This window comes from Aliifodinibius sp. S!AR15-10, assembly GCF_031569985.1.
Taxonomy (GTDB): domain Bacteria; phylum Bacteroidota; class Rhodothermia; order Balneolales; family Balneolaceae; genus JAMQKA01.
On the sequence record NZ_JAMQKA010000004.1, the window covers coordinates 115,343 to 173,013 of the forward strand.

The following is a 57,671-nucleotide window of genomic DNA, read 5'->3' on the forward strand; positions in this document are numbered from 1 at the left end:
ATTCTATCATCCCACTTCTACTGCGGGGAGACAGTTCATGCTTAGCGGTTTTTTGGACGATGAGATCGCCCTAGGTTACCAGACCAATTTCAAAGCTGGAACTCGTTTCACATACATTCCCAGTATTCGACAACTCTTTGCTGAACCGCGATTATCACTCCAGTATGATACGCCCGAAACCAGTTTGGGCTATTTTTCAGCTAAAATTTCGACCGGTATCTACAGGCAATTCATCAATCAATTTGATGTCACTAGTGTGGGACCGAGTGCCATCGTCCCATCCAATCGTTTCTGGGTACCTGCCGACTACAGTACGGATGTGCCAAAAGCGTATCATATAAATTCAGAACTCCTGCTTGAACCGACAGAGCATCTGGCCCTGCGCTGGGAGGGATATTATAAATGGCATCCAAAAATCCTGGCGCTCGATTACCATGCCCTGCTCCAGACTCCCGATTCTCCCACTGATCATTTCGAGGATCAAAACAATTTCATCGTCACAGGCAAAAGTTATACCTATGGTACCGGATTAAGCATTTCCCAATTTTTTGAATCCCTGCAGGCGGAAATGACCCTCTCCTACCAGTATATGCTGGCAAAGCAGCGAATTCCCAACCGTTTTGATGACAATTATGTAGAAACGCCCTGGAATCATCCTCATAAACTTTCCGCCGGGTTGAACTGGAATATTACAGGCGGGCTCACTACAACGGTGCGCTGGCAAAGCATATGGGGACGAGCCTGGGCGTTCAAAAGAGCCTATTATGACTACCTTACGATTCATCAAAACCAGTCAAAATTTGGTCCATATAACGTAACCTCTCCTTCTGACGACACACTTTCACCATTTCATCAGCTCGACCTGGGGCTAAGCTACGGCCATTCATTCGGGGAATCATCAATGCGAATTCAGGTCGATTTGATAAACCTGCTGAACCGAAAGAATGTACTCGAGAACCAGATTGTTCCACAACCCACAACTGGTACCGGCACTGAATATGGCATCCAGGAACGGAAATTGCCCGGTTTTACCCCTTCCGTTAGTATAGAACTCTTCTTTTGAGTCCGTATAGCTCTTGCAAATACACTCTTTAAATTTTTTTAGAAAAAACTAGTCATCCCTCCGATTCACCCGTGTATGTACCCTGTAATTTAACCTCAATAAAATCAACAAGGTACATATGAATTCTTTGAATAGAATACTGTCAAAATTGGGTGTATTTCCTCTGTTGCTATCAGTCGCGTTGGTCATGACTATGACCGGCTGCGGTAATGATGATGGCGATGATAACGGCATGGGACCCGGCACTGAAATGAACATTGTAGAGCAGGCGCAATCCAATGATAACCTGAGCACATTGGCCCAGGCCATTGTAGATGCCGAGCTGACTGCTACGTTGGAGGGAGACGGGCCATTTACCGTTTTTGCACCTACGAATACAGCTTTCAATGCCCTACCAGAGGGTACGCTCTCAAGCCTTTCAACAGAACAATTGGCGGACATACTTACTTTCCACGTCATAGAAGGTGAAATCCGGGCCGGGGATCTGGAAGCCAGTCAAACCGTAGAAACCGTGCTCGGCGAAGAACTGCTTGTTACCTCTGACGGAGGTATGGTTTCGGTAAACGGTAGTGCCGTCGTTTCTACTGCGGATGTGGATGCCAGCAACGGTGTCATTCATGTCATTGATGGCGTGTTGTTACCCAAAGGATTCCGTGAGCCCAACATTGTGGATACTGCTGAAGATCTCGGCAATTTCACAACCCTGGTTGGTGCACTGGATCAAACCGGTCTCAAATCTACCATCAAATACCAGGGACCGTTTACAGTGTTTGCCCCAACGGATGAAGCTTTTTCCAACCTGCCAGACGGACTGTTAAGCAGTCTTTCCGATGAAGATCTTGCTGAAATCCTGCAATATCATGTGATCGGCAGTGAAGTGATGGCCGGCGACCTTGCTGCAGAACAGGCCGTAGCTTCACTTACAGGTGAAGAATTGTATATCACAGCAGATGGCGATGTTACGGTCAACGGTAGTGCTGCAGTAACTACAGCTGATGTGGATGCCAGCAATGGAGTAATCCATGCCATTGACGAGGTATTGCTACCCGATCGATTCCAAAATGTTGTGGATAACGCCTCAAAGCGATATGAACTCTCCACGGTAGTTTCAGCAATCGTAGATGCCGAACTGGCTTCCACGCTCGCTGATTCCGAATCTGAATTTACAGTCTTTGCCCCCGGTAATGCCGCTTTCGAAGGCGTCGACTTGTCCGGTTTATCTCAGCAAGAACTTGCTGAGATCCTCACATTCCACGTAATTGAAGGATCTGTTCTCTCAGGCGACCTGCAAGCTAGTCAAACCGTAGAAACAGTACAGGGTGAAGAATTGCTTATCACCTCATCAGAAGGTACGGTTACAATCAACGGAAGTGCCGAAGTTACCACTGCCGATATTGAAGGCACGAATGGTGTGATTCATATTATTGACGGCCTCCTGCTGCCTTCTGATTACCGGGATCCTAATATCGTGGACCAGGCAGAAAATCTGGGTAACTTTACTTCGTTAGTGGGTGCCCTCGAACAGACCGGGCTTAAAACCACCATCCAGTACCAGGGACCCTTTACGGTATTTGCACCGACGGACGATGCCTTTTCCAACTTGCCTGATGGACTGTTGAGCAGCTTATCTGACGAACAGCTTGCCGAAATCCTGCAATATCACGTAGTGTCCGGTGAGATTATGTCTGGCGACCTTGAAGCCCAGCAGGCCGTACCTACACTTACCCAAGAAGATATCTTTGTAACGGCAAATGGTGGTGTAAATGTGAATGGTGCTGCCTCGGTCGTTGCTGCAGATGTTGACGCCACAAATGGTGTAATCCATGCCATCGATGAGGTACTGTTACCGAACAAGTTTATAACGGTAGTTGGTATCGTGACCAAACGTTACGATTTGAGCACACTTGCCGGTGCCGTTGTGGAAGCAGACCTTGCTGCCACACTTTCTGACACTGAATCCGAATTCACCATCTTTGCTCCCCTAAACAGTGCCTTTGAGGGAGTTGACCTGTCCGGGTTAAGTCAACAGGAGCTAGCGGATATCTTGACCTATCACGTTATTCCAAGCAAAGTGCTTTCCGGAGACCTGAGTGACGGTCAAACTGCTACCACAGTTAACGGCGCTGATATTTCAATATCGATTGCTGACGGTACCGTAAGCATCAATGGTGATGCGGCAGTCGTTCAAACTGTTGACCTTGAAGGAACCAATGGTGTTGTACATATCATCGACGGAGTCTTATCTCCTCCGTCTGAGTAGTGCAATACGATGACATCCAATAGTAAAGGCCTTCTTGTGAAAGGGAAGGCCTTTTTATTTTTACATTCATTCTAAATAGCCACAAAAATTGCAATAGTACTTTTCACTTAGGTTATTTTTTAATAGTAAATTGCAGTTGCAGTAACCAATCGAAAATTTTAGATTTACCCAATCATAAGGTTTTGAAAGCTTTAGGAGTTTAAATAACAAGTCTGCAAATAACCATTTTAGAGAAACGGCTGTTTAATCGGGATCAATAGTAAAACTCAGTTAAACTATTCGTAATCCGAAACTTATACCGTTCAGACTTGTTCATAGTACCCATTTGACAGTGAATCAAAAGACTAGCGAATAAGATGAAAAATATAACCAAAGTCGATAATAAAGATTTTCGAGGTTACTGGGTTCGTATTCAGCGCGACCATCGAAAATTTAGTAAACGATTTCGAAGAAGAGACTATGACAGTTGGGAAGAAGCCCGGGAAGCTGCCATAAAATATCGCGATGAGTGGCTTGCCGAATGGGAAAAACTGGCGCGAAATCCCGATCAAAAAATTCAGTATCAAAATAGCGTTACGGGTGAAATTGGGATTCACAAAACGACCAAAAACGGCGTTGTTTACCTGGGGGTAAGTTATATTAACGAAGATGGCGAGCAAAAAATTAAAGCCTTTCGTGCAGGCAAGCCTGAGGAAGACGGGTATGAGGAATCCTATGATGAGGCAATGGAGGAAGCGAAGGAATTCCGTGATGAAGTGAACATGAAGAGATTTGGTGTTCGCTGGGTTAACTACAAACGAAGAAAACAAGAAGAAAAGAAAAAAGAAGCGGAAAATTCCAGCGGGTAGGCCTTTAATTTAACAAACCGGGGCTTTATGCAGGCCAAACCCAGGAACTTCATCCAACCCGTCAAATATCTACTTGGTCACACTGACACGGAGGCCCCGACTTGATGGAATTAATCTCATAAATTTTAAAACTGGGATTTATAGTGCAGTAAATGTTTGGTCTGGAGCCAAACTAAGCACACTTTCAACCATCAAATCAATGAGTTTGTTGACATCTTTTATTGAGGCGGTTTCCACGGGAGAATGCATGTAGCGAAGAGGCAGTGAAATGAGAGCGCTGGCGATACCGGTTTTCTGGTAGAAAATGCTGTCGGTGTCGGTGCCGGTTCGAACGCTGTTTGCCTCATGTTGAATTTCAAACTCATGCTCTTTAGCCACCTGTTCCAGGAACTCCACAACTTTAGGGTGATTGGCACCCCCATGTTGAAGGACCGGTCCTTTGCCCAATTTCACTAGTCCATGCTCCTTATTATTGATTCCCGGGGAGTCGGTCGCATGTGTTACATCTGTGACCAAGGCCAAATCAGGCTGATGCCGGAAGCTCATCATGCGCGCTCCATAGCCCCCGACCTCTTCCTGTACTGAGTTGAGCGCCATCACGTTCACATTCAACTCATCGCGCCGATCATTCAACTTTCGGAGTGCCTGTGCAACCATATACCCACCAATGCGGTTGTCGAGGGCCCGGCCCGTAAGGATCTGGTCAGATAAAAACTCAAAGTCATCGGAATAGGTTACCGGGTCACCCACCTGCACCATCTTCAGGGCTTCTTCTCTGCTGGATGCCCCGATATCCACATAAATATCTTTCCAGGCGGGCTGTTTCCCTCCCCCGTTTTTCTTGTTTTGCAGGTGAATAGCAGTGTTTCCAACTACGCCTGATACGACCCCATCCCTGGCATGAATAAACACACGTTTTGCCCGGGCGATGGTTGAATCACTACCTCCCAGTTTATTCAGGTAGATAAAACCATCTTCTGTAATATGCTGCACGATCATGCCAATTTCATCACAATGCGCTTCGAGCATCACCGTCACAACATCGAAGCTCGTATTAAGCTTAGCTACTGCTGATCCGTACGTGTCGGTCTCCACCTCGTCGGCAAAATCATCTACATATTCCGTCCAAACCTGCTGCCCCGCCGACTCAAATCCGGTGGGACTGGGTGTTACCAGCAGTTTTTCCAAAAAATCGTATTCAGGCGTGTCGTACATAAATTTCTTCTAAATATTTATTGAAATAATTATGAGACAATAGTTCTCCATTAACTTCCCTGAATATAAGAATTCAGTGCAGACTGCCTAAAATTGATTTTCCATAATAACACCTTTGATTTCGCTCACTAAGATCACATCTTTCAATTCATTATTTCTAAATTTCAGTTTATCAGCATCATGATTCGCCCTGAATACGTACCTGACCTCTTCCCACACTGGAGCACCATTCCAATCCGATTCCGTGACCTGGACCCACTGAATCATGTTAATAATGCCATTTTTAGTACTTACTACGAGGAAGCGCGCATAGACTTCATTCGGCAGGTACCAGTATTGAAGCAGCAAATCAGGTCGGAATACAGTTTTGTCCTTGTTAATCTGCATATCGACTTTATAAAGCCTGCAGAATATCCGGGAGAACTGCTAGTCGGTTCCGGTATCAAATCGATTGGGAATACCAGCATTACCAGCTTCCAGGCGATCTTTCACTCTGGGAGCAAAGCCCTGGTTTCGGTCGCCGAAGCCTCCGGCGTGTGGTTTAATTTAGAAAAACAGCGTCCCTCCCGAATTCCCCATTTTGAGGGACAAGATAAATTTATTCTGGATGCAACGTTGTTTGAGTAGGAGAACTGATGCAATTGAGCCAATAGTTACACTATACCGTCTTTTCTGTCATTTCGAGCGGAATCCCGATGGTTTTTCCGGGATGGAGTCGAGAAATATCCGTATCCCGAGAGGGGGATTTCTCCATTACGAGCGGAAAACCGCAGCTCTCTAGTCGAAATGACAACAAAAAAAGCAGATAGCATTTTACTCCCTCTATGCAGACGGTAACCGAGCAAACACAACGTTTCACGGAGGAGACTCAAAGGATTACAAAGGTCTTTGTAGCATTTTTGTGTATCCTACGTGAAACCCTGTGATTAATTCATCAAGTGTGACTTTAGTGATAGATCACATTGTGATATATTCCAAAAGAAAAATTGGCATGAGATTTACTAAATAATGGATAAAAGCACCCAGTACAAAATTTTTAACGATCCCATCCACGGGTTTATCTCCATTCCCAAAGGCATCATCCTGCGACTCATTGACCATCCCTGGGTACAGCGACTCCGTCGGATAAAACAGATGGGGCTGGGCTACTTGGTCTTTCCTGCTGCCGAACATTCCCGCTTTTCGCATGCCATCGGTGCAATGGAACTGGCACAGCGTATACTGAACAACCTCCGGGAAAAAGATACGACCATCAGTCCCGCCGAATACGAAGGCACGCTCATTGCTGTTTTGCTGCATGATGTAGGGCACGGGCCACTCTCCCACACGCTGGAGCACAACCTGATCAAAGAGGATTTTCACCACGAGATGATGACGCTGGCTATTATGCGGGAGCTCAACAAGCAGATGGACGGGGCCCTTGAGACCGCCATCCAAATTTTTACCGATCAGTACGATAAAAAGCCGTTCCTCAACCAACTCATCTCCTCGCAACTTGATATTGACCGTCTCGACTACCTCAAGCGGGACAGTTTTTTTACCGGCGTTTATGAAGGATCAGTAGGTATCGAACGAATCCTAAAAACAATGCGCGTGCACAAGGGCAACATTGTGATTGAGAAGAAAGGGATCTACGCGATAGAAAACTATATCCTTGCCCGCCGACTCATGTACATGCAGGTCTACCTGCACAAAACCGTACTTGCCGCCGACAAGCTGCTGCGAAATATTTTCACGCGGGTTCACCAACTGATCGACCAGGACTTTGATCTTTATTACGCCTCCCCTGCCCTAAAATTTTTCCTGGAAAAGCAGCCGAACGCCAACAAAGGAATCTCCAAAACGATGATTAACCATTTCATTGACCTCGATGACAACGATGTGTTTATGAGTATCAAGTACTGGCAAAAGTCGGACGACGCGATTCTCTCAGATCTCTGCCGCCGGTTCCAGGCCCGCACGCTTTTCAGAACCACATTCCTTAAACGGAAACCGAGCAAAAAAATAGTCGAACAGCTCAAAACAAAAACGCAAAAAGCGCTGAAGAACAACAATTTGCCATATGATGAAAAAGCTGCCAGCTATTACTATTCGTTTGATGAAAGCTATAGCGAGGCGTACCGATATGAGAGCGAAGGAATCTGGATCCTGGAAGGAAAAGACAAGGCTGTTGAATTTTCAAAAGCGGCAGATACCAAAAATATTATCGCCCTGACCCAGCCCGTAGTTAAACCATACGTGGTCCACTTGAAAGATTTCGATGTGGAAGTTTGAGCTGGTACCGTTATTCATTAATTCGTAAAACAATTAGCCACAGATCTAAACGGATTAATTTAAGATTATCTGTGTAATCCGTGGCTACTACAGTAACAACTAAACAAAGCTGTCTAAAAAGACTGAATTTATTTTATGGCTATATACTAGTCATTCTTCACATTAGGATTCGGCGCCGGCGTCCGTGCACCCACCTCCTCTTTCCACTGTTTTAACTCTTGATGTAATTGCTCCGTTTTGCCGGGCATCCTTTCAACTAAATTCTCCTGTTCCCCGATATCTTCAGCAATGTTATACAGCTCCAGGCGACCATCTTCGTAAAACTCGATCAGCTTGTATTGCCCTTTGCGTATAGCACTGGAAGGCGACCCGCCCTGGTTTCCGTAATGCGGGTAGTGCCAATACAATGGACCCCGCTCCATCTGTTCGCCTTTGAGCAACGGCACCAGGCTCTTCCCATCCACATGTTGATCGGGCTTTAACGAGATTCCCGCAATCTCCAACATTGTGGGGTAGAAATCCATGCTGATGACCGGCTCACGGGTTGCGGAACCCGGGGTCGTTACGCCGGGCCAGGTGATAATCATCGGCTCACGGATCCCGCCCTCGTACATCCATCCTTTGCCTCCGCGCAGTGGCATGTTGGAGGTCGGGTGCCCTTCAGAAGTCGACAGCCCTCCATTGTCGGACATAAAAATTACAATCGTATTTTCTTCCAATCCCAGTGACCGAACAGTATTCATAACTTTTCCCACGGCACGATCCATCGATTCCACCATCCCGGCATATACTGAATCATTTTGGACCAAGCGTACTTTACGCGCGCCCTCCTCTCCCCAGCTGTTCTCAAGTGCCAGCCTCTTCTGTTTTTCCCCATATTTTTCGACCAGCAGATATGGAGCCTGTTGGGGGTTGTGCACCGAATAAAATGACAAGTAAGCAAAAAACGGTTCTTGTTCATGTTCCCGAATAAATCGGGAGGTTTCGTCGGCAAGCCGCATAGGCAGGTGTTCGCCCTCTGATTTGGCGTCCAAACGAGGGTTATCATATGGCTCAAAGTAGCCGCCTGGGGGAGAGCCCCTGTCATGCCCCCCAACATTGATATCGAATCCCTGGTTTTCAGGCCAATATTTCTCAGAGGGCCCCAGGTGCCATTTTCCGGCAAAAAAGGTAGAGTAGCCGTCAGCTTTTAATGCTTCAGCAATTGTAATCTCTTCGAGCGGTAGGTGCTCCACGTATGATGCCGGAACCAACGGTTTGTCACGCGTCCAGTGATCCTGGACCTCATCAGGTTGTGGGGCCCCGAACCAGTCAGTGGTATTCATACGACCCGGATTCTTGCCGGTCATAATACTGGCTCTTGTCGGTGAGCAAACCGGACTAGCGGCATATGCCTGTAGAAAGCTCATGCCACGAGCGGCCAATGCATCGATGTTTGGTGTTTCGTAAAACGTGCTGCCAAAGCTGCCGATATCCTTCCATCCCAAATCATCAACCAGGAAGAAAATAATATTTGGCTTATCCCCTGGATCGGTAGCTGTTATTGATTTAAGAGTAAATCCCAAAAGGAACAGGAAACAAACAAAGGCCTTTAAAATTGCCATATCCCATCTGTATCTACACATATCATCCCTTTTATTTGATCTCAATTATTCTGGGCTCCCAGCTTTTAACGGTATACAGATAATTCTAAACAGAGTGCCCGTAATTAAAAGTAGGGATCCTCAGGTCCCTATTAAGTATATGAAATAACTCCTATTGACCAATATAGTGCAGGCCTTTTCTTATTTCCCGGCCAAATTTCCTGAATTTGGAGCAATATTTTTGATGATCTTGGAGCCTGGAACACGGTCTTTAAAACTTTTCTCCCGAGTCAGTATGGTCATTTTTTCAGTGAAGAAAAAACGACCCAAAAAATTCACCAAAAAATCCCAGATATTCTCTCTGGCTGACCACTAAACAGAACTTTGCTTTTCCTCTTTAGTCGCTTATATGAGATCTGAATGCAGGGATTTTCTGGACTTGGATGCCGCACTAATACTTTTATATCCTATTTTTATAAAGCAGGATACGACTTTTTGAGGAAGGCCTCAGTTCATACCTCCTGCACTTACTGCAAAGTAAATTTTAACAGAAATTCTAATTTATGATCTCACTGCAGAGAAAGCCTTTTTCATCGCCTCTGCCGTTTTCATCGCCGCTTTTTGATCCGCCATTTGATTTAGTTCCTCGTTAAAAGGCTCAGCTTGTATCGGCCCCTCGAAACCAATTTCCACCAGTGCTTCCAGGAACTCCGTAATATTGACGACGCCGGTAGCCCCGGGTAGCTCGCGCTTGGTGTCGGGCAACTCCTCCCGCGGAACTCCTGCCAGTACATCGTTCAGATCGGCACTGATAACATCATCACTGCTCAGCGACAAGATATCTTCCTTAGTCTCTCCCGCTGAGTGCCAATGCGCCGTATCAAGGTGAAAGCCCACGTTTGGCTGACCAATGGCAGCGATTAATTCCTTAGTCTCGGCCATTGTATGAAGAAAAGGATACCGGTTGGCGGTCCAGACCGTTTTGGGTCCCACATATTCCAGTGCCAGGCTTATGCCGTGCTCCTTCAGGATTCCTGCAATCTCCCGCAACCGCGTAGCATGCTGACGGAAATTAAGCATATAATGCAACTCATTATTACTGGACATAATCCAGGTGGACATCCGGGTGACACCCGCCTCCTGTAGTCCGCGAGCGATATTGGGCAGTTGTGCTATGCCTCTTCGGAACGTATCTTCGTCATTCCTGAAATCGACCGGTAGACCACTGTGGCCCCAAACAATATTATTATTCTCCATAAGACCAAGGAGTTCATCCCGTTTTGCATCTGATATTTCTGCCAGGAAGTCAGCATAGGCATAAACGGCATCAAACCCGTAACGAGCCGCCATCTGTACCGCTTCCACCTGGTCAACCTCAATCCCGATAATTCCCGGGTTAAATTCCATGGTAAACTTGCGCTGTTCCTTCCGTGCCCCGGGTTTAAATCCCGTCCATCGACCAAGCGCCGCACCAATGCCGGATGAAGTTGAAAGTTCAAGAAATGTTTTCCGGTCCATATTTTTCATGATAGCTTTTTTAATCCCTTAAAAGTTCTGATCCAAACTTAATCAGATCTATATAGATTTCTTAAAATGATTTTTAAAAAATAATGAAAATTGGGACTTGCTACTTGCTGGGGAAGCCGCTTCTGTCATATTCTGATAATATCATTGCCACTGGTTGGACGCAGAGTAGTGGAAAGTGAGGAGTGTTGAGAACCTTGACCCGAGATCCTCAATATCCAGGAAGGCCATGCCTAGCCTACGCAGAGGTCGTGGGTATGCGTCGAAGGGCACATACCCTGTGTGGCGATAGTCAATCAATAAAAAAAGCCCTGAGGCGTGGGACACGCAGGGCTCGTTGGATAAAGTTGGTTCCTACTGCACCGTTAATATGGTTCGAAGATATCCCTGCGCAGGTCAGGTTTTTGAGATTTATGGCACTACCGGTTCAAGTTTGTAGCTTGGACCGATAAAACACCAATCCAGTTGGTAGCTCGTATGGCACAAGTTGCAAACTTGTGCCATATAAAAGGTGACCCACTCTTGTTCTCTCCCTACCAGCAGGGAGAGAGACGCGTTGATAACATTTTGATGTAGTTTATTGAATCAGCGCTTCCAATCTCATTCCGGAACCACGCCCAAAGCATTTAAAAAGACTACAATCTGATCAATAAGTTTCCCTCCCTGATTATTAGGGAGGGATTCAAGGGTGGGTCAACAAAGGGCTACAAATCAATCCAAACAAATCATACGCCTCATATTCTTGGCTCTTGGCCCTTTATCCCGTAAACACCACACTGCCACCTTGTCGCTGCCCTTAGAGCCTCACAGGGCCTATGTAGTAAAGTAGACCACTTCAGGGTAGTGAAGCAGGGTACTTCAGGGTAGTGAAATGGTCTACTTCAGGTAGGGGAACTAATGCGACAAAATATTGCTCGTTATTCCACCGCCAATTCGGAGGTAAAGAGGCCGTTCCGCAACGTATCACTGTTATAAGTTGTTGCCTCAATACAGTATGTGCCGGCGGCCATGCTTTCCAGAATACGCGGAATATGCTGGAATTTATCTGATGCCGCAATCAATAATTGCATAAAATACTATTTTGGGATTAAACCTCTTCACCCTCCACTCTGCTTTGTTCCTGTGGACTGACACTCATTCTATAGAATAAACTGGCCGACTGAATTAAAATCCAAATAGTGAAACAGAGTATAGTAGCCCCAAAGACAAACAGCAGCATATTGGGATCCGAGTCTCCCAGCCCCGACCAGTCGAACACCACCTGCCGGACCATCGCCCACAGGGTCATCGCCAGCAGGAACACCATCGGCACGACGGTGTAGATAATCGGGCGCCCCTTCTTTTTCAGCCAGATGGAAATCAGCAGGAAACTGATGCCGGCCAGCAGCTGGTTGGAGGTCCCAAACAGCGGCCACAGCAGGTACCCGCCCGAGCCGAGCCCCCGCGGGCCTTCCGGGCCCAGCACCAGCGCCGCACTCGAGATCACCGCCACCGAGGTCGCCACGTGGATATTGGTCAGGGGCCTCACGCGGTAGATCTCCCCCAGCTCCCCGATGATGTAGCGCATCAGCCGCACCGAGCTGTCCAGGGTGGTGGCGGCAAAGCTGACCACGATGACCGCAATGATGGTGCGGGCCGCCTCGGCCGGGATGCCGAGGCCGGTGGCCAGCTGCCCCGCCCCCTGGATGAACGCGTTCAGCCCGTTGGCCCCGGCGGCGGCAAACGAGGAGTAGGTGGCGGCAAAGGCCTGGCTGGAGGAAAAGAAGGTGGCCACCGCCAGCACGGTGATAATGGCCAGGGCCCCTTCCCCGACCGCCCCCAGGTAGCCGACAAACCGCGCGTCGGGCTCGGTGTCAATCTGCTTGGAGGTGGTCCCGGAGGAGACCAGCCCGTGGAAGCCCGACACGGCCCCGCAGGCGATGGTAATAAACAACAGCGGAAACCACGAGACGTCAGTGGCCGCGGGGTTGTGCATCGGGGCGGTCACTTCCGGTGCCATAAATAGCAGGCCCAGGTAGAGTACCCCCAGTCCGAGCAGCAGCTGCTGGGCATTGATAAAGTCGCGGGGCTGCAGCAGGGTCCAGACCGGCAGCACCGAGGCGATGTACACGTAGGTCATCAGCACGATGATCCAGACCAGGAAGGCCATCGAGGTGCCGCTCAGGCCAAACAGGGTGGTCGCCTCGGCCCCACCGGCGTAGCGCACCAGGTCGACCTGCAGGGCCGGCACGTAGCTGGCCCACACCGCCGTCCCGTACATCACCGCCAGCACGATCACCGTCGGCCAGAGCATGCTCCCGGACTGGCGGTAGGTATAGAAGCCGATCCAGACCGCCAGCGGGATCTGGATGAAGATCGACAGCACGCTGGCCGGGAACGAGATAAACAGGTTGGCGATCACCCAGGCGAACACGGCGTTGATCATCAGCACCAGGATCAGGATGATAAACAAAAACAGGATCCGCCCGCGCCGGCCGATCAGGGAGTCGGCCAGGGTGCCGATCGAGCGGCCCTTGTGGCGGATCGACAGCACGAGCGTGCCGAAGTCGTGGACGCCGGCGGCAAAGACCGTCCCCAGGGCCACCCACAGGATGGCCGGCAGCCAGCCCCAGTAGATGGCGATGGCCGGCCCGACGATCGGGGCTGCCCCCGCCACCGAGGTAAAGTGATGGCCCAGGACGATCCATTTGTTGGTGGGCACAAAATCCCGGCCGTCCTCCAGGGCATGGGCGGGCGTCTGGTAGTCGGGATCCAGCCGGTAGATCTTTTCGGCAATAAACTTCGAGTAAAACCGGTAGCCGAGGGCGAAGATCGCCAGGGCCGCCGTGGCCAGCCATATACTATTCATCTATAATTCTAATATTTCAAACACAAAATTAATCAACACTATTCTGAAGTCTCGCCCTCATACTGAAGTACCTGCCCATCCTCCAGAAGTTGCTCGCGCAACCGTTGATAGTCCAGCTCCTGTACGCTCGTCTCCGCATCAATAGAAAGGGCCGCCGCCGTGGCTGCACTTTGCCCCAAGATCATGAACACCGGCTCCATGCGGATTGAGCCAAAAGCGATATGGGAAGCCGACATCGCAACCGGCACCAGCAGGTTGGTGGCCTGACCTTTCTTCGGGACCAGTGATCCATAGGCAATTTGGTAGGGCTCCGGGGGAGAGACTCCAATATCCCCCTCGTTCTGAACATACCCCTCAGGAGTGATATAGCGCTGGACGTTATGCGAGTCCAGGGTATAAGATCCCATTCCCACTGGTTCAGGCACTTCGCTCCGGCCCATGACCTCATGCTCGGTCATTACAAAAGCTCCCTGCATTCTACGTGCTTCGCGGACATATATCTGGTGCGGCCAGTGTCCGTTATCCTGGAATTCATCTTTGGCCAGACCCCACCTGTTTATTTCATTTTGAATCTCCTCGGGCACCCGCGGGTCATTAGCAAGGAAATACATCAGCCCCTTCTGGTAGACCTCGTGCTCCTTGATAATCTCCCGACGCTTGGCATAGGAGGCCTCGGGGTATTCGTAGTTCATCCCGATGTTGTCGGTACTGAAGGGACCGTGGTTGTTGGTATCGGTCTTGCGGTTGGGAATCTCATCGAACTTGGTAAAAAAGTTGTTGCGCTCGTGCCACCCCGACTCAAAAAGCCGCAATAACCCAAGATACTGGCTGGCGTCGTAGCTCTCCGGCATCGGGAACGGTACCTGGTTGTCGGGATGATTACTCAGACACATGCGGAAGCAGTAGGCTTGGATCTTCTTGTCGCCGGAACCTTTTTCCCCCGGAGGATCCGTCGAGACGCGGGGGATAATACCGCTGGACGGTTCTCCCGGTGCATAATATGGATCAACATGCGGCCCGTCTGGCGGGAAATAGTGGCTGTGATGATAGACCCCGGTCTGCACGCCGTTCCAGTTTTCATCATAAACGCTGTTGGCCTCTCGACCCACATGATAGTCCACACCGGCTGCCGCCATCAGATCTCCCTCATATGTGGCGTCAATAAACATTGATCCATAAAAGGTTTTACCACTGAGAGTCGTAATCGAGGTGATACGGCTGTTCTCCATGACGACACCGTCCTTTCGGTCCAGCCATTCATCACGTAGCACAGTTACTTTGGACTCGGCCACCAGGTTGTCAAAAACCTTTTCAGCTACATGCGGCTCAAAGATCCACATGGTTCTGTTCTCACCGTCAATTGCCGGGGTTCCCTGTCCTTTGTTCCCATATTCAGATCGCTCCTGCCACTTCCAGGCCTCATCGGTCTGATAATGTTGGTACACCCGGTGATAAAACTCCCGGGAAAGTCCGCCTATCACGGCTTTATTGCCGGTATCTGTAAATCCCAATCCACCCGAGGAAAGGCCGCCCAGATGCTTGTCGGGCGATACCATTATCACCGATTTATCCATCCTAGCCGCCTGCACAGCCGCCGTCACCGCCCCGGAGGTGCCCCCGTAGACGATCACATCCGCCCTGTAGTGGGTACCATCCTGTTCGCGATCCCCACTGCCCTGGGCCATCAAAATTGGACTGATAGTGAGTAAAAAGAAAAAGACGAATATGCCCTTAAAATGTTTATTTATCATGGTTATAGAATTCTGATTTAAAATTGAGTGTGATTCTGAATGGGGAGTTCAATCTCCCTAAATCCCTCTACCGCCAGTGGTCGGTCACCGTACCGCCGGGAGTCGGTCACGGCTCCAAGAGGGACTTTGTGATATTTGGGAGTAACAAGAACATTGCCCATAGTTTCAAACTTTGAATTCCTCCTTGGAGAAGGAGGATTGACCTTCACTGCTTTTTTAGTCTGATAGTTGTCTCTAATTGATTGGTCAACATTTCATTATTGCTTGACTTGAAAATCAACCAACATGTAACAGAATACAACTGTGTATTTTAAAAATCACAGCCCACCGCAGTCTGCCTGACACAGTTCATCAGTGGGTCCGTCGGCTGGCGGCCATTCATTGAGGTCGATATCAAGTTTTTGGCCTTCGTTGAGCAGTCGCTCTCGGAGCTTTTGATACGGCACATCCTGTACGGCACTGTTCATGGCAAGGGCTATGTCCGCCGCATTGGCCGCCGATTGGGCCAGTACCATAAAGACCGGTTCCATACGGATAGAGCCAAACGATATATGAGAGGCCGATACCCCGTTGCAGCAAACAAGCAGATTTGAACACTCGCCGCTGCGAGGGATTAGTGAACGGTACGAAATGGCATACGGACCGCCCGGCGTATATTCGATATTGCCTTCATTCTGGGCATATTCCTCCTCGGTCACATATCGCTGCACGTTGTGGGAATCCATGTTGTAGGAGCCCAGTCCGACCGGATCGTCCACAACCTCCAATCGACGGCAATCGTGTTCGGTCATCACATATTCACCAAGCATACGCCTTGACTCCCGGATGTAAAGCTGGGGTGTCCAGTTTCCGTTATCCTCAAACTCATTCGCTGCCAGCCCCCACTTGCCAACCTCATTACGAATCTCTTCCGGAACTCGGGGGTGATTGCCCAATGCCCATACCAGACCTTGCTGGTAGTTCCGGTGTTCATCGATGATCGCCGAACGGGTAACGTAGTCTCCATCCGGGTAATCATAATTCATACCGATATTGTCCGTGGAAAAGGCAAACTTGTTGTTAATATCGGTTTTCCTGTCCGGCATGGGAGAGTTGATCCAGGGCAACCGGTGATCTCCTGATTCAAAGTTACGGAACAATAATTCATACCGTTGCTCATCATATCCTGCCGGCTTTTCAATAGGCACTTGGTTTTCAGGTACATCCGTCAATGTCAGTCGAAAACAGTAGGCCTGAACCCGATCATCCCCTTCACCGTCTTCGCCCGGATCCCCGTCGTGCACGCCGGGAAGTACGCCGCTGCCTGGTTCACCGGGGGTTACATAGGGATCCACCTGTTCTTTAAAGACATGGTTGTGGGCTCTTCTCTTTTGAACCCCGTTTAGTGTCTCATCGTATTTTGCATTGGCTTCTCTTCCAACCGTATAGGAAACACCGGCCATCGCCATCAAATCGGCCTCATAGGTAGCATCAATAAAAATCTGCCCCCGGTATACATTCCCTGATTCGGTTTCAATGGCCGTTATCCTATCGTTGTTCATATCCACGCCGCGCTCACCGAGAATAATCTGCTCATTCATAACGACCGGCACTCCGGCTTCATCCAGCATGTTCTGGTATACTTGCCGGGCAACGTGTGGTTCAAAGGCAAACATCCCTTCGCTACCTTCCTGCAAGCGATCCGTCCTTTTCATGAACTCATCCCACGTCTGGTATTGCCAGGCATCATCATTTTGGTAATATTCCCGGATCTTGCTGTAGAATTCCAGGGACATACCGCCTATCGTACCTTCAATCCCGATGTCGGTCTGACCCAATCCCCCGGTGGTCAGTCCTCCCAGGTGACCGGATGGTTCCAGTAGAATGACGGAGCGGCCTTTCCGGGCGGCGGCTACAGCAGCAACTACTCCTGCAGAAGTGGCACCGTAAACGACGATATCATATTCCTGGTTTTGAGGCTCTCCGCTACATCCCACCAAGTACTGTGGCAGAATTAATCCACTTGTGAGTACAAACGAATTCTTTAAAAACTCTCGGCGTTTAATCGACATAATGTTATACCTTTATTTAGCATTTAAAACCATGTTGTATTAATGATCTACATCAACTATCCCTGGTCACCATACACCCCTCTTCAATAACTGGTTCACTAGCATGACGTTCTCTGTGTACCGGTGGATTTTCATCGGGTGGTAGCGGCGGGTATTTGCCAGTATCCACATCCAGCTTTTGGCCATCCCTGATTAATTGGGCCCGTAACTTTTGGTAGTCCAGATTGTGCAACTCATTTTCTTCTTCAAGGGCCTGAACGGCAGCAGTGGCGGTTGACTGGCCCAACAGCATAAACACCGGCTCCATACGGATAGAGCCGAATGCGATGTGAGAAGAAGAGACGGCACAGCACGCCAGCAGGTTACCGCACTCCTTCTTTTGGGGAAGCAGCGACCGATAGGAGATCGCATAAGGGCCTCCCGGGGATACCTCAATATTCCCTTCATTTTGCACGCACCCGTCCTCGGTGATGTAGCGTTGTACGTTGTGTGAATCCATGGTGTACGAGCCAAGCCCCACCGGGTCCTCAACAATTCGCAAGCGCCGGCAGTCGTGTTCTGTCGTTACATACTCCCCGACCATTCGACGGGCTTCTCGTACATAGATCTGCGAAGGCCAGTTTCGGTTGTCAGTAAATTCATCCACCGCCAATCCCCACTTGCCTACTTCATCCCGTATATGTTCGGGTACCCGGGGATGATTGGCCAAAGTCCACATGAGCCCACGCTGGTAGTGCTCCTGTCCTTCCATAATGCGATGCCGGGTGGCATAATCACCATCCGGATACTTGTAATTGACCCCAATCTGGTTGGTAGAAAAGCCCCACCTGTTGTTCGTGTCCGTCTTCCGGTTGGGCATCGCTCCCGGGAGCCAGGGAATGCGGGTCTCCCCGGCTTCAAAGTTGCGAAAGAGCAATTCGTACTGGCGTTCATCGTATCCCTCCGGTTGTTCAAAGGGGACCTGGTTTTCGGGCACGTCGGTCAGGCACATCCGGAAGCAATAGGCCTGTACCCGGTGATCACCGGAAAATTCTTCGCCTGGATCCCCGTCGTGAACCCCAGGTAAAACTCCGCTGGATGGATCACCCGGGCGGACATATGGATCCACAAAACCGGGGAAGATGTGATTGTGCGTTCGGACCGTCTGGACACCATTCAGGGTTTCATCATAAGTTGCATTCGCTTCCCGCCCTACATGATAGGAAACCCCGGCCACGGCCAGCAGATCACCCTCGTAAGTCGCATCAATAAAAATCTGTCCCTTGTAGACATTTCCGGATTCTGTTTCTATGGCAACAATTTTGTCTCTCATCTTATCCACCCCTCGATCACCAAGAATAATGCGCTCCCCCATTACCACCGGGACTTTCGCCTCTTCCAGCATCTGCTTATATACATTCTTCGCAACATGTGGTTCAAAACCAAACATTCCTTCACTTTCGGGCTCCAGAAGGCCACTGCGATTCATATAATCACTGCGAGCTTCATAGACCCATGGTTTTTCACTCTTGTAGTACTCTCGAATTCGACTATAGAATTCAAGCGACATCCCCCCGATCGTGCCCTCTATCCCGATATCGGTACGTCCCAACCCTCCGGTGGTCAATCCACCCAGATGATTTGAGGGTTCAATCAAAATCACCGAACGCCCTTTTCGTGCAGCTGTAACAGCGGCAATAACCCCACCGGAGGTACCACCATACACGACGATGTCGTACTCCGAATCGTCTTGAAACCGGTTGGAACCAAGCAGTTCAGCTGGTAAAATCACTCCTCCCGCAAGAGCCAAACCGCTTTTAAAAAATTCCCGACGATTAATAGTCATATTCTATTCTAATCTTCAATGTTATGTAAAAATGCAGGTTAATCATATTGACGCCGCTTCCCTGCTCTTTTTTATCCGTTCCTCAAGAAGTACCCTCAGGGAGTCCAAAATTGGTTTCTGTTCAGGATTCATGGATAAATTATTGGTTTCATTGGGATCAGAGGCAATATGATAGAGCTCCTCAAATATCAATTCATCCGGCTTCTTCAGGTCATAGGTCTGAATTAATTTCCACTCTTTTGTACGAATCGCGTAGTGTGGTTGCGTTCCGTGTACCGGTACCGGTGCCTCGTAAAAAACATGATCCCTCCAAGGCCCTTCCTTTGTATTTCCGGTTCCCAATAAATGTTTAAAACTTTTGCCCTGAATATCAGACGGGATATGGATACCGGCCAGATCCAGTGCGGTTGGCATTATATCAATATTTAGCATCAGTTCATCTGATTCGCTGGACTGTACTTTCGGACCCGATACAATCAAGGGGACCCTGATTGATTCCTCGTACGCCAAAACCTTGCTGGTTAACCCGTGTTCTCCCATAAACCAGCCGTTGTCGCCCATTAAAATTATATACGTATTTTCCGATAAACCCAGTTGATCGACTGTTTCAAAAAGCTTTCCAAGTGCAGCATCCATATCCGTTACGGCCGCGTAATATCCCCTGATATGACTTTTTAGCGGGTAAGACCGCGAATATCCATACTCCAATGCCCGTTGATGGGGCCTGTTGCTTTTAATGTACTGTGGTTTGCCGCTGAAGTCGGGCGGCCATGTTACAGGCAGCGGCATGCTTTCCGTTGGGTATCGGGTAAGTGTTCTCCCTTTGGCAGGCCAGCTGAAATCTTCATCCATGTGGGGTGCCCATGTATTTAACCACATGAAGAAGGGATCATTGGAACCGGAAATTTCTCGCAGATAATCCGTTGCTCCCTCCACCGTCACATCCTCAACAAATCCTTTTGTCTTGACTTTTTGGCCGTTTAAGGTATATTCAACATCCCAATAAGGGACCAACCCGTGGAAATAATATTCATAATCAAACCCCATTGATTCAGGGGAATTGGAAATGTGCCATTTCCCAAATACGGAGGTTTTGTAACCTGCCTCTTGAAAATAGTGGGCAACAGATTTCAATCCCCGCTTCACCGTGTTCTGCCTTTGGCTCATAACCCCATTCCTGCTGCCGTATCTACCCGTTAAAAAAGCGGCTCGGCTTGGAGTGCATATAGAAAGCGTTACAAAAGAATTGGGGAAGTAGTATCCAGAGTTAGCCAGGGAATCAATATTAGGTGTATCGATAAGGGCGTTACCCGACTTGCCCAGGGCGTCCCACCTGTGATCATCGGTATAAATGACAATAAAATTGGGGCTCTGTTCAGCTATGTTTTGATGTAAAGATGCCGGTTTTAGAGAAAGTGCAAAACACAACCAAATGAGGAGAAACTTTAGCAGTAATGTCCCACGGTCAGGTAACCCTTCTTTTATTATTGAGCTATATATAGTTCTTTTTATCATTCCCTTAACCAATCCCTAAAATGAAATATTAATACTCTGAATTGTCTGAATTGGAGGAACCATCGTTCAGGTTTTGTTTATTAAGTTTGTTGAGGGTTTGCTCAAGCATCTGCAGTTCAGTCCTCGTTGCTTCATCCACCGTTGTTTTATCAACCTTAACGGCATCCTCAGGATAGGGTTGCACTTTTTTGTAGGTACTCTCATCAGTCACAATCCATTTTTTTGTGCGTAGGTACCGACCCTGTTCCATTTGAACATGAACCCATCTTCTGGGTTGATAAGAGCTCTGCTCACCGGTGAGAATGTTAGCAAAACTGTGTCCCTGTATAGCCTGATCCGGTAACGGTGCACCGGCAATTTCACATAAGGTTGGCAAAAAATCCGCCGCCTCAATCAAATTATCATTTATACTTCCCGCCTGGATTTTTCTAGGCCAGCGAATTAAAAGTGGCACAAGGGAGCCGCGATCGGTAAGGGTCGCTTTCCCTCCATATAAAGTCTGATCTCCAAATTTACCGTACAAGTGCTGGTCGGTTCCATTATCGGTTAGAAAAACTACTATCGTTTCTTTTGCAATGCCCAGTTGGTCCAACGTTTCAAGTAATCGCCCGACATTGTGATCCAGTCTCCGAATCATATCCGGGTAATATTTTGGGACCCCGTAGTTGATTCCACTGGAGAGGCTACCGGCCATACTGGACTCTTTGCTGCCGGGAGTTGGGACCCAGGGGAAATGAGGAAGTAAAGAGGTGTAGTACGCCATGAATGGCTGTCCCTCCTTGTGACTTTTTCGAATAAAGTCCGTTAGAAAGTCGACCATTACATCAGGGCCATACCGGTCCTTAATTTCTTCGTGCACAATCTCGCCGTCCCTACGAAAGTATGGGTTGTGATACCTGGTAGTCCGTTCATTATCAGCCGTCATAATCTGCCAGAACTGGTACGTATCAAAACCGAAGTCATGTACCCAATCCTGTTTCGACAAAAAAGACAGCTGCCACTTGCCGGCGATAGCCGTTTTATACCCGGCTTTCTTTAATTGCCGGGCAAAACTGGGCTCTGAAGTATCAAGAACGTCATTTTTATGTCTCTCATAATCTGAAATTGGGAACAACGTGTTTGTCGCATACGGATAACGCCCCGTCAGCAGCTCGGACCGTGTGGGAGTGCAATAGGGATTCACAAACATGTGAGTAAACTTCATCCCCTCGTTGGCAAGTCGATCAATGTTGGGGGTTTTAACTAAATCGCCGCCATAAGCACTTATCCCCTCCAACCCGAGATCATCTGCCAGGATGAAAAGAATATTCGGCTGTTCCGCTTCTGCACTCCCGGCGGCGGTAAGTTGAGGTAAAGAAAGGACTAAAAAAAGAAAGGCAACGATCGATAAAAGCCTATTGCAGAACGAAGTTAATCTTGGCATACAACGATATCTTGTATTTGTTAATAGCCACAGATTGACACAGATAGAACCAGATTTTAAAATTTAGTTAAAGAGTCTGTGATATCTGGGCAAATCTGTGGCTCATGCTGTTTATTCTACCACCCGGGATTCTGATCATCTTCTGTAAGTGCACCGTTATTATCTATTTCTTCCTGGGCAATCGGCCACTTTAGATATTTCTCGGTAATTGGTTTACCCAATCCCTGGATAATTTCAAGTGCGGTGCCAGTACGCACAAGATCGAACCAGCGTTTGCGCTCCATGATAAACTCTTTTCCCCGTTCCAGGAGAACAGAATCACGAAACGCCTCCTGTGACAGCCCGGAAGAGAGGTCCACACCACCCGGATCTGCCACCGCCGGATCTTGCCCATACGCTCTTCTTCTTATCATATTAACAGCTTCATAAGCTTCAGAGGTAGGCCCTCCATTGGCCATGGTTGCTGCTTCGGCAAAAATGAGTATCGGCTCAGCATATCGCATGATCGGCATGTCCACTCCCTCATCGGCAGGGCTGCCCCTGAATTTACTAAATAACATGTTGATCGTTGGATCCAGGTATTGCGTTTCTTCTCCGCTGTACAGAAAAGCGTTTCGTCTCAGGTCAGATGAATTTTCGGTTGCCCATTCTCCCTGCCCGATAAATGAGTCCAATTCTCCCCACCAAGCAAAAACACCGCCGCTGGAGTACCCGGCTGCAGGTTTGTGCAACCAACCGAGCCAGCCAGCTGGAATACTCTGGGTATACTGAATGGAGAAAATTTCTTCGGGATAACTGGTGACGCCGGGACCAAACATTTTGGTGTGAAAATCTTCGGATGAGCTTACCTGAACCAGGCTGAACTCACCGGAATCCATTACTTCCCTGGCCTTGGCAGCGGCATCGCCCCAACGTTCAAGCGTCAGATATACATCGGCCAACAACGTTTTGGCGGCCCAGCTTGTGGCACGGCCGTGGCTGGACTGGTCGTACGAACCCGGCAAATTGTTTTCCGCAAATTGCAGATCCTCCATTATCAGACTATAAACTTCATCCTCAGATGCACGTGGCAGATCTGTTTCTGATCCCTTAGTAGGTTGAGTGCGCAAAGGGACGCCGCCAAAAAGGCGAACCAGGTTAAAATATCCCAGCGCCCTGAGAAAACGAGCTTCTCCCAAATACTGGTTCTTCAGATTCGGGTCCATGTCAATATCGGGAACACCCGAAATCACGCTGTTAGCCCGGTTGATACTTTCGTAAATAGCACCATACATATCACCGATCCGGCCAATATTTTGGGCGTTGAGCTGGTATTGGCCAACCGGGGCCTGGCTGCCGCGCCCATTAACGTAATCGGCGTGCATCTCGACCATAGCAGTAAACCAGCGATCGTAATATGAGAAATTGCGCAGGGAAGCATAGATCCCTTTCGTAGCAGCATCTGCTCCGGCCTGGCTGCTAAATACCCCCTCTTCCGAAAGGAACGTTTTGGGCTCTTCATTCAATACCGAGTCACAGCCGGTACATAGTATGACAAGTACAAGTAACAGTCCTAGTTTCGTAGGTGAACGACGTAATGATTTCATGGCTAATCCTGATTTAGTATTCAATTTCTTAATCCTGCACATATGAAATCCTGAGATCTTTATGAATTTTAGAAACCTATTTGAGTCCCGATCGTGAATGATCGATTACTGGGGTATGAACCGCGATCCACGCCAATTCTAAGATCCCCACTGCCCCATGAGTTAACATCTGGAGTAAACCAAGAGTAATCTGTAAAGGTCGCCAGGTTCTGGCCACTGACATATACAGTTGCAGCTCTCAATGGTATATTCAGCTCTACAACAGGTAAAGTGTAGCTTAATCGAACATTGTTTATGCGCAAGAAGGAAGCATCTTCGACAAAGAAGCTCGATGGATTTGCATTAAGGGTACTGGTAGCTCTCGGGAATGGTGCATTAGGATCAGGGTCATCCGGACGCCAACGATTTACCACCGCTTCCAGCTGGTTATATCCACGATGCATGGAAACGGCTCCTCGTTCTTTATTTGAATTCCATACCTCTTTACCAGCCTCGCCCTGAATCAGAGCACTCAGACTAAACCCTTTGTAGTTAAAACTCATGGAGAGTCCATAGGTAAAGTCGGGGTACGGGTTACCAAGAATTACACGGTCATCATTATTTACTTCACCATCTTCATTTTGATCTACATAGTTGAATAACCCATTCTCTGTTAATCCGTCTTGTTGGAGACCATAAAAGGCAGACAACGGTTCTCCTTCCCGAATGATATTTGCAGGTCCCTGAATATTGACATCCTGTGCAATAATGTCAGCACCACGTGCGAGCCTCTTCACTGTATTTTTATTGGAAGATATATTTCCACTAACACTCCAGTTAAACTCCCCTCTGACAATATCGGCGCCGAGCTCAAGTTCTACCCCTTTGTTTTCAACCGAACCGACATTTCTGAGGATTGATCCGAATCCGGTACTTGGAGGCAGGTTTACAAGTGCCAGCAGATCAGACGTGTCTTTGTAGTAATAGTCGGCACTCAGTCTGACGCGCTGCTCCCAAAGATCCAGGTCAACCCCCACATCGATCTGTTCCGTAGTTTCCCACTGAAGTTCGGGATTCCCAAGGTTAGCAGGGGCAAATCCAACCGAGGAACTCTGGCCCAACACTAATTGCTGGGGTGTCATACGCTGTAGCGACTGAAATGGCTCTATGGCCTGATTTCCAGAAAGTCCCCAACTCAAACGAAGTTTAAGATTAGAAATCTGTTCAATTTCCTGGATAAAATCTTCTTCGGAGATCCTCCATGCAAAAGCTGCGGAAGGGAATGTTCCATACTTGTTGCCTTCACCGAATCGGGAAGAGCCATCTATTCGACCCGTAAATGTAAAGAGGTAGCGATCTTTAAGGGTATAATTCACGCGACCCAGCCAGGAAATAAGGGTCCATTCTTCGGACCCAGTATTTGGGGCCGTAAAGTTTTCCCCTGCCCCAAGATTGTTATTAAGCAGATCGTCGGTCACAAAATTGCTGGCAGATACATTGACAAATTCACTCTCTTCTTTCTGCCACGTAAAACCAGCTGTTGCATTAAACCGGTGATCCTCTCCAAAAGTGCCCTGGTAGTTGACGGTATTTTCATTTAAGAATGTGGTTGTGGTACTTCGGGATTCAGAACCTTCTCCTGCAGGAAGTCCGCTCTGCAATACCCGTGAGGTAAACCCATCAACCTCATTATTTACGTTGTCAATACCTCCCAATATCTTAACAGAAAGTCCGTCTGCCAGTTCATACTGGGCGGAAATATTTCCGAGGATCCTGTCAGATGTCAACCTGTTCAAATTTTCCAGTGCCAGTGCAACCGGGTTATCGCCAGATCCCGGGCTAAAGGGGAATTGCTTCAATTCAGTACCCGGAGTAAAATTACCTTCTTCATCCCGTGGTGTCATTATTGGTGGAGCCATAAAAGTATTAATCATGACGTTACTACCGTCTCCCCCCTCTTCGGTATTCACCCTTTCACTCTGTGTACGAGAGACATACAGCGTTGGCGTGACCTGTAACCGCGGGGTCACGTCTTGATCGAGATTCAATCGCAATGAACCCCGGCTAAAGTCTGACCCGATAATGGTACCTTTTTCATCAGTATAATTTGTTGAAACGGCATAACGAGTGTTATCATCGCCTCCGGAAGTGCTTAACGAATAGTTCTGCTTGAACCCTGCCCTGAAAATCTCATCCATCCAATCGGTATTCACATCAGTAACTTCACCTGGATTTGGAAAGGGTTCCGCAGCACCGTCATTCCGCGCCCGTTCATTGGCAATTTCGACAAACTGCTCGGCATTCATTAAATCCAGCTTATTCTCTACCTCGGAAAAGCTAAATGAGGTTTCAAAATCTACTCGCTGTTGCCCCTGGCTACCTTTCTTGGTTGTAATGAGGATTACACCGTTGCTACCCCGTGCCCCATATATGGCAGTAGCAGATGCATCTTTAAGTACATCGATGGACTGGATATCGGCAGGATTGATGGATGCAAGCAAATTTGTATTTCCACTACTTCCGCTGATGATAGGAACCCCATCAACCACATATAACGGATCGCTGCCACCCAACACAGAATTTTGACCACGAATACGTATTCTTGTTCTTCCTCCCGGGGCTCCGTTACTTTGCACAACCCGTACACCAGCTAATTTCCCCTGCAAAGCGTTATCGAAAGAGGTTGTGGGTTGGCTGGCTAAATCTTCTGATGACACCGAACTAATGGATCCGGTTAAGTCTCTTCGCTGCTGTGTCCCATATCCCACAACAACCAGTTCTTCTCCTGAAACTGCTTGAACAGTTAAAGCTACATTTATCTCTGTCCGTCCATTAATAGGCACTTGTTGCGTTTCATACCCAATAAATGAGAAGACGAGCGTATCCTGCAAGGAAGGGACGTTGAGTTCATATTGGCCATTATTGTCGGTTGAAGTACCGGTTGTTGTCCCTTTTATGAGTACATTGACCCCAGGTAATGGTGCTCCGGATTCAGCGTCTGTAACCGTACCCTGTATCTGCTCAAGTTGCTGTTCATTACTTTTTTGAACGTATTTTGAGAAATCAAATGAAATGGCAAATGTTCGATTATTAAGTCGAGTGTATTTTAAATTATATGGAGCCAGCAACTTTTTTAGCTCATACGTCAAGTTTTCGCTTTTCCCAATATCCCTGGGCGCTGAAACGCCTTCCAGGAGCTCCATCTGATACATAAATGAAATATCGAACTTCTCTTCCAGGCGCTTAAGAGCTGTAACAAATTTAACCCCTGAATTTGTACTGGCCTTGATATCCTGTTCAAGTGTCAACTTGACCTGTGCCAGTGTTTTACCATTTTCCTGTGCTTGAATAACACCTGAATACACAAACAAAAGTAATACGATTAGTGATAATCCCTGTATCCACTTTTTCATAATATTTCCCCATAGTTTAGTTTGAATTAATTTTGTCTATTCACTGATCATCATAATTACTTGATTCATTTACAGTACTTGGTTTGTCAGTTTCTATCAGATAAGATTCATCTCCCTGCTTATGTATCTTCAGATGTAATACCTCCTCCAGTCCTTTCAGTAAAGTGGTCAGATCAGGATTCCGCAGAGTACCAGAAATTTTTTCCTTTAACAGGCCCGGATCCCCAACTTCGATCTGGACCCCATAAGTCTGCTCAATATTTTCAATCACATCTTCAAGAGGAGCATTTTTAAATACTAATTTGCCTTTCAGCCATGCGGTATAAACAGAGGTGTCTACTTTCTGAACCTGGAAATCTGCTTCACTGGATGAAAATTGGGCTAACTGCCCCGGTTTTAACCTAAACTGTCCAGTAACTTCATTTGCAGAATCCTTAAGCAATACTTCGATACTTCCTTCCTCCAGTACCACACCGGTACGCCCGGACCTTGTGTTTACATTAAATCGTGTTCCCAGTATCCTGATATCACCATCCGGGGTATGCACAATGAAGTTCCGCCTTCTTTCATCCGGATTTCTGGTAATCGAAAAGTATGCTTCTCCTTTAAGCCAAACCTCAACTTTAGATCTGTTGAATTGTTCGGGATTATAGCGCAGGGTTGAATTGGCGTTTAATCTTATTGTGGAGCCATCACTGATATTAAGTGCACCCTTTTCTCCATACCCAACCTCGATGGTTGAGAATAGTGGTTCTTGATCAATTTTTTGAGACTGGTGCCTGTTAGTAAGAGTAAATACGGCCACAACAGCAATGAGAAGAGCGATAGCTGCCGCAACAGCCCACCGATACCCAGATCTATTCTTGAGGGAATTACGTTGGCGGTTAAAAGTGGTGCCGTCTATCTCAATACGTTGATGCAATTTTTGCAATTCAGTTTGAATATCGCCTGCATCCTCCTCAAATGGTAAATTGTATAGTTTCTCAGCTTTTCTCTTGACCTCTTGATGTACCGGATCCCGAGATACCCACTCCTCCCATTTATTCTGCTCCAATGGATTGGCTTTCCCTTTAATCCAGCGACTAAAGGATGGGTCGTCTACCAGATCTATTAGTATTTGTTCGGATTCTGTCACGGATTTTTGACCTGCTTTACATTTTTTTGTTGATCATTCACTTATCAAAAGCAAGACATACTCCGGATCTACTCAAATAATTTGATCTTTTGGGGCGATTTTCTGTAAAAGCACCGAAATGGCTTCAATAAATCAGGATGGAGGGCCTAGAAAAGGACGCCAAAGAAATTACACCTTGACCAAAAATTGTGGAAAGAGTACAAGGATGGTCTGTCCACAAATTGAATAAATATCTACTCATCAAGAAAAGACTTCAGCGATTGTATTGCTCGATAAATGTTATTGTATACACTTTGTCGATTCACTTCCATTACCTGGGCAATCTCAGCGTTGGTAAGTCCGCTGTAAAACTTTAGAAAAAGAGCCTCCTTTTCTCTTTTATTAAGCAAATCCAGACCCCGTTTCAACTCTCTCTTTTGTTCTTCTTTTAGTTCTTCCTGTATCATAAGCTTCTCATGATTAATTACATGTTGAAAGAATTCTTCAGAATACGCTCTATCCCTGTCGTGCCTGTTTTGTTTAATTTCGGCCTGCCTGTAGATTGCTCTTCTTAGTGAAACGTAAAGATATGATCTGATATACTCTACTTCGGAAAGATTATCTCGCTGTTCCCAGATTGAATAAAAAAGTTCCTGGATACTATCTTTTACCAATGCCCTGTCAGAAACAAGCTTCAGCCCATAACTAAGCAGTTGGGAATAATATTTCTTAAATAGCTCAGATAATGCGCTCTTATCCCCCGTAAGGAGTCGTTCCCACAGTTTTATGTCCTCAGAGAAACTTACCTGATCCACACGTATTATCCCTATATCCTTTGGAACTACCGTTTGCGGGACACTCTTTATTTAAAAATGTACCACAAACTTGCTTATAACACCTGTTTTCAGGATGCTCAAACTCAATAAACCCTGAAAAACCCTAAATCTATACTAATCAACACCTTACACCAATATATCTGTCCTCAAAGATGCCCATTTCTCTTATATAGTTAACATATGTTATATAAAGGACCCCATTTACCAGATCTACTCATAAAATCTTAAATGATACGAGTTCGACTTTAGACAAATTTGTCAAGGGAACGGTTAAGCCGACTTTTAAAGAGCAGATTTCACTCAACATTGAAATTATTTCACAAGTTGGACATAAAAAGCCCGCAAAAGACTATGCAAAGCCCTGTAATGAGGTTGGACACAGGTCGTGCATAGTTAATTGGCTATACTGGAGGATGGAACTGTGAGAATCCCAGATACAGAGCCAAATAATTCGCCTAAGAAATTTTGTTCTCATATATTTCCAAGATTAGTTCCGTTGCCAGCCGAGCCGATTTCCCGTCTATAAGCGGTGAGCGGTCTTGCTTGATGGCCTGGACAAAATCCTTGACAATATTTTCATGTCCAGAAGTATCGCTTACACTAGCGCTGGTAGCCCCACTGTGGATCTCCTCGGGTGCCGATTGGGAGGGATTTTCCATCCCCTCGATCTGCCAGCTGGTGATAATGTCATTTTCCAGCACAACGGTACCTTTGTCGGAATGAATTTCCAGTTTTCCATCGAAGCCCGGCTTTGCAGAGGTAGAAGCTATAATCGTACCGATCATGTCGTCCCCGTGTTTAAGGATCGCCGCTCCATGATCTTCTACTTCAATATCATGGGTAAAGGTGCCATATGAGCTGATGATTTTGCTGGGCATCCCAAAAAACCAGCCGTAAAGATCAACGTTGTGGGAGGCCTGCTGCATGAACGGTCCGCCCCCGTCTATGTCCCGGGTTCCACGCCAGGCACCGCTCTCGTAATAAGAATCGGGGCGATAATTCTTAACCGTCATATCCGCGGCAAATATGTTACCCAGTTTTCCTTCTCTTATTAAATTATAAATAATCTTGTTGTCAGGATTCGTCCGACGCTGATAAGCAACGGCCAGTTTTACATTGTTGGCATCACAGGCCTCAATCATTTTGTCCATCGCCTCTCGAGTAATATCAAGCGGTTTTTCGGTGAGTACATGCTTGCCAAGGTTTGCCGCCTCAATCGCCCCTTTGTTATGCATTCCATTAGGTGTTGCCAGTATAACTGCATCAAAATCATTTTCTATCTCCCTAATTGATTGCCCCATCTCTACGGAAGAATTGATATGATCTGGGCGTTCACCTGAGCGTGATACCATACCGACAAGCTCCATACCCTCTAGCTTATTCAGTACTGTTGTGTAGGTTCTGCTGATATTACCAGACCCTATGATGACAAATTTAAAATCAGACATTTTTTCCATTAAAAACTCCTCTTTATGATTATTAACTCTTTAATTCATATACTCAAGGCCAATACTCACTAATCTTACCGCGTAGAAAAGACACGCTGCGTTCCAGCTGATCCAGCCCTTCGACGCCGTCCTCAATGCTGATCCAGCCGTCAAACCCAACGCGTTTTAGCTCTCCAAAGATGGCATCATAGTCGTTGAGTCCCTGCCCGATCTCTCCATGTTGCAGCCGTTCAGCATATCCCTCAACTCCAACCTCCTCTTTCCTAAGATCTTCGGGAGTACCTTCCTTCAGGTATCGATCACTGGCATGCATTGTCACTACGCGATCCGATATTTTCTTTAAAAGCTCAATGGGATCATCCCCCGCCAGGATCGCATTGCTGGGATCGTAGTTAACTCCAAAATTCGGATGACGAATTTGATCCACCAATTCACAATAGAGATCCATCTTTTGGGCAAACTCTGGATATTCCCAAAAGTCATCCTTATAGTGATTTTCCAAAATAAGCGTAATGCCACGTTGAGCGGCATAGGGCAGGCATTCCTCAATCGATTCTGCCGCAAGCTGTATCCCCTCTTCCCTGGAAAGTTCCGGGCGCCGCTGTCCCGACAGTACACGACAATACGTCCCACCCAGCTCATGAATCATATCAATCCAGTATTTCTGTTTTTCAATCTCTTTTTCTCGAAATTCCGGATCTGGATGCGTAAAATCCGGAGAGCAACACAGCATCGGGATCTCCTTTCCCTGGTCCTGAACTTCTTTTCGAAATCTGGTCCAGTTTTCATGGTCCTCCATTTCCAGGAATCCTGAATACCATTCCAGTCCGTCGACCTCTAGTTCTCCAGCCAGATTTATCCACTCAGAAACGCTCATGGTTCCATCTTTGCAAAGCTCCTGCATGTACGCCTTGGGAAAAGCAGCTAGTTTAGGCATAAATTGGTTATTGGTTCCGGGAAAGATGCGATTATTTTACAGCTTTTCTTAGATCTTGGTTCATTCTTCTCTTTTGGGAATGGTAGTCTCATCTTTAGGGGGATTTCGCCCGATAAGAGGGTACTGTTCCAATTCCATCACCTGCCCGCTAACCGGTCCACATTCATCCGAAAGCCAGTAAACTGCAGCAGAGGCTATTTCTTCAGGTTGCAAAATACGTCCCGCCGGGGCATACGTCTCGGGCAGCTGGGTATACCAATTTTCATCCAAATTTTGTGCACGCTTTCGTTCAATCTCTTTTTCTGTAAGCACCCATCCCGGATTGATCTGGTTGACTCTTATACCTTCTTCCCGCATCAGGGTATCGCCGAGATTCCGCGTCATGGTCATGAGCGCCCCTTTGCTCATACTATATGCCAGCAGATCCGGTTCTCCACTCCAGGCATTTACCGACCCAATGTTCAACACCGAACCATCTGTTTTGGAGAGATAAGGGAGCGCCGACTTGATCAGTTGAAACGGGGCATAGGTGTTTACCTGGAAGATGTTTTCCAAAAATTCCAGGTCTGTAGTATGGATATTGGATGAAGCAACCATCGCAGCATTGTTAACGAGTCCATCCAGTTTGCCATACTTCTTTAATGCACAATCGACAAGTCGCTGCGCAGCTCCATCACTGGTTAAATCCTCGATGTGAGCTACAGCTTGTTCCTTACCGATTTCGGTTACAAGCTCTTCACCTAGATTTTCCTCCAATCCATTGATCACTACCCGGGCACCTTCCCTGGCACATCTCAGGGCTATCGCTTTCCCGATGCCCATGGTACTGCCCGTGATGATAATCACCTTTTCCTTCAGTCGCATCTTTATTCAGGTTTGAGTACACTTTTGACAACTTCACCATCGTGCATTTTTTTGAATGCTTCTCTCCAATTTTCGATTGGCCATACGCCGCCAATTATGGGTTTTACATCCAGCTTCCCCGATGCCAAAAGCGCAATTACCCGCTCCCAGATCGGCCAGTTATGACTAAAACTTCCCTGTAGCGTCACGTTCTTCTGGACGAGGGGATCCAGTGAAAATCCGGGTGGTTTGGGTCCCCACCCGACTTTGGCTATGTGCCCATTGGGCCGGACCAAGTCCAATGCAATTTCAAGAGTAGCACTCACGCCAGCCGCATCTACGATGCAATCTGATCCCAAACCATCGCGCTCCCTGGCCCATTCGGTAGCATCCCCGATGATAGGCGTACATCCGTATTGTTCTGCAATTTTCAGTCGATCTTTATCACTTTCCAGCCCTACAATAGCGACCTCGGCCCCACTCAATTTCGCCATAGCAGCACATAAAATACCGATGGTTCCGGGTCCTAACACGATTACCCTGTCGCCGGGCTTGATATTCGAATTCCCGATCACGGCATTATATGCCACACAGCATGGCTCGGTAAGGCAGGCCTGTCTAAAATCCAGGTTTTCCGGCACCTGATGCAGGCAGCGGGCCGGCACTCTCACATATTTGGTCATGGCCCCATCCACGCCATAGCCAAAACCTTTGCGCGTAGGATCCAGGTTGTAGAGCCCTTGTCGACTCATAGGATTATCAGGATCAATAATCGCAGCAGTTTCACTTACTACTCTATCTCCCTCCTTCCAATTCTCCACACGATTTCCAACTTCAGCTACGTGACCTCCAAATTCATGTCCCAATACAACGGGATAATTCACAGGCCAACTGTGATCGGCCGTCCACTGGTGAAGGTCACTGCCACAAACCCCAATATTGGCCACCTCTAGTAGTACATCTTCATCACCGATCTCGGGTTTGGGAATCTCACGTATTTCAACGGCCCCTTCTTTAGAGGCATAATTAACGACGGCGGGGAAAGTACTCATTAAGCTTCGTTATTTGTTATTCGTCAATGGATTGTATCTATTGTGTCACCTAGATCTATTTCACAGACATAAAGCTGCATAGATATGAGATGGACACATACATTTTATGTGGCACTTTGTTTCTTGCCATTTGCGACAATAATTTCATGGAAAAATCCAGTATGGAACTTACAATACCAAATACCACACAGGTTACCTAGTCTCTCCACGGCACTGTAGCTCCCTCTCTAACCGGGGCCAACTGGTCTTCACCTCGAACAAGATTCTTTTCATGTTTCTTAACTAGATCCATAATCTCTGATATCACTTCCGGATGTTTCTGTGCAAGGTTGTATTTTTCAGAGGGATCCTCTTCCAAATTGTACAACTGCGGTGGGTCGTGAGAGACAGGTTTGTCCCCGACATAAGCCGACTGTGTTATAAAATGTGCTTTCCAGGGACCTTTGCGAACCGCAAACAGCTTTTCTGATCGGTAATAGAATACGACATCCCGAACATTTTCTTGCTTGCCAGTTAGCACAGGCATCAAATTTACACCATCGATTACACGATCATCGGGTTGCTCGGCACCCGCCAGGGCTAAGGATGTGCTAAACAGGTCCATAGTGGTTCCTAACGCCTGGGTAACTTGTCCTGAAGAAATTGTTCCAGGCCACCATGCCAAGGCAGGAACCCGCATTCCTCCTTCCCATGTGGTACCTTTTCCATCCCGTAGCAATCCGGCAGATCCTCCATTTTGATCCATAGTCAGCCACGGACCATTGTCACTGGTAAAGAATACAAAGGTATTTTCCGCAAGTCCCAGTTGTTCCAGTTCGTCCATAATCTGCCCGGTACTCCAGTCGATCTCTTCTATCACATCCCCATAAAGACCACGAGTGCTGGTTCCCCGAAAGTCCTCTGAAGCATACAGTGGCACGTGAGGGAAGGTATGAGCGAGGTACAAGAAAAACGGTTTATCTTTATTCTCGCGGATAAACTTCAGGGATTCTTCCGTATACCTGGGTGTAAGGGTGCGCTGCTCGGCCGGTTGTTCTATAATTTCTTTATTCCTCATCAACGGAACTGGCTGCCAGGCTTTGTTATCCATGTCATTGCTGTATGGAATCCCGAAGTAGCTGTCAAAACCGTTGTCCGTTGGCAGGTAGGGTGTTTCGTGTCCGAGATGCCATTTACCAACTGCGGCTGTTGTATAACCTTGCTCTTTCAGAGCTTCCGCTATCGTCACTTCTTCTGGTGGTATCCCTTTTGCTGAAAACGGGAAAAGAACACGGAATTCTTCGCTCATCATCCCACTACGCACTGGCAGACGTCCCGTCAAAAGTCCGGCACGGCTCGGGGTACAGACAGAAGCAGCAGTATAAAACTGGGTAAATTTCATCCCTTCCTCAGCCATCCGGTCAAGGTTGGGCGTCCGTATTGTTGGATGACCATAGACGCCTGCATCACCATACCCCATGTCATCAGTAAATATGATAACGATATTTGGACGATCGCTACCGTCATTTTGTGCCATGACATCTACATTTAAAACAAGAGCTGATGCTATCACTACCAGTACGAAGATACATTTTTTATACATCGATTAGACCCTGTTTGTAGTTCCGTAATCCTTATTTCATTACACTTCTTTTGTTCAGCTTGCTTCAACTACTTATTGTCGAAAAAATTTCTATTAATAACTTGATTTTTGCCAAGGGACCGCCCCGCCCTTTTGGATAAATTTCATCATTATTGAATTTAGCTCTTGGTACTTTTTGGGATATTCTTCAATTAGATCGTTCTGTTCCATCGGGTCTTTCTGCAGGTTATAAAGCTCCTGTGAATTGAAAGGGCTGTTTTGCACTAATTTCCAATCGCCCATTCTTACCGCTTGTATGGTTAGTCCGCCATACCTGGTTCCCCCTTCTCTCCTGGAGAAATACAGGGGATCATCTCTTTCAGGCTGTTCTTTTCCCAAAAGTGTAGGCAAAAAACTTTCTCCCTCAAGCGGGCCATTATAACTAATATCGATTACATCAAGCAGAGTTGGAAAAATATCCATGGTGAGGGCCACTCGGTCGGTGCTGCTTCCCGGTTGAACATGCTTGGGCCATGTAATTCCAGCGGGTACTCTCAATCCTCCCTCATACATACTTTGCTTAGCACCTCTTACAGGACCATTATTGGCCATACTTGGACCGTGACCACCATTGTCACTGGTAAATATTATGATGGTATTTTTATATTGACCGGTATCCTCTAGTGTTTGCAGTACCTGCCCTATTCCTGCATCCATATGTTCTATGAAAGCTACAAGTTCAGCTCTCGTTTCATCGATTCCAGGTTCTCGGTCCTTCACTTTTTCCAGCCATTCCTCCGGTGGTTGTACAGGAAAATGCGGGGCATTATATGCCAGGTATAAAAAGAAGGGGGGGCTTCTTTATTGGCACGATCATTAATGTAATCTATCGACCAGTCAGTAAACAGGTCAGTGGCATGGCCTTCCGGATCGATCTTTTTCTTGTTTAATCGCATATAATTAATTCCATGGCGGCGGTGCGACCAGTAGTCGTCCATCATATCCCCCAGCCAGCCATGAAAATGATCGAACCCCCGTTCGTTCGGTATATTTGGTGATTCCAACCCCAAATGCCATTTTCCTACCAGCGCAGTGTGGTAGCCGTTCTGCTGCAAAACTGATGGCATCAGTGTCACCTCCGGGTGGAGGTATCCCCAGCTGTTATCCGGATTTGTACGTATTACTCCAGGAACTCCCACAAAATCCTGGTATCGACCCGACAAGAGAGCGGCACGAGTGGGCGAACAGACCGAGCTATTGGCATAAAAATTATCAAAACGCATTCCTGACGAAACCAACTGATCTATGTTGGGCGTTCGGATATCTTTGGTTCCATAATAGGACACATCATGATAGCCCTGCTCATCGGTAAGGATAAGCAGGATATTTGGTCGTTCTTCCTGCACATCACTGGCAAATAAAATTGCCGGTGATAATAGAAATACAAGCGTAAATGCACAGAAATAAAAACGGAATACAGATCCTTTCACTATTCCCTCAATCCGTTAATTGTTAATAACCGGTGGCAAGTTTAGCAGTTGAAATTATCAGATTATCCTCTCAAAAATATTCAATCATCCCTGATAAGTTCTGTTAACTCGAACTTCTTCCAACAGCTAAACGAATTAAATAAATCTAGTCTGGATGTATTTCGCGTTCGTCGGCCTGGAATGCCGGTGGTCGCCTAAAACGAACATTTGTGGCTCCATTGGCTTCAAAAAAGTCGAACATCTGTTTTTTCATATCAGCTATCCTGTCCTGTTGAGATGGAACATCAATCAGGTTGTGCATCTCATTGGGATCGGTTTTCAAATCGTAAAGCTCATTTTTATCCCACACCCCGTGGTAGTAAATATACTTGTAGCGGTCGCCGCGAATGGCATAGGTCGTCGGAGTGTGGGGGAAGGCGTGTTCCCAAAAATATTGATAAGTGAACGTATTTCGCCAATTGTCTGCACTTCCATTTTCCAGTATCGGGAGGAAAGACTGCCCGTCAACGGTATGACCCTGCGGCATGCTGCCTCCAGCCAGATCGAGGAATGTGGGCCCCACATCGATATTCAGCACATTTTCATCAATTGTTGTTCCCGGCTCGATGAGTCCCGGAGCCCAGGCAATCATTGGAACGCGCATGGACTCTTCGTACGCCTGCCGTTTGTCAATTAGGCCGTGTTCACCAAGCATGAAGCCGTTATCTCCCATGTAAATGACCAGTGTGTTTTCAGCCAGTCCCTCTTTTTCAAGATAATCCAACACACGAGTGATACTGTCATCAACGCCCATCAGGCTCTCGCTGTATTCGGTAATAATCTCATCCAGGGTTTGCGGGTGGTCATCCCGGTTGTGGTACATGTAGTCTACCCCGTGCCAGCTAAAACGCTGCTCGCGAACCCAGTCGGGCTTACCCTCGTAATTCGATTCAATATTCTTCATAGACTGGGGCTTTGGAATTTGGGCATCAGCATATTTTCCATCATGGCGCTCTGCAGGATAGAACTCGGCATGCACAGCCTTGTGAGATATATACGCAAAAAAAGGTTTGTCCTGATCTCGTTCTTTCTGGATCCAGTCGATCGCATAATCAGTCAACAGGTCGGATATATAGCCGTCCACCCGCTGTCGCTCTCCATCGATATTCAGCATAGGATCGTAGTATACGCCTTGTCCCCGGAAGCTCACCCACTTGTCAAAACCGTGCTGGGGATCATCGCTGGCTTCCCCGATGTGCCATTTTCCAAAAAAACCGGTTTCATACCCTTCATTTTGGAGTTGCTCGGGGAAAAATTGAGTTCCCTCTTTCATCGGGTTAGAGTTATCGACCGCTCCATGCCTGAAGGCATACTGACCCGTCAATATAGAGGCCCGGCTCGGAGAACAAAGTGATGTTGTAACAAAAGCATTGGCAAGATGAGCCCCTTCCGCGGCCATCCGGTCCATGCCCGGTGTTTGCAGGAAATCCGGGCTATCGGGGTGAAATCCCATATAATCATACCGGTGGTCATCACTTAAAATGAAAATGATATTCTTCGGCTGGGCCTGCAGAGATGAAATAGCAAACAATCCCACCAGAACAGTAACAGTAGTTTTTAGAAACGCTTTCATGAACATTCTATCCCTGGTTTTTAAAAAGAACAAGAGTGGCTTTTTATTGACAAACTAATGGTAATAGATCGTCAGCTCTTTAGCAAAAATCTCTCTTTTATTACCGAAGGGAGGCAATGAAAAATTTTACCTGCGCACAAAGAGTTTCTGCACTTTTACTACAAGCAGCGAGCTAAAGCTGGGAATACGCTCAAATCAGCTTACCGAGTAGTTGGGGGCTTCTTTGGTGATCTGCACCGAATGTGGGTGGCTCTCTTTGTAGCTGGCCGATGATATCTGGACAAATTCCGCGGTCTGAAGCTCCTTAACTGTCGCTGCACCGCAGTAGCCCATTGCAGCACGGAGTCCGCCGGTCATCTGGTAGACCACTTCAGAGAGATAGCCTTTATAGGGCACGCGTCCTTCTATGCCTTCCGGAACCAGTTTCTTAATATCATCTTCCACATCCTGGAAGTAGCGATCCTTAGAGCCTTTCTCCATCGCACCAATGCTTCCCATTCCGCGATAAGACTTGTACTTGCGAGACTCATAAATTACCGTCTCACCGGGACTTTCATCCACGCCGGCAAACATGGAGCCCATCATAACGGCATGGGCACCGCCGGCGATCGCCTTGGCAATATCTCCCGTCTGCTTGATACCTCCATCGGCAATAAGTCCTACTCCGGCTTCTCTGGTATATTCAGATACTTCAAGGATGGCACTCAGCTGGGGCACCCCCACCCCTGTAACAACACGGGTCGTACAGATTGAACCTGGTCCAACACCCACTTTCACTACATCAGCCCCGGCTTCGACAAGTGCTTTAGCTCCACCTTTGGTGGCGATGTTGCCGGCAATCAGCTCAAGCTCAGGGAACGCATCTTTAATTTCACGAATTTTGCCCAGCACTCCCTCAGAGTGACCGTGAGCGGTATCCACCGTAATTATATCCACTCCGGAATCGACAAGTGCCTTCACGCGATCCATCGTATCTGGGGTGACACCAACCGCGGCACCAACCCGCAGCCGCCCCATATCATCTTTACAGGCGTTTGGAAAGTTCATCTTCTTCTCAATATCCTTGAAGGTAATCAGTCCCACCAGCTTCATATTCTCATCTACAATCGGAAGTTTTTCCACCTTGTGCTCCTGCAGAATCTCTTCGGCTTCCTCAAGCGTGGTTCCCTCCCGCGCCGTAATCAGGTTATCCTTCGTCATGATGGTATCGAGCGGCTTGTCTACAAAATGTTCAAACCGCAGGTCTCGATTAGTCACAATGCCAATCAGCGTATTATCATCTTCCACGATCGGGATCCCACCGATTTTGTGCTTTTTCATTAGTGATCGCGCTTCGCGAACGGTGGCTGTTTCCGGCAGTGTCACCGGGTCGACGATCATGCCGCTTTCGCTGCGTTTCACCATGCGCACCTGGTCGGCCTGGTCCTCGATACTCATATTTTTGTGGAGCATCGCAATGCCCCCTTCTCTTGCCAGCGCTATAGCCAGGCGATATTCTGAAACAGTATCCATCGCCGCACTGATAACGGGCACATTCAGTTTGAGATTGGGTGTCAGTTGTGAGCTGGTATCCACATTTCGTGGTAGAGTCTCAGAATATGCTGGCACTAACAGCACATCGTCATAGGTTAGGCCTTGCCGTGAAATCCGATCAAATGGAGAGGAATTGTTCATAGCTGAGTCGGGATCGCAGGATTTTGTTTTTGATTTGGGCAAAGATAAAAAATTTGCCAACGAAGTGCGTAACCAAACCGGAATTATTTTTTTGTAACCTGCTACGTGAAAAGTGAGATGGCAGACGTGAGACGAGCAATATTAGGATTTTCTCTTTATGTATTGCGAGATTTATCTCGCATTTTAAATCCTAATATATTTGCGTGTTGAGCGACTCGATCAATGATACGTAATGCGTGATGCGTAGTAACAAGGTTTTAGAAACTCATTAGCAGTAATTTTTCTTTTAGTCTACACTGGCAGCGTACGCCTCTATCTATTATCCCGGTGCCCTCGTCGAGAGAACATTAAGGAGGTATAGGCATCATTGGAGGAAAGCTGTGTAACGGAAGCGCTGCTTCGCGATGGGTTTCGAAGCAGCGCTTCGAATTACGTTTTTGTCACTGCTAGTGGGTATGATAACTCCTAATCCTAAAAATTGGAAGACAGTTGTACAGTGACCCACCAGAGGTGGGCACAGAACGTTCCGCACCGGAGGTATTGAACGAGATAAAAGTTAAAATTCCCCTACCAATCCGGTTACTCCAACTCAGGCATAGCTAGCTGAAGTTCGCGGTACGCAGGTCCCCCTCACTACTACCGACCTCTATAGCTTTCGGACTTTGAGTGCCTGGATGGCGGTTCCCAGTGAGCAGATGCCATCCTGGTAGCAGTTCACCCAGTACGTTACACTCTGCCGGCGCTTTTGAACGTATGGATCGCAGGAAGAGTATTGGCCATGCAGTTCATCAATCATGGCAGAAACATCATCTTTAATCTCAATCTTCAACTTATCAGGAAGATCGCCCCATCCCATCAGCTGGAACATCTCCTGGAGTTGCTGGTGATCCTGCTCCGCCTCGATGAGTACTTTTTGGAGTACAGGTTCAACCTGGAAAGTGTCGTTTACTACTTCTTGTTTTTTTACAGCTGCGTTCATGGTGTTCTCCATTTAACATTTTGTTTTATTTTATCAATCTGTTATAAGGATAATGACCATGAATGACACCCCTATGTCACCCCATGTCAGGAAAATTTTAATTCCTACTATGACCGGTATTTTGGTGCTTTAAAAAAGAGGTGAGGAAAACTACAAAAGAATAGAAATTACATAACGCTTCATTAGAAATCCACCGGGCGGGCAAATATAGCCACCCGGTGTAGAAGCTAAACTTAATCCGGGTAAATCGAACTTTTGGCCGCAAGCAGTGTGTTTTTCATCAGCATGGCTACGGTCATCGGACCCACGCCGCCGGGAACAGGTGTTATCCAGCTCGCTTTTTCTTTGACGCTCTCGAAATGGCAGTCACCCACCAGCCGATATCCTTTATCACGAGTTTCATCTGCCACGCGGTTAATCCCGACATCAATAACGGTGACCCCCTCCTTGACCATCTCACCTTTTACCAGGTTGGGTTGACCCGCAGCTACAATCAATATGTCGGCCGAGATTGTGTGTTGAGTAAGATCTTTGGTGTATTTGTGGCAGACGGTCGTTGTGGCCTTGCCTTCTCCCTCCTCTTTCGACAGGAGAATAGAGATCGGGCGACCCACGATATTGCTAGCTCCTATAATAACAGCGTGCTTGCTTTTGGTAGCGATGCTGTAATATTTGAGCAATTCAACAATGCCCGCTGGCGTGCAGGATCTGAAACTCGGCTGGCCTACTGTCAGGCGCCCTACATTCATCGGGTGAAATCCATCCACGTCTTTCCGGTAGTCAATCGACTCGATTACATCATGGGCTGACAAGTGGTTGGGCAATGGCAGTTGTGTAAGGATCCCATCCACCGAGTCGTCCTTGTTCAACTTGTTGATGGTGGCTTTCAGCTCCTTTGCAGAAATAGTATCAGGCAAACGCATCGTATCCGTTTCGATGCCGACCTCTTTGCAAGCCCGGGTTTTTGCCCCTACGTAGACATCGGAGGCGGGGTTACTGCCTACCAGCACCACTTGAAGAAAAGGCGGGCGGTGGCCGTCACTGACCCAGTCTTCCACATCTTTTTTGACTTCATTACGCGTAATTTCTGCAACTTTTTTACCGTCTATAATTTTTGCTGACATTAAACCAGTAACTTGAAAAATATTAGTTTGGATTTTTGTGAGGGAAAAATGTGCAGGAGAGCCTTATTAAAACTCAACCATAAAAGCTATCGCTCAATATTATACTTCTTCATTTTGGTATACATGTGGCTTCGCTGTATATCGATAGCTTCAGCCGTCTGGGAAATATTCCAGTCGTTTTCCTCCAGTTTTCGCACCAAAAATAATCGTTCTGCGGCTTCTTTGAAATCCTGGAATGTCTGGCCGTCCATAACAAGATCATCGGACTGATCAGGCTTCGTTCGGCGTGAGGATCCCATAAGTTCCACGTCATCTTTCGTAATCGTTGAATCACTCACCAACAATCCCAGCCGCTCAACAGCATTCTGTAGCTCCCGAACATTGCCAGACCAAGGCATACATTTGAGCTGCTCCAGTGCTTCTTCCGAAAATTCAATGCCTGAAAACACAATATCATCTTTGGCCAGGTTCTTCAGACAGTGTTTGGCCAGCATCGGGATATCCTCTCTCCTTTCCCTCAGTGGCGGCACATGGATGGGCAGCACGTTTATACGGTGATATAGGTCCTCCCGAAAGTTTCCCGCCTTTATCTCATCCACCAGATCTTTGTTTGTTGCCGCCACAACGCGAACGTCAACTTCAATCTTTTCTGCACCGCCCACCCTGGTAACGGCGTTTTCCTGCAGAGCCCGGAGCACTTTTGCCTGGGCATCAAGGCTCATATCACCGATTTCATCCATAAAAAGCGTGCCCCTGTCGGCCTGCTCAAACTTGCCAATGCGCCGGCTCGTAGCCCCTGTAAAGGCCCCTTCCTCGTGGCCAAAAAGCTCACTTTCCAGCAGTTCTGTGGGAATCGCGGCACAGTTGACATCCACAAAAGCAGAAGAACTTCGTTTACTCTTCTCGTGAATCCAGCGGGCTACAAGCTCTTTACCGGTCCCGTTTTCGCCGGTGATAAGAACGCGTGAATTGGTTGGCGCCACCTTTTCTATGGTCTGCTTGATCTTGCTGATCGCATCACTTTCGCCAATAATTTCGGGGACCTGTGGCAATTTTGACCGTATATTCCGGTTTTCTCGCTGCAGGTTGTGGCGATCTATCGCATTCCGAACACTAACCAGCAGGCGGTTCAAATCCGGCGGCTTTTCAATAAAATCGAACGCCCCGAGCTTGGTGGCCTTTACGGCAATCTCAATATTCCCGTGGCCAGAAATCATGATAACGGGGAACTCATGGCCCTCATCGCGAATACTTTTCAGAACCTCCATCCCGTCCATGCCCTGCATCTTAATATCCAGCAGGATAAGGTCGATCCGCTTTTCTTTGACTTTTTGAAGGGTTTCAGTGCCACTCTCTGCTTCAAATATGGTATACCCCTCAAACTCGAGGATATCCCTCAGAGAACTGCGAATGCTCTTCTCATCGTCGGTAACGAGAATCTGTATGTTGGAATTTTTGGCCATCGTATTTCTAATAGGCTTGATAAATCTGCATCAACAACTGTTGGTGAAGTCGATCAATATAAGAAGTTTTATTCGTGTAATTGTTCGTATAAATGCTAAAAATCACTTTTTGCCCGGAGGAGCTTGTCATATAACCACTCAGTGAGCGCACACCGGAGACATACCCTGTTTTTCCGCTTACATTATCTTCCAGCGGTGTCCCACGGAAGCGATGCTTGAGCGTACCATTGAAACCCGCTATTGCCAAACTCTTCTGATAGCTATGAAATTCCGGGTGGGCTTGCATCCGGACCAGGAATTCCGTCAGATCATTCGGGGTAAGCAGTGTGGAAGAAGCCATTCCTGAACCGTCGCTCATCTCAACATCGGTCGTATCCATGCCCATGCTGTGCGCAAATTCCCGCACCAGGCTGATGCCAAGTTCTGTGGAGCCCTGTGTACCATACTTTTCGGCCGCCGCCGTTTTCAGCATCATCTCCGTATAGAAATTGCTGCTTTCGGTATTCACTTCATTCAAAAGCACTGCCAGGGGTTTTGACCTGTGCTCGGCAAGCACCTGAAATCGCTCGCTGTCCCAGTCTCTCAGCTGATTGTCAACGATAATCTGTCCGGCAATATCGATACCACTTTTTTCCAGGTATTTTCGGAAAGTGTCCATAAAAAAGTGGGATGCATTCAGGACTGACAGTGATTCCTCCTCAAAATAACCTTTTGGCAACCTGCTCCCAAGCATGATGGTGTTCGTCCCTGGCATGCGCCGATAAAATTCGTCGTATTCGGTGCTGCCCGGGCTTATGGTTTGATCGTTCAGAAATTCCACATAGTCCGTATCAAAGGGAAACCACTGGATGCGGGGCGCACTCCCCACTTCTCCATCTGCAAAAACTTCGAGGTCCACGGCGTTATTATTGAAGGAAAGTGCACTGATTTCCACGCCATAATAAAACGAGAGGTCCTCCCAGCTCCATCCTTTGGGATAGGGCTGCTGATCAAAATACGAATCATTTCCAATGAGATTGCCCTCAACCCGGCGGATACCGAGCGAGTCCAGTTGATTGACAAATTCCTCAAATACATGGAACCGGTACTCTTCGTAAAACCGGCCGGAAATGGAGGGATCACCAGAACCACGGATTATAAGATCTCCTTTCCAGGTTTCTCCCTCTTGGCTTCCCACCCCATAAATGTATGTGTTATACTGAAAATCAGATCCCAGTTGATCAAGTATGGCAGCCGAGGTAAGAAGTTTCAGGTTGGAGGCCGGTCGCACCAGCTTGTCATGATGATATCCCTCGAGCAGCTGACCTGTGCTATCTTTTACAGCTATAGACCAAAAGGCGTCGTTGGCTCTGCTCTGATTGATTGTTGCTTTCAGATCCGGGAGAATCTGCTGAGAGGAAGCGGTACCTGCATTAAAGAATAGCAGACAAACTGTAAAAAGAAAAATTCTCAACGAAATATTGATCCTTTCCATTTGGTACTTATTTAACGGGAAAAGCGTAATCATCCCCCGAAATGGGCTTTCTCCTCTTCTCCGAACGTCTCAATGATCTGCTCTGCAGTTTCACATTCTACCAGCCGATCCCGAAACTCAGTATTATTCATTAAACGCGAAATTTTACTCAACATTTTGATATGCATGCTGTTGCTCGATTGAGGCCCCACCAGCAGAAAAATTATCTTTACCGGTTGGTCGTCCACCGCTTCATAATCAATCGGATCTTTCAGGATAGCAAAAGCCGCATGGTTGTCGTTTATGCCTTCCGCTTTTCCATGGGGTATGGCAAGCCCTTTGCCAACACCAGTTGACATAATTTTTTCTCGTTCCAACACCGCATTACGAATCGCTTCGAGCTCTTCGTCTCCCACCTCCGATTGCAGGGAATCAATCAGCTTGTTTAACACCTCCAGTTTATCTTCGGCTTCCAGGTTCGGGATCACATTTTCAGTATGCAGCAAGCTGATGATATTCATGCAGTTTCTTTCTTACACGTTACAATTTTCATTACGGGGTAAAATATACTCATCGTTTATGTTTTGATACAATAATTAAACCTTTATCCTACGCTTTTTGAATCTAGGTAAAATTCTTATCCTCAGGCATGGAGAAAATAAAAGGAATATGGGCGGTTTTCGGCAAGGATCTTAAGACTGAATTCCGCTCTCGCTACGTTATCAACACTGTTTTTGCTTTTGTTGGCGCCTCAATGCTCCTTATACTGTTCTCCCTGCGTGCCGAACAACTGCCGCCGACCCCTAAGAGCGGTGTCGTGTGGATTGTCATTCTTTTTGCAGCTCTTTCCAGCCTTTCCCGTTCATTTGTGATGGAAACCGAACGCCTGACATACGACTTATTGCGACTGCACGGGCGGGCATCCGAGGTTTTCCTGGGCAAGCTGGTCTTCAATTTTTTCTTCACCCTTTTTGTGAATCTTGTCACCTTTACTATTTATATTTTTTTGCTCGGTATACCAGTTTCGCACTATGGTGCGTTATTGTTGACATTGATTTTGGGAACAGCGGGACTATCGGGAGTGGCCACGATGTTGGCGGCCATAGTATCGCAGGCAGACCGCAAAGGAGCAATTTTTTCGGTCTTAAGCATTCCACTGTTTTTTCCCTTACTTTTGGTTTTAATTCGTGCCACAAAGGCGGCTCTTTTCGAGGGAGCCGGAGGTTCATTTATGAACGACTTGACGGCACTTGTAGGGTATGCAGGGGTAACGATTTCAGCAGGAATTTTACTTTTTGACTACATCTGGGAAGAATGAATATCAACTATGAAGATCTGACATTTTCGTTCGGCGACCGTCGCCTGGTGGGCCAACAGTTTGCCAGGGAACACCTGGAGCGCATTGTACGGTCGGGAAGAATCAGTCACGCCTACCTCTTTTCAGGACCTTCCGGCATCGGTAAAACGGCGTTTGCCCTTGCTTTCGCCGAAATCCTAAACGGGATTGACAATCTCACGGACCTCGACGGTCAGGCTTTTTCAAAAAAGTCGTCGTGGTTTCCACATCCAGATATCCATCTTTTTTTGCCTCTTCCCACCAGTGTGGTCAGCAATAACAACGTTGCACAGGAACTGCGACCACGGCTGGAACTGCTTAATAAGGATCCCTACGAAATTGTTAATTTCAGGGTACGCCCTTCGCTCACGGATGACGAGAGCTCTAAAAACCTGAGAGCCTTTTATCCCATCGATTACTTCCGGGAAGAAATCAGACCCAAGGCTTTCCTAAAACCGAATGAGGGGCGCAAAACGGTAATAATTCTCCCCAACATAGAAGAGATGCGCACAGAAGCAGCCAACGCTTTTTTGAAATTGTTGGAGGAACCCTCGGAAGATCTGGTTTTTATCCTGACGACGGAAAATATGGAGGCTCTGCTCCCCACGATCATCTCTCGCTGCCAGCAGATCCGTTTATCACCGTTGAAGACCAACGAAATCGCACAAGCACTCATCAATTACGATGGTGTCCCGGAAAAGGATGCAAGCTACCTGTCGCGTATTTCGGGCGGTAACTATGCCATGACCCGTTTTTACGATGCCAATGCACTTAAATCTACCCGTGAAGCGATCATTCAATATTTACGGAATTCATACGTACAAAACGCCGTTCAAATAATTGATACCGCTCAACAGTGGCAAAGTGAAAATAACATAGAAGGACAAATTGCAATTTTAAACATCCTGGAGATTTTCATCAGGGACCTCATGGTCTATCGCGAGACACAAAACCGCTCGCTGCTGACCAATTATGACCAGGTGGAGGTCATTGAGAGCTTTTGTACAAAACTTCAAGAAGCACGGCTTGAAGAGATGATCGAACAGGTCAACCGGTGCAAACCGATGGTTTACCAGTACGTGCAGCCAAAATTAATATATACGACCCTCTCCCTCCGGTTTGCAAACCTGATGAGAGGACTGGACCCGGCCATTTCCGGAGAAGAATCATGGAAGCATTTACCGGCTTTTTCAGATTAAAGAAGTAATGAATATGAATATAGATAAGATTAAGTTTACAAAAATGCAGGGGGCCGGCAATGACTTTGTCGTCCTGGACAACCGGCAGTACCAGTTCCGTATGAAAGATCTCATTCAGATGGCGCCCAAGCTCTGCGATCGGAAGTTTGGCATCGGTGCAGATGGCCTTTTAGTACTGAGCAATCCCCAGATCGATGGGCTAGACTACACTATGATCTATCGGAATGCGGACGGCAGTGATGCCGGGATGTGTGGTAATGGCGCGAGATGTCTTGCCCTGTTTGCAAGTCGCTCCGGCTTTGATACTGATCAACGTTTTAATGTTCATGACAATATTTACCGGGCTAAAGTACGCTCTAATGACGAGGTTGAAGTATCATTCCCGATTAAGACCCAGATCCAAAAAATTAACCTTGACGATCAATCACTCTACCAGGTGTATACCGGAACCGAGCATGTTGTGAAGCAAGAGCATAAAGAAGACAAACTGAATAATGAAAATGATTTGCGAAAGGAGGGGCGTCATTTCCGGCTGCATGACCATTTTCAGCCTATTGGCACCAATGTGAATTTTATCTATGGGAGTGGTGAAAAAGAACTACGCATTCAAACTTATGAGCGTGGCGTAGAAGATTTAACACTGGCCTGTGGAACCGGTGCCATCGCTTCTGCCCTGGTGTGGCACAACATCCAACATCAAAACCGGGAAGCAAAAAGTGAATACACCGTTAAGGCCAAAGGTGGTAAACTTTCCGTAGAATTCGCATACAATCCGACGACGAACACCTATTCCGATATCAAGTTAAAAGGAAAGGTACACTTTGTTTTTACCGGAGAATACTATCTGTAAGCGGCTCTTTTTTCTCTTACTACTCTCTTTATCTGTGCGATGTGCCCCGGTGCCGGCAAATGGCGATATCCCAAATGGCAGTTCCCCAACACTGCAAAATAGCTTTGCCATTGCTCCACAGGTATCTCCGCCACGCCACATTCAAAGCTTGCAGCTCTATCGAAAAGGCACACCCGGGACTCCACCCATCATTAAACTAGATGAGGATCAACAGTTGATATTGGAATTCGACTACCTGGACTCAGTCGCAAAACAGTTTAAAATAACGGTTCGGCATTATTCCAGGGATTGGCAAGAGAGTCCACTGGGGCTCAATTTTTACCTGGACGGATTTTATGAAGATTATTTCGGGACAGGTCAAAAAAGCTACACGCAGCGTCCCTCCTACCAACACTATGAGTATGAGTTACCCAACGGCCAACTTTCTATGACTGCGAGTGGAAACTACCTGCTCTTGGTAAGTGATCCCGATTCAGGAAATCTGCTGTTTAGCCTGCCTTTTTTTGTGACGGAAGAAAAAGGTGAGCTTCAAACCCGAATAGAAACCGAATTTGCGCGCCGTGAAGATCTCAGGGAACAAGACCGGCCGTTCAGTCAATACCGCTATCCCAATTTTGTGGAAATGCCCCAGTTTGACCTTTCATTTCAGTACGTGCAAAACCAGTTCTGGGGTCGGGCCAAACAGGTTGAACATTTTGACACTTCAACACCCGGACAGGTCCATTTTCACCTTGCACAGGATGAGGCTTTCCTGGGCGATTATGAATTCAACAGCCTGGATATCCGGTCATTTACGGCTGATGGTGCACGTATTCTATCCTACCAGCCCGAATTCACTCCACCCAACCTGGTCCTTCAGCGCGATGTTCAAAACTTCTCAGCGACGCCGGCCTCAATTGGTGGTTCCCGTTTCGGCCAGCCCATTGACGACCGCAGCGCTGAATATGCCAATGTGAAATTTCAATTGGAAACTGCGGTTCCCAGCGACTCACTTCAACAAATTTATTTGGTGGGTGATTTTAACAGCTGGACGATCAATGAGCTTAATAAAATGAGTTTTAACCTGAACTCTGGCCTCTGGGAAAGCACAGCATTCATCAAACAGGGCGAATATGCTTACAAATACGTTACCATTGAAGGAAACAGAATCAATGACCTGGCGCTTGACCGAAGCTTTACCTACCGAAGCCAGGAGTATATCACCTTAATCTATTTTCGCGATCCAACACGTCACTATGATCGGCTGCTCAAGGTAGACCGAACGGTGTATTGACTGGAAACTGGAAACTGGAAACTGGAAACTGGAAACTGGAAACTGGAAACGAAATATATATCAATTTTCTGCTGTCAAATCGATTTTTATTTTTTTTGAAGATTTTGCCGGTTTCTGTTTCTTTTTTCCCCTGTCTCCATTCCTATTGAAGGTGTAGCACACTGGGGAAGTGTACCGCAACAAGGCATCTCGAGATCAACGTATCCTTGATCGACAGTTCAACACTCCTTATTAACCTCAGTTCGATATAAGGATCACAAAAATTATAGCTGTCATCGCGAGGAGGCGTCTTTGATAGTAGCCGACTCCATCTTGAGGTCGAGGTGGCGATCTCCCCGTCCATTTTCTGTTCACCCGCCGGGAGATTGCCTCCCGAAAGTTTTCGGGATCCCGATGGTCACTTAATCCTCTTCGCAATGACAGGTTCTGTCTCGAACTGACGCTAAATATTTTTGCATTTCAGAGGAGGTGCTAAATTAATTGAGACGGTCGTCTCATACACACTGAGATAGTAGTCTCAAGGTCTGCGAGACGATGGTCTCGGTAAGTATGAGACGTTGGTCTCACTATGTATGGGATAGTAGTCTTGGTAAGCGCGTTAATCTTATAAAGAGGAGATTTTCACCAGCGCTTATTCAAAACCCCTCGTGAGGAGGCCCGGCTTAACCTGAGTTCAACATAAGAATTACTAAATTGTTGGCTCAACGATGCGGTCGGCCGGCGATCTCCTCATCCGTTTTTTGTTTACGCATAGGAGATTACCGCTGGATTTCGCTGAATTCCTCACAATGACAAATTTATAAACTGACGTTTTATTAGGTTGTAAAAACAAAAAAGGCTGCCATTGCTGACAGCCTTCTTTGAAAATGTTGTAAGTAACCTCGTCTCAGCTTAGAAATCGATGCCGATTGAGAAGTAGTGGATTGGATCTCCGCTAAATCCGTCACGATAGTAGGGCCAGCCGACATCGTAGCGGAAGGGCAAGCCTAACAGGATGGTGCGCAGACCAAACCCGGCCCCAATCAAAATATCACCATTCAGGGACTCAAACGAACTATAACCCGTTGGATCAGAGGGTAATTCTGTCGTTAAATCCCCCGTTGATCGGTTGAAATAGTATTGAACCTGTTCACTTACTTTAAAATCAAGACTACCCTCATTCAGTATTTGACTGGTCTGAATGTCCCCTTGCTGGGTCTGCAACTCTAACGGGATATCCTGTCCCCAGGCAGCACCGGCATCAATAAAAGCAGCACCGGTCATATTATACAACGGCAGTATCGGGATCGGCCCCGGTAGTATCGCTGCAAAAAGCGGGAACCGAAACTCCGCGTTTACCAAGCTGAATTTATCCCCATAAAGACTGTTGTATTCGTGACCACGAAGAGGTAGTGCAGGAATGGTAAAGAACGTATCGGCCAGCTTGTCGGTGGGGATAGAATTTCCGGACCAACGCTGGTTTATCCATCCGAGCATACCACCCATAAAGTAAGTCTGGGAATCAGCACCATAGGATACCGCACCCGAACCCCGCAGTGCCACGCTGTATCCATAGCCAAGATTCAAGTACTTCCGATAGTCACCCATCAATGATACAAACTCCAGGCTGCTTACGGGTGGACTTCCCGAAAGGCTCAATGCGTACCGATGACCACCTCTAGGTGTCAGAAATCCCGGCAGGGTCCTATCCACTGTGTATGTAGCCTGTGGATAGAGGAATGCAGAACTCTCGTTGCTCGACTGGTCAAATCCCACGATAGTAAAATCCCGGGCAATAGAAATACCGGACATGCTTATATCCAACCGTCGAAATTTGTCTATGGGATACTGTGCTGTCACACCACCGCCCATGGTTCGAAACCGGTACAACTGACCAGAAAAGGTCTGGTAACTGGTGGCAGAGTGCGAAAAGCTAAACAGCCAGTTCGTGCGCTGCTTGTAATAACCGTAGGAAAGGAAATAGTCACTGTTTCGCAGATCGAATACCAAGTTACTGCCAAATGTGATCTGGTGATCTCCCAACAGGTCACTAAACACAACCTGGGTCAACCCGTAGGTACCATAGTACGTTGAAAAGTTACCTCCCGCATAAGCAAAATCAGTCGTGAACCGAAGCCTGTAATCGCGTGGCTGATAACGACCATCTTCCGTCCTGTTGTCCTCAGGGTTGAACAGTTCGGCATTAAGGTATTCGTTGGCAAACGTGGTGTCTTCGGTCACTTCTGAGGCAAAAACATAATTGCGGAAATCGATATCCTCTTCGCTTGTCGTATCCTGCTGCGTTTCTTGCGGTTGATTTTCTTTAGCCTGCGAAGTTGAAGTATCCTCCTCGGTCTGTGATGGCTGGTTTTGAGCCTGTTGCTCAGTTGCCGCAATATCAGACGGCATCACCACTCCCCCGGCCCCAGCCGTTGCATCGGCTTTCGTACCAAACATTTGCCGGGCGTATAGCGTAGCGGGCACTCGTTGTGCCTCCGATTCCCGCAGGCGGCGTTGTGCCCACTGGTTTGGCTTCAGCTCACCGTCTTTTTTGCGCAGGAAGGGCGAACGTATCAAAAAGATATCCAGGTTCCCTTCATTGATGGAGTTTACTGCCATACGGCTACCATCACGACTCAGGGACATCTGCATAACACCAGATTGCAGGTCCGTTAACGGTGCCGTGGTACGATCTTGTAAATTCAGCTCGTAAATATTGGGAATTCCGTTTTGATCGGAAATAAACACCATCCGACCATCGCTGGTGGTGATCGGTTGTCGCTCCGACCAGTTTGGCGTTTTTGTCATTCTGGTGGCCTGGGAGCTGCCCAATGGCACACGATAAATGTCCGTTGAATAGAGATCGTCACTGAGGAGAAGCCGGTGATTTTCCTTGTGTTTATTCAGCTCTACTTTATCACCGCGCGTTGATACGAAATAAACTGATTTGGAATCAGCGTCCCATGCCGGTTCAAAGTCAGAAAAAACATCATTGGTAATATTCAGAAACTCCTGGGTCTCAATATTATAGACAAAAATATCCTGGTATGGGCCAATATTCCCATCAAATGCAATTTTATTCCCGTCGGGCGACCATGCCACCGAGCCGATAGCATCGAGCTTGGGAAACTTTACTTTCTGGATTTCTCCGGTCTGATAATCCACAATCGCCAGGTCATCGGATCCTTTGGACTTTGCTGAGAGCGTTATCTTCTCGCCATCAGGAGACCAGCTCAGGTTGGGATTGAGGATGTTCAGCTCCTCGAAGTTAACATTATCGTTGCCCTTGATCAGCGTCTTAATTTTTTCACCGGTGATAGCACTGATAACCACCACGTCAAAATAACCGCGTTTGTTGGTAATCATGGCAATCTTGTCACCCTGCGGAGAAATCGCCGGGCTGGTATTATACGTGCCACTTCGGTTTCCATCAGTAATAAGAGTAGCAAAGTTGTCCAAATCCTCCCGTTCTGCTACCTCAGGTAGATATCGCTTTCGGTAAAAATCCTTCCATCGGTTGGAAAGCTGTTCAATGGAAAGCCCGAGTGCACGCTGGAAGCCTGCCTCGATGCTTCGTTGAGTCTTGATGATCTGCAGGATTTCACCAATCTTTTCGCGTCCATACTCTTCCACAATAAAATTCCAGAGAGACTGACCACCGCGATAGGCGAAATACCCAGTCAATTGGGGAATATTGGGCAGATAGTTATTAATAACGGCATCACGTATCCACATATCGGTGTTGGTATCCCACCCGACCGATTCATATTCAGCCAGTCCTTCATCAAACCAATTGGGGAATACCAGCTGGATGTTATTACTGATGATGGACTGCACACTGCCACCGTAGAACATATCGTTGAAAACGGCGTGCGAGAGCTCATGATGTAATGTACTTCGGAACTCGGTGTAGTTTCCGCTGAACGGCATTGTAATCCGGTTTTTAAAGGGATCTGTAACACCACCGATGCCCTCTGCGTTAGTCGGAAGATTTACCACATTGGTCTGGGAAAAATCGTTATGGGAATCGTAAATAATGACTTTAATGCGGTCGGCAATTTCGTGGTTATAGTCCTCTGAAAACTGCTCGAGCGAGGATTCCAGGGTACGCACCGTAAAATCAGCCAATTCGTAATTGAGCGTCCCGTAGTAATGGACATCAAAATGTTCTGACTGAATATAGCGCCAATCAAAAGCATTGTATTGCACCCTGTTTTTCCCGAAAGAAAAATACTGGGCCATACTAAATTCGGCGGTACCAAACACCAACAGAGCCAACAGGAGAATCGATTTACTAAACCAAGAACGAATATCCGGTAATTTCATAAGCGACCTTTTTTCAAATCACAATTATCAAACCATAAGATATAATTTTGTCATTTATTGACTAAAGTCAAATCAATATGGCGCTTCTCTATATCTGTTCTAACGACCTTAACCTTGATTTCTTTCCCAAGCTGGTATTTTTTTCCCATATTTTTTCCAACAAGGCAGTGCTGCTTCTCATCATACACATAATAGTCGTCTTTCAACTCACTCACAGGGAGCATTCCCTCACAGTGAATATTCTTCAGATCAACAAAGATGCCTTTCTCCATAACTCCGCTAATTACGCCGTCGAACTCTTCGCCAACCCGTTCGCTCAGGTATTCCACCTGTTTCAGCTTTATCGACTCCCGCTCAGCTTCAATGGCCATGCGTTCACGATCGCTGCAGTGTTCACCCATTTTTTTCAGCTCATTGTACTTATAACCGTTCTTATTATCAGCATATTTCTTCAACAACCGATGGACGATCACATCGGGATAGCGGCGAATGGGACTGGTAAAGTGTGCGTAATGCTCAAATCCAAGCCCAAAGTGCCCTATATTGTCGGGGCTGTACTCCGCCTTCGCCATGGCGCGCAACATCAGGTCGTTGACCGTGAGTTCCAACGGGGTATCCTCAATTTGATCTAACAGTTTATTGATGGCTTTAGAGCTAACAGTCTTACTATCTAAACGAAAATTGATGCCAACTGGTTTTACAGTTTCCTGGATATTCTCCAATTTCTCAAAATCCGGCTGGTCGTGGATGCGGTATAGGTATGGATACAGGTCCTTGGATCGCTTTTTGTTGGATTGGTCACGCAACTTTTCAATGTGATAGGCCACAGTTCGGTTGGCCATCAGCATGCACTCCTCAATGAGCCGGTGGGCAAACACCCGTTCCTTAAGCTCAACATCAAGCGGTTTGCCATTTTCATCAAGGATGAACTTTGGTTCGGGCGTATCAAAGTCGATACTCCCTTCTTTAAATCTTTTTTCCAACAGGATATGCGCCAGTTTTTCGGCCGTTTTCAGTGGTCCGGTGAACCGATCTACTTTGCCATCCAGCACTTCCTGTGCCTCTTCGTAGGTAAAGCGGCGCTTGGAATGAATAACCGTTTCCTCAATGGAGTAATCGACCAGTTTTCCTTTCGGCGTCAGCTCCATAAAACAGCTGTAGGCCAGCTTGTCCTCTTCGGGCCGCAGGCTGCAAACACCGTTACTCAGTTTCTCCGGCAGCATCGGGATGACCCGGTCCACCAGGTACACACTGGTACTCCGCCCATACGCCTCTTCATCCAGGATCGAATCTTCCGGCATGTAATAGGTTACATCGGCGATGTGCACACCCAGCTTGTAATTCCCGTTATCGGTTATTTCTATGCTCAGGGCGTCATCAAAATCCTTGGCATCTTCCGGGTCGATGGTAAATACCTGTTTATCCCGTAGATCAAGCCGACGGTCTATCTCCTCCTGCGGAACCTCCACCGGGATATTCTCGGCATATTCCTCTACTTCTTTGGGAAAGGGCGCTTTCAGCTGATTTTCAGCCAAAATGGAGAGCATCATCGCTTCGTTTGTGGTTCCATCGCCCAACACCTGGGTTATCTTTGCTTCGGGCAATGACCGAGGGTGCACCCAATCTACCAACTCAAAAATCACCTTGTCGCCATGCTCGGCATCTCCAATATTTTTTGGTAGCACAAAGAAATCAACATGGGCTGAATTCTCATCTGAGGTAATCAGGTAGCTTTGATCGGATTGCTTTATGAGCGTTCCCACAAAGATCTCGCTCTTCCGCTCAACAACCTCTACTACCTTCCCCTCTACGCGACCGTCACGTCCTTTATTGGGGAATACCTCTACACGAACGATATCGTCCTGCAAAGCCAAGCCTAGATGTCGCGATGAGACCCTTACATCTTCTTTGTATTCATCACATATCAGGTAGCCGGTGCCTCTTCGACTTATATCAATCCGGCCGACGACGGTATTGTCGTCTCTTCTTTTTCTTTTCCTCTTTTTACCATTCGAGGAGTTCAGCTGAATGGCTCCGCCTTTGCGCTTAACAATCAAATTTTGGTCAAAAAGATTGTTAATAGCATTCTTGAGCCTGTTATTATCTTTTTTGGATTCGACCTGCAGAACATCCTGCAACATTTCAAATGATAAAATTGAATCAGGATTGTTCTTCAGGATATTGAGGATGATCTCCTCAAATGTACTTTCATTCGTTTTCTTAGTCATCAAATATTCTTCTAACTTTCTTTTCTAAAATTATTCTTCTTTTATCGCTTCTGTCGCAGTACCGTCGGCCAGGGATTCTTTCTCTTCATCTTCCTTATCACCCCCACCAAATATGCCAAAAATGGTATTTTTAATCTGTCTGAAAAACTGCTTCCAGGTGTTAAACTTCACCTGTGCTTCCAGACCTATCCCATCTACAGTGCTTCCGGCTCCCGGTGTTGGAGTCACACTTCCAAGTGTCTGATCCTGCCGGTGAAAAGCCATAACAGAAAGGCTGCGATTAATTCGGTAGGTGGCATTCAAGTCACCAATACGCTCGGTAAGAGTAGCCTGATTTTCTGAGCCTGTAATCATACCTTCGCGCCGTAGGATAAGCCTATCATTATACAAACGCAATGCCACTCCCAAATCAATCTCGTTGTAGGCGTTGAGACTAAAATCAATATCAAACCGGCTGACGTCGCTGTTCAGCAGGGCATTTATCTGGTTGGAGAGCAGCGGACTGATAACCTGGCTGGAGAGCAGCGGATTTAGATATGTAGATCTCCGGGTAAAACTTTGGCCGATGTTACTGTAGGCTTCATTCGTGTTCTGGTACGAAATAAAATTGCCGGTCAACAAAATGCTGGTCGCCTGGATTAATTTTTGCTGTTCATCACGGTTTAGTTCGTTAATCTGTGCCGTAAGTGTACTGTTGGAGGAGATGTCGAACGTATTGGGAACCCGGAAGTAGTAATTGTTCTCAACGCTGGTTATGGTCCCGGTAATTTCCACCACCAGGTCGATTGGTACCCGCTGCCCGTTGATATCGCCCTGGCTATTATCGGCGGTCCCCATCAGCGGGGCAATGCTCGGCCGTGCGTTATAGATGGCATTGATGTCGAGCCTGGCGTTGTCCGGCTCTCCCTCCCAGATTATCGCTCCACCCTTTTCCAGCTCCAGCGGACGGGTAAATATTTCGCCACCCACAAACATATAGCGACCACTGGCGATGTTATAGCGGCCAAACATCTGTACATTCTCTTCTTCCATTGTCAGGCGAACCTGCCCGGTCCCCTGAGCCGTCAATACCTCTTTAGTGACCTGGTCAAAAATCAGCTCTACCGTCATCGGGTTGTTGGCGTTGAACTGCAGATCCAGGTTGAACCGCTCGGAAAAAGTGAGGTTTTCCAGCATCTGGTTAATCGATTGCCCGGCACCGCCCCTGTCGTTCTCCTCCGAGGCATCTGTTCCCTTTTGTTTGGGATTAAATTCCTCTACAAACTGGATAAATTTCACATTTTCGTTAAGCTCGGTTTCTTCAAGCAGTGGAATCGAAAGCCGAGAATCCTGTGTCACTTCAATGGGCGACAGCGTACGCAGGAACATATCATTATTCGGCCCGGTTACACGCAGAGCTCCCGTTCCCGACAGGCTGCCGTAAAACGGCACATCAGGATCATAGGAGTTGTTCAAGAAGTGCAGGCGATCCATTTCAAGCGTAATATCGGTATAGGTAATCGGCTTGAAATCGTTGATATCCACATTGCCGTGCACCATGCCCCTCCCGCCTTTTGTGTCGGTAACGTTCAGAGAGTCGAGCACCAGCCAATCCTGTCGGTCAAATACCACATGCCCGTTCAGGAAATAGTTGGTATTGAGAAACTCCGGCTTTGCAAATGCATTCTGGACCTGGAAATCAAGGTTGAAGTCATAATCATCCATATTCCCGGTAATATATCCGTTGCCAGATGCAA

39 protein-coding genes and 1 pseudogene (2 of these 40 running past the window's edge) are annotated in these 57,671 nt (G+C 47.2%); 9 read left to right on the forward strand and 31 right to left on the reverse strand.

Annotation, left to right across the window (positions count from 1 at the left end):
- The 3 genes from NC796_RS04410 to NC796_RS04420 form a co-directional block, all read left to right on the forward strand.
- A protein-coding gene (locus NC796_RS04410; RefSeq protein WP_310682464.1) for a TonB-dependent receptor crosses the window boundary here: on the forward strand, positions 1 to 1,063 show its 3' end. Its footprint begins 1,727 nt before the window's first position; only the last 1,063 of its 2,790 coding nucleotides appear in the window; its start codon lies beyond the left edge, outside the window; its stop codon occupies positions 1,061 to 1,063.
- Between the two features lie 118 nt (positions 1,064 to 1,181).
- The gene (locus tag NC796_RS04415) at positions 1,182 to 3,323 is read left to right on the forward strand and encodes a fasciclin domain-containing protein (RefSeq protein ID WP_310682465.1); all 2,142 of its coding nucleotides are present in this window, start codon (positions 1,182 to 1,184) and stop codon (positions 3,321 to 3,323) included.
- A gap of 356 nt (positions 3,324 to 3,679) precedes the next feature.
- The gene (locus NC796_RS04420) at positions 3,680 to 4,171 is read left to right on the forward strand and encodes a hypothetical protein (RefSeq protein ID WP_310682466.1); all 492 of its coding nucleotides are present in this window, start codon (positions 3,680 to 3,682) and stop codon (positions 4,169 to 4,171) included.
- 138 nt (positions 4,172 to 4,309) lie between these two features.
- On the opposite strand, the gene NC796_RS04425 is transcribed toward NC796_RS04420, so the two are convergent.
- Complete coding sequence (locus tag NC796_RS04425) at positions 4,310 to 5,386, reverse strand: M42 family metallopeptidase (protein ID WP_310682468.1); 1,077 nt, start codon at positions 5,384 to 5,386, stop codon at positions 4,310 to 4,312.
- Positions 5,387 to 5,566: 180 nt separating this feature from the next.
- Between NC796_RS04425 and NC796_RS04430 the strand changes: the two genes are divergently transcribed.
- Both NC796_RS04430 and NC796_RS04435 read left to right on the forward strand, forming a co-directional pair.
- A complete protein-coding gene (locus NC796_RS04430; RefSeq protein ID WP_310682470.1) occupies positions 5,567 to 6,013 on the forward strand; it encodes a thioesterase family protein in 447 nt (148 codons plus the stop codon).
- A 381-nt stretch (positions 6,014 to 6,394) separates the two neighbouring features.
- Positions 6,395 to 7,660: an HD domain-containing protein gene (locus tag NC796_RS04435; protein WP_310682472.1), complete on the forward strand. Its 1,266-nt coding sequence runs from the start codon at positions 6,395 to 6,397 to the stop codon at positions 7,658 to 7,660.
- 146 nt (positions 7,661 to 7,806) lie between these two features.
- On the opposite strand, the gene NC796_RS04440 is transcribed toward NC796_RS04435, so the two are convergent.
- From NC796_RS04440 to NC796_RS04575, 27 genes and pseudogenes are all read right to left on the reverse strand, one after another.
- Positions 7,807 to 9,285: a sulfatase gene (locus tag NC796_RS04440; protein ID WP_310682474.1), complete on the reverse strand. Its 1,479-nt coding sequence runs from the start codon at positions 9,283 to 9,285 to the stop codon at positions 7,807 to 7,809.
- A gap of 519 nt (positions 9,286 to 9,804) precedes the next feature.
- Positions 9,805 to 10,770, reverse strand: coding sequence for a sugar phosphate isomerase/epimerase family protein (locus tag NC796_RS04445; RefSeq protein ID WP_310682475.1), 966 nt, complete (start codon positions 10,768 to 10,770; stop codon positions 9,805 to 9,807).
- A gap of 914 nt (positions 10,771 to 11,684) precedes the next feature.
- On the reverse strand, positions 11,685 to 11,837 hold the full coding sequence (locus NC796_RS04450) for a hypothetical protein (RefSeq protein WP_310682477.1): 153 nt from the start codon (positions 11,835 to 11,837) through the stop codon (positions 11,685 to 11,687).
- A gap of 17 nt (positions 11,838 to 11,854) precedes the next feature.
- Positions 11,855 to 13,615 (reverse strand): carbon starvation protein A, encoded by a 1,761-nt coding sequence (locus NC796_RS04455; RefSeq protein ID WP_310682479.1) that lies wholly within the window; start codon positions 13,613 to 13,615, stop codon positions 11,855 to 11,857.
- A gap of 38 nt (positions 13,616 to 13,653) precedes the next feature.
- The gene (locus NC796_RS04460; protein ID WP_409070352.1) at positions 13,654 to 15,300 is read right to left on the reverse strand and encodes an FAD-dependent oxidoreductase; all 1,647 of its coding nucleotides are present in this window, start codon (positions 15,298 to 15,300) and stop codon (positions 13,654 to 13,656) included.
- Between the two features lie 83 nt (positions 15,301 to 15,383).
- Positions 15,384 to 15,527: a hypothetical protein gene (locus NC796_RS04465; protein WP_310682483.1), complete on the reverse strand. Its 144-nt coding sequence runs from the start codon at positions 15,525 to 15,527 to the stop codon at positions 15,384 to 15,386.
- A 156-nt stretch (positions 15,528 to 15,683) separates the two neighbouring features.
- Positions 15,684 to 17,417, reverse strand: a complete 1,734-nt coding sequence (locus tag NC796_RS04470) for an FAD-dependent oxidoreductase (RefSeq protein WP_310682485.1) — start codon at positions 17,415 to 17,417, stop codon at positions 15,684 to 15,686.
- Positions 17,418 to 17,469: 52 nt separating this feature from the next.
- Positions 17,470 to 19,242 carry an FAD-dependent oxidoreductase gene (locus NC796_RS04475; RefSeq protein WP_310682487.1) on the reverse strand — a complete coding sequence of 591 codons (1,773 nt, stop codon included), beginning with the start codon at positions 19,240 to 19,242 and terminating at the stop codon, positions 17,470 to 17,472.
- 42 nt (positions 19,243 to 19,284) lie between these two features.
- Positions 19,285 to 20,757 carry a sulfatase-like hydrolase/transferase gene (locus NC796_RS04480; protein WP_310682489.1) on the reverse strand — a complete coding sequence of 491 codons (1,473 nt, stop codon included), beginning with the start codon at positions 20,755 to 20,757 and terminating at the stop codon, positions 19,285 to 19,287.
- Between the two features lie 28 nt (positions 20,758 to 20,785).
- Entirely contained in the window at positions 20,786 to 22,180 is a 1,395-nt protein-coding gene (locus tag NC796_RS04485) for a sulfatase-like hydrolase/transferase (RefSeq protein ID WP_310682491.1), read from the reverse strand.
- Between the two features lie 116 nt (positions 22,181 to 22,296).
- Positions 22,297 to 23,766, reverse strand: coding sequence for a RagB/SusD family nutrient uptake outer membrane protein (locus NC796_RS04490; RefSeq protein ID WP_310682493.1), 1,470 nt, complete (start codon positions 23,764 to 23,766; stop codon positions 22,297 to 22,299).
- A 68-nt stretch (positions 23,767 to 23,834) separates the two neighbouring features.
- Positions 23,835 to 27,158, reverse strand: coding sequence for a TonB-dependent receptor (locus tag NC796_RS04495; RefSeq protein WP_310682495.1), 3,324 nt, complete (start codon positions 27,156 to 27,158; stop codon positions 23,835 to 23,837).
- A gap of 40 nt (positions 27,159 to 27,198) precedes the next feature.
- Positions 27,199 to 28,293 carry a FecR domain-containing protein gene (locus NC796_RS04500; RefSeq protein WP_310682497.1) on the reverse strand — a complete coding sequence of 365 codons (1,095 nt, stop codon included), beginning with the start codon at positions 28,291 to 28,293 and terminating at the stop codon, positions 27,199 to 27,201.
- 233 nt (positions 28,294 to 28,526) lie between these two features.
- Positions 28,527 to 29,087, reverse strand: a complete 561-nt coding sequence (locus NC796_RS04505; RefSeq protein ID WP_310682499.1) for a sigma-70 family RNA polymerase sigma factor — start codon at positions 29,085 to 29,087, stop codon at positions 28,527 to 28,529.
- Between the two features lie 476 nt (positions 29,088 to 29,563).
- A complete protein-coding gene (locus NC796_RS04510) occupies positions 29,564 to 30,565 on the reverse strand; it encodes a Gfo/Idh/MocA family oxidoreductase (RefSeq protein ID WP_310682501.1) in 1,002 nt (333 codons plus the stop codon).
- A gap of 43 nt (positions 30,566 to 30,608) precedes the next feature.
- Positions 30,609 to 31,493: a sugar phosphate isomerase/epimerase family protein gene (locus NC796_RS04515; protein ID WP_310682503.1), complete on the reverse strand. Its 885-nt coding sequence runs from the start codon at positions 31,491 to 31,493 to the stop codon at positions 30,609 to 30,611.
- Positions 31,494 to 31,553: 60 nt separating this feature from the next.
- Positions 31,554 to 32,357, reverse strand: coding sequence for an SDR family oxidoreductase (locus NC796_RS04520; protein ID WP_310682505.1), 804 nt, complete (start codon positions 32,355 to 32,357; stop codon positions 31,554 to 31,556).
- Between the two features lie 2 nt (positions 32,358 to 32,359).
- On the reverse strand, positions 32,360 to 33,388 hold the full coding sequence (locus tag NC796_RS04525) for a zinc-binding dehydrogenase (protein WP_310682506.1): 1,029 nt from the start codon (positions 33,386 to 33,388) through the stop codon (positions 32,360 to 32,362).
- Positions 33,389 to 33,584: 196 nt separating this feature from the next.
- Positions 33,585 to 34,970, reverse strand: a complete 1,386-nt coding sequence (locus NC796_RS04530) for a sulfatase (protein ID WP_310682508.1) — start codon at positions 34,968 to 34,970, stop codon at positions 33,585 to 33,587.
- Positions 34,971 to 35,063: 93 nt separating this feature from the next.
- Positions 35,064 to 36,439 (reverse strand): annotated as a pseudogene (locus NC796_RS26780) (sulfatase).
- 145 nt (positions 36,440 to 36,584) lie between these two features.
- Complete coding sequence (locus NC796_RS04545; protein ID WP_310682512.1) at positions 36,585 to 38,057, reverse strand: sulfatase; 1,473 nt, start codon at positions 38,055 to 38,057, stop codon at positions 36,585 to 36,587.
- Positions 38,058 to 38,246: 189 nt separating this feature from the next.
- The gene (gene guaB / locus NC796_RS04550) at positions 38,247 to 39,725 is read right to left on the reverse strand and encodes an IMP dehydrogenase (protein WP_409070353.1); all 1,479 of its coding nucleotides are present in this window, start codon (positions 39,723 to 39,725) and stop codon (positions 38,247 to 38,249) included.
- 646 nt (positions 39,726 to 40,371) lie between these two features.
- On the reverse strand, positions 40,372 to 40,704 hold the full coding sequence (locus tag NC796_RS04555; protein WP_310682515.1) for a hypothetical protein: 333 nt from the start codon (positions 40,702 to 40,704) through the stop codon (positions 40,372 to 40,374).
- 233 nt (positions 40,705 to 40,937) lie between these two features.
- Entirely contained in the window at positions 40,938 to 41,828 is an 891-nt protein-coding gene (gene folD / locus NC796_RS04560; RefSeq protein WP_310682516.1) for a bifunctional methylenetetrahydrofolate dehydrogenase/methenyltetrahydrofolate cyclohydrolase FolD, read from the reverse strand.
- Between the two features lie 86 nt (positions 41,829 to 41,914).
- A complete protein-coding gene (locus NC796_RS04565) occupies positions 41,915 to 43,291 on the reverse strand; it encodes a sigma-54 dependent transcriptional regulator (protein WP_310682517.1) in 1,377 nt (458 codons plus the stop codon).
- Between the two features lie 7 nt (positions 43,292 to 43,298).
- Positions 43,299 to 44,765 (reverse strand): D-alanyl-D-alanine carboxypeptidase/D-alanyl-D-alanine-endopeptidase, encoded by a 1,467-nt coding sequence (gene dacB, locus NC796_RS04570; RefSeq protein WP_310682519.1) that lies wholly within the window; start codon positions 44,763 to 44,765, stop codon positions 43,299 to 43,301.
- 29 nt (positions 44,766 to 44,794) lie between these two features.
- Positions 44,795 to 45,265: a PTS sugar transporter subunit IIA gene (locus tag NC796_RS04575; protein ID WP_310682521.1), complete on the reverse strand. Its 471-nt coding sequence runs from the start codon at positions 45,263 to 45,265 to the stop codon at positions 44,795 to 44,797.
- A 128-nt stretch (positions 45,266 to 45,393) separates the two neighbouring features.
- Between NC796_RS04575 and NC796_RS04580 the strand changes: the two genes are divergently transcribed.
- From NC796_RS04580 to NC796_RS04595, 4 genes are read left to right on the forward strand one after another with little or no spacing between them, the layout of a single operon-like run.
- Entirely contained in the window at positions 45,394 to 46,062 is a 669-nt protein-coding gene (locus NC796_RS04580) for a heme exporter protein CcmB (RefSeq protein ID WP_310682523.1), read from the forward strand.
- Positions 46,059 to 47,279: a DNA polymerase III subunit delta' C-terminal domain-containing protein gene (locus tag NC796_RS04585; protein WP_310682525.1), complete on the forward strand. Its 1,221-nt coding sequence runs from the start codon at positions 46,059 to 46,061 to the stop codon at positions 47,277 to 47,279. The genes NC796_RS04580 and NC796_RS04585 overlap by 4 nt, the downstream gene beginning before the upstream one ends.
- A gap of 13 nt (positions 47,280 to 47,292) precedes the next feature.
- Positions 47,293 to 48,129 (forward strand): diaminopimelate epimerase, encoded by an 837-nt coding sequence (gene dapF / locus NC796_RS04590; RefSeq protein WP_310682527.1) that lies wholly within the window; start codon positions 47,293 to 47,295, stop codon positions 48,127 to 48,129.
- Positions 48,101 to 49,402 carry a type IX secretion system plug protein domain-containing protein gene (locus NC796_RS04595; protein WP_310682529.1) on the forward strand — a complete coding sequence of 434 codons (1,302 nt, stop codon included), beginning with the start codon at positions 48,101 to 48,103 and terminating at the stop codon, positions 49,400 to 49,402. The genes dapF and NC796_RS04595 overlap by 29 nt, the downstream gene beginning before the upstream one ends.
- Before the next feature lie 891 nt (positions 49,403 to 50,293).
- Here NC796_RS04595 and NC796_RS04600 read toward each other — a convergent pair.
- The 3 genes in view from NC796_RS04600 to NC796_RS04610 are tightly spaced (at most 50 nt apart) and all read right to left on the reverse strand, a layout consistent with a single transcriptional unit that may run on beyond the window.
- Complete coding sequence (locus tag NC796_RS04600; RefSeq protein ID WP_310682531.1) at positions 50,294 to 53,707, reverse strand: peptidase MA family metallohydrolase; 3,414 nt, start codon at positions 53,705 to 53,707, stop codon at positions 50,294 to 50,296.
- 50 nt (positions 53,708 to 53,757) lie between these two features.
- Positions 53,758 to 55,935: a ribonuclease R gene (rnr, locus tag NC796_RS04605; RefSeq protein WP_310682533.1), complete on the reverse strand. Its 2,178-nt coding sequence runs from the start codon at positions 55,933 to 55,935 to the stop codon at positions 53,758 to 53,760.
- A 30-nt stretch (positions 55,936 to 55,965) separates the two neighbouring features.
- On the reverse strand, positions 55,966 to 57,671 hold the 3' portion of the coding sequence (locus NC796_RS04610) for a hypothetical protein (RefSeq protein ID WP_310682535.1). The gene runs 3,049 nt beyond the window's last position; 1,706 of the gene's 4,755 nt are visible here — the last part of the coding sequence; its start codon lies off the right edge, out of view — the gene reads right to left on this strand; the stop codon is at positions 55,966 to 55,968.

Bases quoted from the DNA above. Each gene is read 5' to 3' on its own strand.
- NC796_RS04415 (WP_310682465.1), top strand. From the start codon at position 1,182: ATGAATTCTTTGAATAGAATACTGTCAAAATTGGGTGTATTTCCTCTG.
- NC796_RS04420 (WP_310682466.1), top strand. From the start codon at position 3,680: ATGAAAAATATAACCAAAGTCGATAATAAAGATTTTCGAGGTTACTGG.
- NC796_RS04425 (WP_310682468.1), bottom strand. From the start codon at position 5,386: ATGTACGACACGCCTGAATACGATTTTTTGGAAAAACTGCTGGTAACA.
- NC796_RS04430 (WP_310682470.1), top strand. From the start codon at position 5,567: ATGATTCGCCCTGAATACGTACCTGACCTCTTCCCACACTGGAGCACC.
- NC796_RS04435 (WP_310682472.1), top strand. From the start codon at position 6,395: ATGGATAAAAGCACCCAGTACAAAATTTTTAACGATCCCATCCACGGG.
- NC796_RS04440 (WP_310682474.1), bottom strand. From the start codon at position 9,285: ATGTGTAGATACAGATGGGATATGGCAATTTTAAAGGCCTTTGTTTGT.
- NC796_RS04445 (WP_310682475.1), bottom strand. From the start codon at position 10,770: ATGAAAAATATGGACCGGAAAACATTTCTTGAACTTTCAACTTCATCC.
- NC796_RS04450 (WP_310682477.1), bottom strand. From the start codon at position 11,837: ATGCAATTATTGATTGCGGCATCAGATAAATTCCAGCATATTCCGCGT.
- NC796_RS04455 (WP_310682479.1), bottom strand. From the start codon at position 13,615: ATGAATAGTATATGGCTGGCCACGGCGGCCCTGGCGATCTTCGCCCTC.
- NC796_RS04460 (WP_409070352.1), bottom strand. From the start codon at position 15,300: ATGGCCCAGGGCAGTGGGGATCGCGAACAGGATGGTACCCACTACAGG.
- NC796_RS04465 (WP_310682483.1), bottom strand. From the start codon at position 15,527: ATGGGCAATGTTCTTGTTACTCCCAAATATCACAAAGTCCCTCTTGGA.
- NC796_RS04470 (WP_310682485.1), bottom strand. From the start codon at position 17,417: ATGTCGATTAAACGCCGAGAGTTTTTAAAGAATTCGTTTGTACTCACA.
- NC796_RS04475 (WP_310682487.1), bottom strand. From the start codon at position 19,242: ATGACTATTAATCGTCGGGAATTTTTTAAAAGCGGTTTGGCTCTTGCG.
- NC796_RS04480 (WP_310682489.1), bottom strand. From the start codon at position 20,757: ATGATAAAAAGAACTATATATAGCTCAATAATAAAAGAAGGGTTACCT.
- NC796_RS04485 (WP_310682491.1), bottom strand. From the start codon at position 22,180: ATGCCAAGATTAACTTCGTTCTGCAATAGGCTTTTATCGATCGTTGCC.
- NC796_RS04490 (WP_310682493.1), bottom strand. From the start codon at position 23,766: ATGAAATCATTACGTCGTTCACCTACGAAACTAGGACTGTTACTTGTA.
- NC796_RS04495 (WP_310682495.1), bottom strand. From the start codon at position 27,158: ATGAAAAAGTGGATACAGGGATTATCACTAATCGTATTACTTTTGTTT.
- NC796_RS04510 (WP_310682501.1), bottom strand. From the start codon at position 30,565: ATGGAAAAAATGTCTGATTTTAAATTTGTCATCATAGGGTCTGGTAAT.
- NC796_RS04515 (WP_310682503.1), bottom strand. From the start codon at position 31,493: ATGCCTAAACTAGCTGCTTTTCCCAAGGCGTACATGCAGGAGCTTTGC.
- NC796_RS04520 (WP_310682505.1), bottom strand. From the start codon at position 32,357: ATGCGACTGAAGGAAAAGGTGATTATCATCACGGGCAGTACCATGGGC.
- NC796_RS04525 (WP_310682506.1), bottom strand. From the start codon at position 33,388: ATGAGTACTTTCCCCGCCGTCGTTAATTATGCCTCTAAAGAAGGGGCC.
- NC796_RS04530 (WP_310682508.1), bottom strand. From the start codon at position 34,970: ATGTATAAAAAATGTATCTTCGTACTGGTAGTGATAGCATCAGCTCTT.
- NC796_RS04545 (WP_310682512.1), bottom strand. From the start codon at position 38,057: ATGTTCATGAAAGCGTTTCTAAAAACTACTGTTACTGTTCTGGTGGGA.
- guaB (WP_409070353.1), bottom strand. From the start codon at position 39,725: ATGAACAATTCCTCTCCATTTGATCGGATTTCACGGCAAGGCCTAACC.
- NC796_RS04555 (WP_310682515.1), bottom strand. From the start codon at position 40,704: ATGAACGCAGCTGTAAAAAAACAAGAAGTAGTAAACGACACTTTCCAG.
- folD (WP_310682516.1), bottom strand. From the start codon at position 41,828: ATGTCAGCAAAAATTATAGACGGTAAAAAAGTTGCAGAAATTACGCGT.
- NC796_RS04565 (WP_310682517.1), bottom strand. From the start codon at position 43,291: ATGGCCAAAAATTCCAACATACAGATTCTCGTTACCGACGATGAGAAG.
- dacB (WP_310682519.1), bottom strand. From the start codon at position 44,765: ATGGAAAGGATCAATATTTCGTTGAGAATTTTTCTTTTTACAGTTTGT.
- NC796_RS04575 (WP_310682521.1), bottom strand. From the start codon at position 45,265: ATGAATATCATCAGCTTGCTGCATACTGAAAATGTGATCCCGAACCTG.
- NC796_RS04580 (WP_310682523.1), top strand. From the start codon at position 45,394: ATGGAGAAAATAAAAGGAATATGGGCGGTTTTCGGCAAGGATCTTAAG.
- NC796_RS04585 (WP_310682525.1), top strand. From the start codon at position 46,059: ATGAATATCAACTATGAAGATCTGACATTTTCGTTCGGCGACCGTCGC.
- dapF (WP_310682527.1), top strand. From the start codon at position 47,293: ATGAATATAGATAAGATTAAGTTTACAAAAATGCAGGGGGCCGGCAAT.
- NC796_RS04600 (WP_310682531.1), bottom strand. From the start codon at position 53,707: ATGAAATTACCGGATATTCGTTCTTGGTTTAGTAAATCGATTCTCCTG.
- rnr (WP_310682533.1), bottom strand. From the start codon at position 55,935: ATGACTAAGAAAACGAATGAAAGTACATTTGAGGAGATCATCCTCAAT.